This is a genomic window from Streptomyces sp. NPDC049040 (genome assembly GCF_043197715.1).
GTDB lineage: Bacteria > Actinomycetota > Actinomycetes > Streptomycetales > Streptomycetaceae > Actinacidiphila.
Genome location: NZ_JBICTO010000001.1, coordinates 740,186 through 795,908, shown reverse-complemented (window position 1 = coordinate 795,908; position 55,723 = coordinate 740,186). Strand labels below are relative to the sequence as shown.

The window sequence follows — 55,723 nt, the reverse complement described above, 5'->3', positions numbered from 1 at the left end:
GGCGCCCGACGCCAAGGTCGTCTACGTGGGGGCGAACTCCTGCAACGACGACGACCTGCTGAGCGCCATCACCACGATCGTGGACAAGCACCTGGCCGATGTCGTCTCCAACTCGTGGGGCGAGATCATGCACACCTCGGACAACCTCGACGTCTCGGCGTCCGAGATCGCCGCGTACGAGCAGGTGTTCAAGCAGGCCGCGGCCGAGGGCATCGGCATCGGCTTCTCGGCGGGCGACTGCGGTGACAGCAGCCCGCTGGCCGCCGCGACCGGCGCCAACTGCCAGGCGGACACCACCCGCGCCCAGGCCAACTGGCCCGACTCCGACCCGTGGGTGACCTCGGTCGGCGGCACCGCGCTCGGCATCGACTCCAAGTCCGGCAGCTACGGCTTCGAGACGGACATGGGCACCCTGCGCTCCAACCTGTCGGCGGACGGCACCACTTGGGTGCCCTCGGTCCCGGCGCCCTTCTACTTCGGCGGCGGTGGCGGCACCAGCGAGGACTTCCCGCAGCCCGCGTACCAGCGGCGCTCCGTGCCCGACTCGCTGTCGCACACCCTGATGACGGGTGCGCACAGCCGCAACGCGATGCGCGTCACGCCCGACGTCTCGATGGTCGGCGACCTCTACACCTCGGTGCTGGTCGGCATCTCCGACGGCGCCGACTACAGCGAGGCCGGCTACGGCGGCACCAGCGTGTCGTCGCCGGAGTTCGCCGCGGTCCAGGCCGATGCCATGCAGGCCAGGCACCACGCGGTCGGCTTCGCCAACCCGCTGCTTTACGCGCACCCCGACCAGCTGCGTGACGTGGTCGACCAGAACGCCGCCCACCACGCGAAGACCCCGCTGAGCAGCATCGTCGACTTCGGCGAGATCAACGGCGCCCTGACCGTCCGCCTCGTGGCGTTCGGCCAGGACACCTCGCTCAACGCGGTCCGCGGCTTCGACGACGCGACGGGCCTCGGCACGCCGACCCTGTCGTACCTGACGTCCGGCCGCAGGTAGTACCGGCACCGCACACCGCACCGGCCCGGCGGAGATCCCTCTCCGCCGGGCCGGTCGCCTTCCGCGGCCCCGCCCACGCCGCCCCCTGCCGGTCGGCTGAGGCCCGCGGGGCCGCCGGTCAGGGCGCCGTCGGGCCCGGCCGCGGGATGCGCTGCTCCACCCAGATGATCTTCCCGTCCGCGGTGTGGCGGGTGCCCCAGCGCTCGCCCAGCTGCGCCACCAGGAACAGGCCGCGGCCGCCCTCGTCGGTGGTGGCCGCGTACCGCAGGTGCGGTGAGGTGCCGCCGGCGTCGGCCACCTCGCAGATCAGGCTGCGGTCGAGCAGCAGGCGAACCTCGATCGGCCCGCTGCCGTAGCGGATCGCGTTGGTGACCAGCTCGCTGAGGACCAGCTCCGTGGTGAAGGCCAGGTCGCCGAGTCCCCAGGCGGCCAGCTGCTCGCCCGCGCGGTCGCGCACGGCGGCCACCGCCGAGGGGTCGGTGGGCACCGCCCAGCGTGCGATGCGGTCGGCGGGCAGCGCCCGGGTCTCCGCCACCAGCAGCGCGATGTCGTCCTGGGGCGCGGCGGGCAGCATCGCGGAGATCACCGCGTCGCAGGTCTCCTCCGGCCCGCGGCCCGGCGGCCCGGTCAGCGCCGCCCTCAGCAGGTCGAGGCCCACGTCGATGTCCCGGCTGCGGTCCTCGACCAGCCCGTCGGTGTAGAGGACCAGCCGGCTGCCCTCGGCCAGCCGGTGCTCGACCGACTCGAAGGGCAGCCCGCCCAGGCCCAGCGGCGGCCCGGCCGGCACGTCCAGGAGTTCCACCGCGCCGTCGGGGCCGACGAGCGCGGGCGGCAGGTGGCCGGCCCTGGCCAGCCGGCAGCAGCGGGTGACGGGGTCGTAGACCGCGTAGAGGCAGGTCGCGCCCACGACCGGCGCGGCGCCGCCCAGCGGTCCGCCGCCCGGCAGTGACTCGTCCTTGTCGATCCGGCCGACCAGGTCGTCCAGGTGCGCCAGCAGCTCGTCGGGCGGCAGGTCGAGCATGGAGAAGTTGAAGACCGCGGTGCGCAGCCGCCCCATGGTGGCGGCCGCGTGCATGCCGTGCCCGACGATGTCGCCGACCACCAGGGCGACCCGGGCGCCGGCCAGCGGGATGACGTCGAACCAGTCGCCGCCGACGCTCGCCTGGGCGGGCAGGTAGCGGAAGGCGACGTCCAGCGCGTCCTGCTCGGGCAGGCCGTGCGGCAGCAGGCTGCGCTGGAGGTCGACCGCCATCGCCGTGTTGCCGGTGACGGCCGCGTCGATCTGCTCCTTGGTGGTGTACCGGGTGTCGAAGACGCCGGTGTTGCGGCCCACCCGCAGCACCGCGGTGCGGTCCGCGACCGCCCGCACCTCGTCCATCTCGTGGCTGACCAGCAGCACCCCAAGCCGCTGGTCGCGCAGCTGCTGCACCAGCTCCAGCACCCGGGCGGCCTGGCTGGGGCCGAGTGCGGCGGTCGGCTCGTCGAGGATGATCAGCCGGGGTTCGCCGAGCAGTGCGCGGGCGATGGCGACGCCCTGCCGCTGGGCGCCGGACAGCGACGCGACCGGGACGCGCAGGTTTGCGATGGATATCGACAGCGTGCCGAGCAGGTCGCGGGCGCGCTTTTCCATGGTGATCTCGCTGAGCATGCCGAAGGTGCGCAGCTCGCGGCCGAGGAAGAGGTTCTGGACCGTGTCGAGGTTGTCGCACAGCGACAGGTCCTGGTGAAGGGTGGCGATGCCGAGTCTCAGGGCGTCCTGCGGCCTTCTGAGGTCGACGGGGCGCCCGCGCCATTCGACGACTCCCTCGTCCGGCGGTGTCACCCCCGCGATGACCTTGACCAGCGTGGACTTTCCCGCCCCGTTGCTGCCGACGAGGCCGACCGCCTCGCCCTCCCCGATCTCCAGGTCGACGTCGCACAGCGCCTGCACCGCACCGAACCGCTTGGAGACGCCGCGCACGGCCAGCAGCGGTCTTCCGCTCACGCACACCACCTCCCGCCCGTAGGACGACGGCCCGTCGAGGATGCCGGGCCCGTCCGGCGCAACGCCTCCGCGCATCGTGGCAGGAGCGGGATCGCATGGGAACCGTCGAGCGCGCGCGGGCGCCCGTGACACGGGCGCCCGCGAGGTGCCGGGCGCTCCGCGTCGCGGTGCCCGTGAGGTGTTCCCGGTGGTTTCAGGCGGTCGGGTGCTGGTGGTCCGACGGCTGCGCGGCCGGCTGGCCGTACGCCTGCTGCGGCTGAGCCTGCGGCCCGCTGTTCACCTGGAGCTGCTCCGCCTGCTCCTTCGACAGCTGCTGCGCGGCACCGCAGAAGGTGCACTGCGTGACGTACTTCGTGCTGATCGGGAAAAGCGGCACGAAGAAGAGCGTGAACTTCGTGACGCGCTTCTTCAGGGAGTGCGCCGCCGGATTTCCGCAGCGCCCGCAGACCAGCGTGATCATCGCCAGTGTGTAGAGATAGCCCCGGGTGCCGAATATGATCATGTGTTTCCCCCCTGGATCGGTGTGCTGTCTGAGCAGAGTGTGCCGTACGCGGGCGACACCGCGATATGCGGGGGCGACAACGGTGTCCCGTCTGTGGCAGAGCCGTCCACCGCCCGGCCGGGCGGTGGACGGACGGTGCACGGCTACTCCGTGCGCAGGCTCGACGCGGTCGACATCCGCGCCGCCCAGGTCGCCGGGAGCAGGGCGCCCGCGACCGCGATGGCCAGGCCCGACAGGGCGAGCAGGACCACCGGCGCCGGGGTGAAGACCGACAGGTCGGCCGGCGGGATGCGGGTGCCCGCGGCGTTGCCCATCGCCGGCAGGACGTAGCCGTGCAGGGCGATGCCGACGGGGACGCCGACCGCCCCGGCCACCACCCCGATCCCGGCGACCGAGGTGACGACCATCGCCACGGTCTGGCGCGGTGCCATCCCCAGCGCCTTCATGACACCCAGGTCGTGGACCCTTTCCCTGGTGTCCAGGACCACCGTGTTGAGCACGCCGAGCCCGGCCACCGCGACCAGCATCACCGTGAGCATCGCGATCATCGCGTCCATCGCGATGATCGTGGAGCTCTGCTCGCCGCTCTGCGCGATCGCCTCGACGCCGATCGGCCGCAGGGCGGTGTTCAGGGCGCTGAGGTAGGCGGCACGGTCGGTGCCCGCGGCCAGGTGGACCTGGAAGCCGTCCGGCCTCGCGGTGACGCCCACCGCGGTGAAGGTCGCGGCGTCCGTGTACACCCGCATCCCGCCGTCGCCCGCCAGCGCCTCGCCGACGATCCGCACCGGGGCACCGCGGCCGTCCCCTTCGAGGGTCACGGTGTCGCCGACGTGCTTGCCGGTGGTCTCGAGGAAGCGCCGGCCGACGACGAGCTGGCCGGCCCCGGTGAACCAGTGGCCCGAGACCATCTGGAGGCTGCCCCAGGCCGAGTCGCCCTGGTAGGCGGTCACCGACACCGCGCCGGACACCCCGGCGAAGCTCGCCTGCTGTTCGCTGGTGCCGAAATACCCGGCGGTGCCCTTCTGCGCCGCGATCGTACGGGCGATGGCCGCGCTGTCCGCCGGGGCGGGCGGGCCGGGGGGCCCGGACTGCGGGGCGGTCGGCGGCGGGTAGGCGGCGACCGAGACCTCTCCCGGCGAGTCCAGGTTGATGCCCTTCTGGACCGCGGACAGCGAGGAGCCGAGGCCGAAGGCGAAGGTCACCCCGATCGCGCCGAAGGCGACCGCGGCCCAGATCGTCGCCGAGCGGGCGGGCCGGGCGAAGGGCCCGGCCAGGCCCAGGGTCAGCGCCCTGGACAGCGGCAGTCGGCTCGCGATCCTGGCGGCGAGCCTGCCCCTGCCGACCCGCGGGGTGCGGCCGATCGCCAGCGCCTCGACCGTACGCAGCCGGGCCGCCCGCAGCGCGGGCGCGAGCGCGCTGGCCACCACCAGGGTGAGCACCCCGGCGGGCACGGCGACGTCCAGCCACCAGGCCACGGTCAGCGGCGCGGCCCCGTACGCGTCGGAGGCCTGCGCCAGCAGCGGTACGGACGCCAGGTTGCCGACCACGACCCCAAGCCCGGTGCCGACCGTCGCGGGGATCAGCGCCTGGCCCACGTAGGCGCGGCCGACCTGTCCCGGGGTCAGGCCGAGCGACTTGAGCACCCCGATCCGCCGGGTGCCCGCGCTGACCGCGCCGCTGACCACGATGCCGATGATCAGCACCGACATCACCAGGCCGAGCACCCCGAAGGCGACGATGAAGGGCACGAAGACCGCCGTCTGCCGGTCGGCCGTGTGCTTGGTGGTCAGGTACGACTGCGTCGCGGTGAGCGCGCCCTTCGGCACCGCGGCGGCGATCGCGTCCTTGCCGCGGCCCATCTCCGCGCCCGTGTCGGCGTGCGCGAAGCGGTAGAGCATCTCGTAGGCGGGCTTGGCGCCCGGCCTGGTCAGCGCGGCGATCTGGGCGGGGGCGACCCAGGCGTCCGCGGTCCTGCTGACGGAGCGGGCGATGCCGACGACCTTCAGCGAGGGATCGCCCGGCACCCCGGGGAAGTCGAGGGTGTCGCCGACCCGGCCGCCGAGTGGTCCGTTGTCCACCGTGGCCAGCACGATCTGGCCGGGTCCCGTGACCCAGTGGCCGCTCTCGAGGGTGACGGCGTCGACCGGGCCGCCCGCCGCGGCACGGCCGGCGATGGTCAGCGCGGCCGCCCCGCCCGGCCCGAACCCGCCAGGCCCGTCGTGGTGCGGGGTGGCGGAGACCACCGCGAAGGGCCCCGCGGCCGCGGTCACGCCCGCGGTGTGCGCGGTGGCGGCGACCTGGGCCGAGGTCGCCCTGGCCCCGTCGAACCGCCCCGTCAGGTGGGCGCCGTGCTGCTTCCCGAAGGCGTGGTCGAAGGGTGCCCGTGAGGCGACCACCAGGCCGCCCGCCATGATCGAGGCGGTGACGGCCATCATCGTGGTCAGCACCATCACCACGGTCTGCACCCGGCGCCGCCCGACGCCGGCGCGTACGACCTTGCCGAGCGCGCTCATCGGGCCACCGCCGCGGAACCCGTGCCACTGCCGCTGCCACTGCCGGTGACGTCCCGCACGATGTGCCCGTCGACCAGCTCGATCGTGCGGCTCGCGCACGCGTCGGCCAGCGCCAGGTCGTGGGTGACCAGCAGGATCGTCTGGCCGTCGTTGTTCAGCTCGGTGAGCAGCGCGCGCACCTCCGCCCCCGACGCGGTGTCCAGCGCGCCGGTCGGCTCGTCGGCGAGCAGCAGCGCCGGCCGGTTCATCAGCGCCCGAGCGACGGCGACCCGCTGCCGCTCACCGCCGGACAGCCGTCCGGGGTAGGCGCGGGCGTGCCGGGCGATGCCGAGGTAGTCGAGCAGCTCCGCGGCCCTTGCCGCGGCCTGCGCGCGCCCGGCGCCGACCAGCTGCGAGGGCAGCAGCACGTTGTCGGTCACCGTCAGGTCGTCCAGCAGGTTGAAGAACTGGAAGACCATCCCGATCCGCTCCCGCCGGAAGCGCGCGGAGCCGTTCTCGCCGAGCTGGTCCACCCGGACCCCGTCGACCGTGACGCTGCCGTCGGTCGGCCGGTCGAGGCCCGCGATCAGGTTCAGCAGCGTCGACTTGCCGCTGCCGGACGGGCCGAGCACGGCCAGCGCCTCGCCCGCCCGGACGGTCAGGGAGAGGCCGGCGAGTGCGTCGGGGCCCTCGTCGTAGCTTTTCCGCACCTCGCGGATGTCGATGATGGGCGTGCTCATGTGGGTCCTCCCCGTGCGGGCCGGTTCTGCGGTAGGCCGACGCTAGGTTCGGCGGGCCCGGCGCCGCGTCGGCCGCCCTGTGGATCCCGGCTACCGCGGTGGGCGGACGGCGGGCGGCGTCATCCCCGGGGTGTACGCGGAAGTCGTACGCGGGCCGGCCCGGACCCTCCGTCCCGGGGATGTACCAGGTCACCCCCGATGGGCAGACTGGGCCGGTGACCACGCCGCCGCTCACCGCCCGGATCAGGGCCGCCCTGGCACCGCTGTGGCGCCCGGCCCCGCCCACCGCGGACGGGCGGCAGCCGCTGTCGCGCTGGGCGTGGGCGGCCGATGTGATGCTCGCGGTCTTCCTGGCCGCCACCACCGTCTACGCCACCGCGAACGACGCCTCCGACGCGCCCCTCGGGGACGACGTCACGGCCGGTCCCGACGGCCTGCCTTTCCGGCCGCCGATCCCGCCGATCCCGCCCATCCCCGGGATCCCGCGCGGTGGCGGCGAGAAGTACCCGTACGTCGGCATCCCGCACCCCACCGAGCTGACCTCGGCGCCCGGCTGGCTGCTGGTGCTGGCCGCGCTGACCGCCCTGCCGCTCGCCCTGCGCCGCCGCTACCCGGTGGCGGCCTACACCGCGGTGCTGACCGGCACCCTGGTCTTCCACTGGGCGGAACAGCAGACCTGGGATGTGCCCCGGGCGGACAGCCCGACGGTCTTCACCTTCGTCGCCTTCCTCATCGGCGCCTACAGCGCCGCCCTCTACACCCCCTACCGGCGGCTGATGGTGGTCGCGCTGGCCGTCGGCGGCGCGCTGGTCGCGGTCTTCCACGACATGAACATCCCCAGCATCTCGCCCGGCTTCGTGCCGTTCTTCCTGCTGGTGCCGATCGGGCTGGCCGCGAACACCGTGCACACCTGGCGGCAGCGGATGCGCGCCATGGAGACCGACCGGGAGGCGGCGACCCGGCTCGCGGTGGACCTGGAGCGGGCCAGGATCGCACGCGAGTTGCACGACGTCGTCACCCACAACGTCAGCATGATGACCGTGCAGGCCGGAGCCGCGAGGACCGTGCTGGCCACGGAACCCGACCTGGCCAGGGAGGCGCTGCTCGCAGTGGAGTCCGCGGGCCGGGCCGCCATGGCCGAGCTGCGCCACGTGATGGGCCTGCTCGCGATGGCCTCTGACCCGGCCGACCCCGAGGCGGTCGACCTCGCACCGCAGCCGGGCCTCGGCCAGGTCGGCGTGCTGGCCGAGCGGGTCCGCGGCACCGGGGTGCCGGTCCACCTGGCCGTCACCGGCGCACCCGTCCCGCTGCCCGCGGGCGTCGACCTGGCCGCCTACCGGGTCGCGCAGGAAGCCCTCACCAACACCGTCAAGCACGCCTCGGGGGCCAGCGTCACCATCAATGTCGACTACCTGCCGGGCGAGGTCCGCATCGAGGTCGCCGACACCGGCGGCACCCCCTCCCCGGCCGCCGCGTCCGGCAACGGCCGGGGTCTCATGGGCCTGCGCGAGCGCCTCGCCGTCTACGGCGGCACCCTCGACGCGGGACGCCGCATCACCGGCGGCTACCGGGTCCGGGCCGTCATCCCGGTGGGAGACGCATGAACATGCAACCGCCCCTGCGGGTCGTCATCGCCGACGACCAGGGGCTCGTGAGGACCGGTTTCCGCATGATCCTCACCGCCGCGGGCATCGAGGTGGTGGCCGAGGCGGCGGACGGCGGGCAGGCCGTCGACGCGGTCCGCCGCACCCGGCCCGACCTCGTCCTGATGGACATCAGGATGCCGGGCCTCGACGGCCTGGAGGCGACCCGGCGGATCCTCACCGGCCGCGACCCCGACGAGCCCCGGGTCGTCATCCTGACGACCTTCGACCTCGACCAGTACGTCTACGCGGCGCTCGCGGCGGGGGCGAGCGGCTTCCTGCTCAAGGACGTCACGCCCGAGTACCTGGTCGCGGCGGTCCGCCTGGTCAGGGCGGGCGACGCGCTGCTGGCCCCGGCGATCACCCGGCGCCTCGTCGAACGCTTCGCCGCCGACGGCGGCCGCCGCCCCTCGACCGTTCACCGCGACCTCGCCACGCTCACCCCCCGCGAGCTGGAGGTCCTGCGCATGCTGGCGGGCGGCCTGAGCAACGCGGAGCTGGCCGCGGGGCTCGGGGTGAGCGAGGCGACGGTCAAGACGCACGTGACGCGGATCCTGTCCAAGCTCGGCCTGCGCGACCGCGCCCAGGCGGTGGTGGCCGCCTACGAGTCCGGCCTCATCACCCCGGGAGCCGCCCCCGGCCGGCCGCCCCGCCAACGGTGACGGTGCCCGGGAGGCGGGACGCCGATGTCCCCGTCCAGGTGCTCGACGGGGACATCGGGTGGGCGGGAGCAGCGGGCCGCCCGGTGCCGTTCCGGCTCAGCCGGCGGCGTGCTCCAGCGCCTGGAACTCCTCGTCGGTGAGGACGATGCCGGCGGCCGCGGTGTTCTCCTCCAGGTGCGCCACCGACGAGGTGCCGGGGATCGGCAGCACCACGGGCGAGCGGCGCAGCAGCCAGGCGAGGGCCAGCTGCGAGGGGGCCGCCTTGCGCTCCTCCGCGATCCGGGTCAGCGGGCTGTCCTTGCCGGCCAGCGCGCCGGTGGCCAGCGGGAACCACGGGATGAACGCGATGCCCTGCGCCTCCGCGTACTCCAGGACGTCCTCCGAGGCGCGGTCGGCGAGGTTGAACCGGTTCTGCACCGAGGCGATGGTCGCGGTGGCGCCGGCCTCCTCGATCTCGGCGACGGTCACCTCGCTCAGCCCGATGTGCCGGATCTTGCCCTCGCTCTGCAGGGCGGCCAACGTGCCGACCTGCTCGGCGACCGGCAGCTTCGGGTCGATGCGGTGCAGCTGGAGCAGGTCGATGCGCTCGACACCGAGGTGCCGCAGGCTCAGCTCGACCTGCTGCCGCAGGTACTCGGGGCGCCCGATCGGCACCCACTCCCCGGGGCCGGTGCGGCTGAAGCCGGCCTTGGTCGCGATGACCAGGTCGTCGGCGTAGGGGTGCAGCGCCTTGCGCAGCAGCAGGTCGGCGGTGAAGGGGCCGTAGGCGTCCGCGGTGTCGATGAAGTTGATGCCGAGCTCCGCGGTGCGCTTCAGCACCCGTACGGCCTCGTCCGGGTCCTTGGGGTCCCCCCAGACGCCCGGCCCGGTCAGCTGCATCGTCCCGTATCCGAGCCGGGTCACGGGCAGGTCCCCGCCGAGCGTGAAGCTCCCGGAGGCCTGTGCGGCTGCCGCGGTGGCGTGCAGGGTGGAATCGGACATTTCGCTGCTCCTCGGAGAGATGGACACGACCATTGGCCAACGCCCCCGGGCACCCCCCGTATTTCCCCGCCCTCCCCGCGGGCGGTGGCAGGGGGCCGGGGGAAGGCGGGATGTCATCCGGGGGTCGGGTGCGGGACGCCCTGGCGTCCCCCGGGCCGGGGACAGTGGCCCGGTGGGGAAAACGTGGCGCACCGCCGCCGCCGTCGTGCCGCTCGCAGGGGTGGCGGTCTGGGCCGCGTGGCACCGGGACCTGCTCGCCGCCGGCGGGCGGGACCTGCTGGCCGCCGACCGCGCCTGGCTGCTCGCCGCCCTCGCGGCGACCGCGCTGGGATGGGTCGCCGTGGCCGTCGCCCGGCAGGGCACCGTACTGGAGCCGCTGCCGGCCGGGCGCCTGCTGGCCACCCAGTTCGCGGCGACCGCCGCCAACCAGCTCACCCCTGCCGGCATCGGCGCGGGCGCGGTCAACCTGCGGTTCCTGCGCGGCTGCGGCCTGCCGCTGGCCCGCACCTCGGCCGCGCTCGCGCTGTACTCGCTCGCCGAGTCCGTCGGCCGGGTGACGCTGCTCGCGGCGATGCTGCTGGCCTTCCCGCACGCGCTGCGGGTGCACGGCCTGGTCCCTGATCGCGGCACGCTCGAGGTGGCCGCCGTGGCGCTCGCCCTCGCGGTGGCGGCCGCCGCGGGGACCGTCCTCGCGGTCGGCCCGCTGCGCCGCCTCGCCGGCGGCTTCCTGGCGACCGCGCTGGCCGACGCCCGCTCCCTGCACCTGCGGCCCGCGCGGGCCCTGGCGCTGTGGGGCGGCTCGCTCGCCTTCCCCGCGCTCCAGGCGGCCGGGCTTGTGGCGGTCGCGCACGCCCTCGCGCTGCCGGTGCCGCCCGCACACGTGGCCATCGCGTATCTGGCCGCGACCTGCCTGGCCGCGGGCATCCCCACGCCGGGCGGCGTCGGCTCCGTCGACGCGGCGCTCGGCCTGGCGCTGGTCGCCGCCGGCGCCCCGGCGGGCGCGGCGACCTCGGCGGTGCTCGGCTACCGGATCATCACGGCGTGGCTGCCGCTGCTTCCCGCGGCCCTCACACTGGGCGCGCTGGTGCGGCGCAGGGTCGTGTGAAGTCCTGCCGTGCGAAGGCCGGCGGCGGGGGCGGCTGTTGACAGCACAGGTTTATCGGCAATACTGCCCGCCGTGGAGCAGCGCACAGGTTCGATCACACCGGCGATACACCCCGCAGGGACCGATCCGGCATTCGTGCCCGGTCTCCTGCCCCCGCGTCCTGCCGCGGACGAGGTGAAAGCCTCGGACCCGGCCGAGGCCGCCCCGCCCGAGGAGGCCGCAGCGCAGGGCGTCGCGGCCGAGGACACCGCTCCCGGACCCGACGCGGCCGAGGCGCCCGCGGAGGACGCAGAAGAGGTCGAGGAGGAGGACGAGGACCGGGGCGAACCGCTCTTCGAGGTCTCCGACCGCCGCGCGACGATCCTCGCCGACCGGGTGGGCATCGTCTTCCGGCTGGACGGCGAGGAGGCGGACTTCACCTGGGACGAGATCGGCGCGGTCGAGATCGACACGCCGCGCTTCAGCAAGCGTTTCGTGGTGACGGTCTACACCGGCCCGCGCCGCTGGTTCGAGGCGCACGTCGAAGCGAAGTCCCGGGGTCTGCTGAAGACCTGGACGGCCGAACTCGACGCCGTCCTCGACACGCACTTCGAGGACCCGGACGCCCCGAAGGACGAGGACGCCGAACCCGCCGAGGAAGGCGCGGCGACCGCCGCGGAGGGCGCGGAGGCGACCGCCGACGCAGCCGTCGACGGGCCCGTGGCCGCGACGGACGAGGAGGCGGCGGCGACCGCCGAGGCGACAGTGGCCGACGCCGAGCCCGTGGCAGACGCCAAGCCTGAAGCGGACACCAAGGCCGACGCCAAGCCCGAAGCAGACGCCGAGCCCGTAGCCGACGCCAAGCCCGAAGCAGACGCAGAGCCGAAAGCCGACGCCAAGCCCAAGGCCAGGACCGCCCGCAAGGCCAAGGCCAAGGCCGACCCCGAGACCGCCACCGAGGCATGACCCCGGCGGGAAGGGAAGACCGGGCGGCGTAAAGAAGCGCCGCCCGGCGTTAAGAAGCCGTATGGAAATGCCGTGCGGCGCCCCGCGGACCGCCCGGGCGCCGCACTCTTTCCGAGGCTCCCGCAACCGGCAGCCCGCGGCCCGAGCAGGGCTGCGGCGGTGCGGTGGGCGCGCACGGTCGAAGGCGACCAGCTTGCGTACGCTGACCAGGCCCGTCCTCACCCGGCGGCCTGACTCACCACGCCTTGTCGCCCTGCGACGGCGCCTCATCTCAGGAGCAGGCCATGGCCACCACCGTCGGGGCGGAGCGCGGCAGATTCCGCTCGTGGCTGCTCGAAGGCCTGTCCGACATGGCACGGCACCAGCACCAGCAGCCTGGCAGCGAGGGACGGGAAGGCACCGTCCACAACGGCCAGCGCTGGTATCGGGTGATGTGCCTGACCGGTGTGGACTACTTCTCCACCCTCGGCTACCAGCCGGGAATCGCCGCGCTCGCGGCCGGGCTGCTGTCGCCGATCGCGACCGTCGTGCTGGTGATCGTGACGCTCGCGGGCGCGCTGCCGGTCTACCGCAGGGTGGCGGAGGAGAGCCCGCACGGCGCGGGCTCCGTCGCGATGCTGGAGCGGCTGCTGTCCTTCTGGAAGGGCAAGCTCTTCGTGCTGGCCCTGCTGGGCTTCGCCGCCACCGACTTCCTGATCACCATCACCCTGTCGGCGGCCGACGCCTCCACCCACCTGGTGGAGAATCCGCACTTCACCGCCACCCTGGGCAGCCACCAGATGGTGATCACGCTGGCCCTGATCGCGCTGCTCGGCGCGGTCTTCCTCAAGGGCTTCCTGGAAGCCGTCGGGGTGGCCGTGGTGCTGGTCGGGCTCTACCTGGTGCTGAACGTGGTCGTGGTCGTGGACGGCCTGTGGCACGTGCTGACCGCCGCGCATGTGGTGACCGACTGGACGCACGGCCTGACGGTGGAGCGCGGCAACGTCTTCCTGATGATCGGCGTCTCGCTGCTGATCTTCCCCAAGCTCGCGCTCGGCATGTCCGGCTTCGAGACCGGTGTCGCGGTGATGCCGCACGTCAAGGGCGACCCCGGTGACACCGAGGAGCGGCCCGCGGGCCGTATCCGCGACACCAAGAAGCTGCTGACGACCGCGGCGCTGATCATGAGCGTCTTCCTCATCGCCACCAGCTTCATCACCACGGTGCTGATCCCCGAGCAGGACTTCAAGGCCGGCGGTCCCGCCAACGGCCGCGCGCTGGCGTATCTCGCGCACCAGTACCTGGGCTCCGGCTTCGGCACGGTCTACGACTTCTCCACCATCGCCATCCTGTGGTTCGCGGGCGCCTCCGCGATGGCCGGCCTGCTCAACCTGATGCCGCGCTACCTGCCGCGCTACGGCATGGCGCCGCACTGGGCGGGCGCGGTGCGGCCGATGGTGCTGGTCTTCACCCTGGTCGCCTTCCTGGTGACCTGGATCTTCGACGCCAGCGTCGACAAGCAGGGCGGCGCGTACGCCACCGGCGTACTGGTGCTGATGAGCTCGGCGGCCATCGCGGTGACCATCGCGGCCCGCAAGGCCCGGCAGCGGCGCTGGACGGTCGGCTTCGGCGTGATCGCGGTGGTCTTCCTCTACACGACCGTGGTCAACGTGCTGGAGCGGCCCGACGGTGTGAAGATCGGCGCCTGCTTCATCGCGGGCATCGTGCTGGTGTCCTTCCTGTCCCGGCTTGCCCGCGCCTTCGAACTGCGGGTCACCAGCGTCCGGCTGGACCCGATGGCCGAGCGGTTCGTCAGGGACATCGCCACCCGCAGGGTGCGCTTCGTCGCCAACGAGCCGGGGCTGCGGGACGCCGCCGAATACCGCGACAAGCTCCACCAGATCAGGCTGGACAACGACATCCCGCCGGAGGACGACCTGGTCTTGGTGGAGGTCACCGTGCCGGACGCCTCGGAGTTCGAGTCGGCGCTGACCGTGCGCGGCCAGGTGCTGCACGGGCGCTACCGGGTGCTGTCGCTGGAGAGCTCGTCGGTGCCCAACGCGCTGGCCGCCCTGCTGCTGCACGTGCGGGACCTCACCGAGTGCAAGCCGCACATCTACTTCGAGTGGACCGAGGGCAGCCCGTACGCGAACTTCCTGCGCTTCTTCCTCTTCGGCCACGGCGAGGTCGCCCCGGTCACCCGGGAGGTGCTGCGCGAGGCGGAGCCGGACCGCAGGCGCCGCCCGAGGGTGCACGTCGGCTGACGGCTGCCACGCCGTCGGGCGGGTCCGCGTCAGGGAGCCGTCAGGACCGCGGGCGGCCGCGTCAGGGCGGTGTCAACGGGGGGCCTGCGGCTGCCCGCCGTCCCTAGCGTCGGAGGCGTGCAGCGCGGATACCCCTCCCCATCGGTCCGCCGCCCCTCCCCAGGGCGCGGTGCCGGGCCGGTACGCGGCTGCGACCGCGACCGGCCCGCCCGGCTGCGCCTCGCCGCCGCCCTGCCGGCCGGCCTGCTGGCCGCCGCCTTGGCGCTGGACGCCGCCGCCGGCACCCTGACCGTGCCGCGCGCCCTGCTGTGGACCGGCTTCGCCGCCGTGCTGTCCGCGGTGCTGGTCCCGCCGCGCATCACCGCGGGCGGCGGCCGGCTCACGGTACGCGCGCTGCTGCGGACCCGCAGGGTGCGTACCGACCTGCTGGTCGGCGCCAGGATCGACGGCCGCACCGCACGGCGGCTGGTCCTGCGGGACACCACCGGGTCGTACGTCGAGGTGGACGCGCGGGCCGTGGCCGAGAGCCCCTTCCTGCGCCACGAACTGGACGCCGGCGCCCGCCACTCCCATGCCGCGGGCCTGCTCGCGGACCCCTCGGCCGTACACGACCTGGTGTCCGCGGCGGACGCCGCCGAGGCCCGAGCCCTGTTCAGGACCTCGGGCCTCGACTGACCCGGCCGGGCCCGCAGGTCCGCGAGACGGCGGGCGGCGGCAGAAAGGGCTCAGCTCCAGCCGTACAGCTCCTTGAGCCGGTTGACCACCAGGTTGAAGCGGCCCCTGTCCAGGGCGCAGGCCTCGCGGCGCATGCCCTGCTCGTGCAGCCGCAGGACCCGGTCGACATCGACCCAGGAGTCGCGGCCTTCGCGGTCCCAGGGGCCGGCGCCGATCGCGACCCACTCGCGATCGTGATCGTGGCGCTTGCTGGAGAGCTGGACGGCCAGCAGGGTGCCGGCCGCCTCCCGGGCCACGACGAGCACCGGGCGGTCCTTGCCGCGGCCGTCGTTCTCCTCGAAGGGCACCCAGGTCCAGACGATCTCGCCCGGATCCGGGTCGCCGTCGTGGGCCGGGGCATAGGCGGTACGCACCCGGCCCACACCGTTCGGGTCGGCCTCGGTGGTGGCGTGGGGGCCCGCCGCACCGGGGAATTCGGGGTGGTTGTCGGTGAAAGTCGTCACCCCCCGACGCTATCGGGCCGTCACCAGCGGTGGTGCACCTGTGCCCGGATCCGCCGGTCGTACAGCTCGCGTACGCCGTCGAGCACCGCGGGCGACAGCTCGGGGAGTGCCGCGGCGGCCGCGTTGGCCCTGGCCTGCTCGACGGAGCGCGCCCCGGGGATCACCGAGGTGACGCCGGGCTGCTGGATGATCCAGCGCAGCGCGGTCTGCGCGGCGGTGGCGCCCTCGGGGGCCAGGGCGGCGAACTCCACGGCGGCTTCGAGGCCGGTGCCGTACTCGACGCCGGAGAAGGTCTCGCCCTGGTCGAAGGCCTCGCCGTGCCGGTTGTAGGCGCGGTGGTCGTCGGCGGCGAAGACGGTCTCGCGGGTGTACTTGCCGCTGAGCAGGCCGGACGCCAGCGGCACCCGGGCGATGATGCCCACCCCTGCCTCGGCGGCGGCGGGCAGCACCTTCTCCAGCGGCTTGAGCCGGAAGGGGTTGAGGATGATCTGCACGCTCGCCACGCCGGGCCGTGCGATGGCGGCGAGCGCCTCGTCGCAGGTCTCGACGCTGACCGCGTAGGCGGCGATGCGCTGCTCCCCGACCATGGTGTCGAGGGCGTCGTAGAGGGCGTCGGAGTCGTAGACGGCGGTGGGCGGGCAGTGCAGCTGCACCAGGTCGAGGGTGTCGACGCCCAGGTTGGCGCGTGAACGGTCGTTCCAGGCGCGGAAGTTGTCGAGGTTGTAGTTCTCCGGCCGCTGCTCGGCGCGGCGGCCCATCTTGGTGGCGACGAAGATCCCGGCGTCGGGCCGGTCCTTGAGGTAGCGGCCGATCAGCTGCTCGCTGCGGCCGTCGCCGTAGACGTCCGCGGTGTCGAAGAAGGTGACCCCCGACTCGACGGCGGCGTCAAGCACCGCGATCGCGTCGGCTTCCTTCACATCGCCCCAGTCGGAGCCGAGCTGCCAAGTGCCGAGGCCGACGACGGACACCGCACGGCCGGTGCTGCCCAGTACACGCTGTTCCATGGGCCCGATGCTACGTCGCGCCCCGCCCGGCCCCGCGGGGCCGGGGCCCTGTCGCCCCGCGCCCGGCGGTTTGCGGCCGTCCTGGCCCGGCGTAACCTCGAATATGCAGAGAAGTCCAACAAAGCGGACGGAGGTGCGGCGATGGCCAGGTTCGGGACGCGGCGCCCGCCGGTGGGTGGCCTGAGGGACATCCGGGACGACGGCATCGATGACATCGACGACATCAACGGCATCAACGACGCGGAGCACCGGCGCGCACTGGTGCTCAGCGAGGTGGCGGCCGAAGGCCCGGTGGGCCTCTACCGCGTCCTTCGAAGGGCTGTCTCCGGCGACGCCGACGCGGCGGCCACCCGCGTCTCCGGCATGGTCCGCTCGCTCCCCGGCGTGACGATCCTCGAATCCCACGAGCTGCTGCAGCGCTCGCACATCCGCGAGTCCGCCCTGGCGGGCGACCTCACCCCGGGCCAGCGGGTGGCCCTGGTGTCGGTGGTCGACCGCACCCAGCACCCGTACGGCCGACCCAGGATCTAGGGCCGGTCACCGGCGCGGAAGGGCGCCGGCCCGTACCCGGGGTGCCGGGTGCGGGCACGGCGCCCTCCCGCCGCCGAGGGGCGGACCGCTACCAGGCGAAGGCCTCGGGGGACGGCCCGACCGGCGTGAAGATGCCGTCGAGGGCGCTCAGCACCTCTTCCGACAGGTCGAGATCCAGCGCGCGCAGCGCCGAGGCCAGGTGCTCCGGGGTGCGGGGGCCGACGATCGGGCCGGTGACCCCGGGGCGGGTGAGCAGCCAGGCCAGGGCGACCTCACCGGGCTCCATGGCGTGCTTGGCGCACAGGTCCTCGTACGCCTCGACGCGTGCGCGCACCGCGGGGTCGGCGAGCCCGGCCGCCGAGCGGCCCATCGACGTGCGCGAACCGCCGCCTTCGCGCTCCTTGCGCAGCGCGCCGCCCAGCAGCCCCTGGTTGAGCGGCGACCACGGGATGACGCCGAGGCCGTACGCCTGCGCCGCCGGGATGACGTCCATCTCCGCGGTGCGCTGCGCGAGGTTGTAGAAGCACTGCTCGCTGACCAGCCCGAGCGAACCGCGGCGCCGGGCGGCCTCGTTGGCCTGCGCGATGTGCCAGCCGGCGAAGTTGCTCGACCCGGCGTAGAGGATCTTGCCCTGGGCGACCAGGACGTCGATGGCCTGCCAGATCTCGTCCCAGGGGGTGGCCCGGTCGATGTGGTGGAACTGGTAGACGTCGATGTGGTCGGTGCCCAGCCGCCGGAGGCTGGCCTCGACCTCGCGCCGGATGTTCAGCGCCGACAGGTGGTCGTGGTTGGGCCAGGACTGCTCGCTCCAGGGCGTGCCGTCGTTGGTCATGTTGCCGTACAGCTTGGTGGCGAGCACGACCTTGTCCCGCCGGCCGCCGCCCTTGGCGAACCAGCCGCCGATCACCTCCTCGGTGAGCCCCTTGTGGCCGTCGTCACCGTAGATGTTGGCGGTGTCGAAGAAGTTCACGCCCGCGTCCAGGGCGGTGTCCATGATCGCGTGTGCGGTGGACTCGTCGGTCTGCGAACCGAAGTTCATCGTCCCGAGCACGAGTCGGCCGACCTTGAGGCCGGTGCGGCCCAGCTGCGTGTATCTCATGGCGGTCAGCCAACACCTTGGAGTGCGCTCGATGGCAAGCACTTCCTGCGGACCGGGTCCGCCGCGGAACCGGCGGCGGAGCGGCCGGGCGGGGACGTAGCGTACTGCCCATGCTGAGCACCCTCCTCCCCTTCCTCGGCGCCTGCACGCTCATCGCCGCGTCGCCGGGTCCGAGCACGATGCTGATAGTGCGGCAGTCGCTGCGCAGCAGGCGGGCCGGCTTCCTGACCGTGCTGGGGAACGAGACCGGCGTCTTCGTCTGGGGCACGGTCGCCGCACTCGGGCTCACCGCGCTGCTGGCGGCCTCGCAGCTGGCCTACGACGTCATGCGGGTGGCCGGCGCGGTGACGCTGATCGGCTTCGGTGTCAGGACGCTGCTCGACGCCCGGCGGGGGGAGCCCCAGGTGAGCGGGCAGGAGGCGGCCGGGAAGGGCTGGCCGTCCTACCGCTCGGGCCTGCTGATGAACCTGGCGAACCCCAAGGCGGCGGTCTTCGCCATGTCCTTCCTGCCGCAGTTCGTGCCCTCGGGGGCGCCGCAGCTGCCGGCGATGGTCGGCTTGGCGGCGCTGTGGGCGGTCTTCGAGGTCGGCTACTACGGGCTCTACGTGTGGTTCGTCGGCCGCCTCCAGCACGTCATCTCGCGGGCGGCCGTACGCAGGCGGCTGGAGCAGGTCTCCGGGGGCGTGCTCGTGCTGCTCGGCGTCCGGATGGCCGTCGAGAGCTGATCACCGGCGCGGGACGTCAGCCCGCCGCGGGGGCGCCGCGGGCGTCAGCCCGCCATGCGCGCATCGCGGAGGTCAGCCCGCCGCACGCGCACCGCGGACCGTGAGGTCGGCCAGCAGCGACGCGGTGGCGGCCGCGACCGCGTCCACCGCCTCGTCGAACGCCTCGCGATTGTGCGCCGCGGGGGCGCGGAAACCGGAGATCTTGCGGACATACTGCAGCGCCGCGGCCCGGATGTCCTCGTCGTGGACCTCGGGGGTCATCGGGGGGCGCAGGGTCTTGATGCTTCGGCACATGCCTCCAGTGTGCCGCGCGGGTGTGACAACCCGACCGCTCCAGCCTCTTGGCTCACAGCCGACCCGGTGCTTCAATGCCTTCCATTGGTTAGGAACCTTTCCTAACTGCACAGCCACGCACCGCAGTTGGCCGTCTGGCGACGGCCGGAAACGGAGAAGCACGTGCACGAGTCCCCCCACGGCACCCCCCGCTCGCACCGCCGCCCCAGCCGCCGGATCGCGCTGATCGCCGCGGCCGGCGTCCTGGCCGGCGGCGGCGCCTCGCTCGCGCTGGCAGGCACCGGCAACGCGGCCGCCGCCCGGCACCCGGTCACCGCCGCCGCCCCCGCGGCCACCGGCACCGGCCTCGCCGACCCGCACAAGAAGGAGATCGCGATGGAGCTGGTCTCCTCCGCCGAGAACTCCTCCCTCGACTGGAAGGCGCAGTACAAGTACATCGAGGACATCGGCGACGGCCGCGGCTACACCGCTGGCATCATCGGCTTCTGCTCCGGGACCGGCGACATGCTGGAGCTGGTCCAGCACTACACCGACCTCGAGCCCGGCAACGCCCTGGCCAAGTACCTGCCGGCCCTGGAGCAGGTGAACGGCAGCGACTCGCACTCGGGCCTCGGCTCGGCCTTCGTCAGCGCCTGGAAGACCGCGGCGAAGGACACCGTCTTCCAGCAGGCGCAGAACGACGAGCGCGACGACGTGTACTTCAACCCGTCGGTGAACCAGGCCAAGTCCGACGGCCTCGGCACCCTCGGGCAGTTCATCTACTACGACGCCATCGTGATGCACGGCCCCGGCGACGACTCGGTCAGTTTCGGCGGCATCCGCAAGACCGCGATGAAGAAGGCCAAGATCCCGGCCCAGGGCGGCAACGAGACGACCTACCTCAACGCCTTCCTCGACGCCCGCAAGGCCGCGATGAAGACCGAGGACGCCCACGACGACACCAGCAGGGTCGACACCGAGCAGCGCCCCTTCCTCCAGGCGGGCAACCTCAACCTCGACCCGCCGCTGCACTGGAAGACGTACGGCGACTCGTACCAGATCCTCACCCTCCCGTAGGCCCGCGAAGCGGCGGTCCGGGCGCACCCGCCATCCGCGCCCGGGCCGCTGCTAGGCTCCGACTGACAGCGCAGAGGTCGGATGTCTGCGCACCCGGACCCGTGAGGAGCCGCCGCACATGCTGCGCTACCAGCTGACCCACCCGACGATTCTTGCGGCCCTCGCCTCCGCGGGGCACGGCTCCCGAATACTGATCAGCGACGGCCACTACCCGCACACCACCGGCGCCAACCCGGCCGCCGAGCGCGTCTACCTCAACCTCGCCCCCGACCGGCTGCTGGTCACCGAGGTGCTTGCCGCCCTGGCCGACGCGGTGCCCATCGAGTCCGCGACGGTGATGTCCCCGCCGCCCGACCAGCCGGAACCCCCCGTCTTCGCCGACTTCCGCACCGCCCTCCCCCACCTCCCGGCCCTCGACGCCCTCGACCGCTTCGCCTTCTACGACACCGCCCGCGGCCCCGACACCGCCCTGGTCGTCGCCACCGGCGACCGCCGCACCTACGCCAACCTGCTGCTGACCCTGGGCGTCCGCCAGCCCTGAGACCCGCCCCCGCCCCACGCGAAGCCGCAAGCAGCCCGGGGCCCGGCGGCCCGGCCGGCAGGCCGCGCACCGTCCGGGCCGCACACACGGTGGCACATCGGGCGTATGGGCGCGAAGAGGGCCAAGGGAGGGCTAGGGTTCTGACCCGTGGTGTGACGGAGCGTCAGAGCTGGGGGCCATATGCGCGAAATGGGCAAGGGGAGCAATGTCGGTCTTGCGGAGCTGAGCGGTGAGGCCGGGGCGGTGGTCGCGCGGCTGGGGTGGAGCAGCGCGAGCGGCGACGGGGACGCCGATGTGTCGGTGCTCCTGCTCGGCGCGGACGGAAAGGTACGCGGGGAGCAGGACTTCTACTTCTACAACCACCCGGCCGCCGACGACGGAAGCGTGCAGCTGCTGGGCAAGACGCCCACGGCTGACGGCAGCGAAGACCGTATCGGGCTCGATCTGACGGCGACACCGGCCGACGTCGAGCGGATCGTGCTGGCGGCGAGCCGTTACGGCGGAGCCGGGTTCGGGGATCTGGAGGACCTGCGGCTCACCCTGGCCGACCATGACGGGGAGGAGCTGCTGGGCTACTCAGCCGACGGCCTCGACGGCATGCGGGCGGTGATCTTCGGGGAGCTCTACCGGCGCGACGGCGGGTGGAAGTTCCGGGCGGTCGGACAGGGCTACGACACCGGGCTCGCCGGCCTGGCCACGGATTTCGGCATCGACGTGGACGACGCGGAGGAGACCGAGGGGCCCGAAGAGGCTGCGGAAACCCAGGAACCGGCCGCGCAGGCGGCTCCTGCGGCGGCTGCGGCGCACACTCCCGCGCCGGCGGCGCCTCCGGCCGCCCCGAAGCGGACCCGCACCGCCCGCAAGAAGGTCACCCTGCCCGCGGTTGCCCGCAAGTCGCTGGCCGAGAACGACTCCTGGCACCAGGCCAGGCTCTTCCCCTGCGGCTCGCTCAAGAGCGACCGCGAGCGCGAGATGCGCGCGACGTCCGTACTGCTCGCGGTGATGGCGCAGGTGCCGGAGTACGGCCGCCGGCTGACCGCCGGGTTCGGCGCCCCGGCCGGGCGGATGGAGACCTTCACCGAGGTCTCGCTGCCGTACGGGGACACCCCGCGGCGGCCGGACGGTCTGATCCGCGTCGAGCGCGCGGGCAAGTTGTGGACGGCACTGATCGAGACCAAGACCAACGGCAACGCGCTGCGGCCCGCGCAGGTGCAGGACTACATGGACATCGCCGCCCGGCGCGGTTACGAGGCGGTGGTGACCGTCTCCAACGACGTGGCGCTGGAGGGCAGCCCGCCGGTCGATGTACGGGTCGACGGCCGCCGCAAGCACAAAGTGGCGCTGTGGCACCTGTCCTGGGCGGAGGCCGCGCACCAGGCGCAGATGCTGATCAGGCACGAGGGTGTGGGGAATGCCGCGCACGCGTGGCTGCTCCAGGAGCTGCTCGGCTATCTCCAGCACGACAACTCCGGCTGCCACGGCTTCCAGAACATGGGCCCCGCGTGGGTGCCGGTGCGCAAGGGCATCGACGAGGAGACGCTCTGCGAGGGCGACCCGCGCGCCGTCGAGGTGGTGGCCAGCTGGGAGCGGCTCATCCGCCAGGTGTGCCTGCGGCTCGGCGGTGAGCTGGGCCAGAAGGTCCTGCCGGTGCAGCGGGCGAGGCGCGGCGCCGATCCGCGGTCGCGCCGGGTGGCGCAGGCCGACCGGCTGTGCCGCGAGGGCCTGTTGCAGGCGGAGCTGCGCATCCAGGACGTGCCCGGCGTGCTCGCGCTGACCGCGGACCTGCGCACGGGGAGGCTGCGCACGTCCATCGAGGTGCAGGCACCGGAGCAGGGTCAGCCGCTGACCTGGGTGAAGCGGCTGGTACGCCAGCTCGCAGACGCCCCGGCCGACATCCATGTGGAGACGTTGACGGACGGCCAGGGCAGCGGCCCGCGCGGCACTCTGGAGCGGCTGCGGCCGGAGCCCGCCGATCTGCTGCCGCGCGACGGTGCCCGGATCACCGGCTTCCGGCTCTCGCTGTTCAAGGGGATGGGCAGCACGCGCGGCAGCGCGGAGACCGGGTTCATCCGCAGCGTGGACGAGGCGGTGGACCGCTTCCACGCCGCGGTCGTCGTCGCGCTGGAACGCCGGATCCCCCCGCCCCGCAAGGCGGCCCCGACCGCACTGCTGGGTGCCGGGGCCTGATCGGGGCGGCCGGGCCGAGGAGGAGACTGGTGCGGTGAACGCACCACGTACATCCCCAGACCTGGTACGGCGACTGGTCGCCGCCCAGTTTCCGCGCTGGCGCGGGCTGCCGGTCGAGGCGGTCGGCGGCGCGGGGACCGCCAACGCGGTCTACCGGCTCGGCAGCGACCTCGCGGTGCGGCTGCCGCTGGGGGAGGGCGCGGCTCGGGATGTGGCGAAGGAGCGGCGCTGGCTGCCGCGGCTCGCGGAGGTGTCGCCGCTGGCGGTGCCGGAGGTGCGGGCGCAGGGTGAGCCGGGGGAGGGGTTTCCGTGGACGTGGGCGGTGCACAGCTGGCTGGACGGGGTGCCGCCGGTGCCAGGGGAGTTGCGGGAGCCGGCGGGCGTCGCCCGGGAGCTGGCCGCCTTCGTCACCGCGCTGCGCGGCCTCGACCCGGCGGGCGCGCCTCCGGCGCACCGCGCCGAGCCGCTGGCCGCGAGGGACGCGGAGACCCGGGAGGCGGCCGCGGAGCTGCGGGACGTGCTGGAGCCGTCAGTGGCCGACGCGGTGTGGTCGGCGGCCCTGGACGCCGCGCGGCAGGACGTCGAACCGGTGTGGCTGCACTCCGACCTCCAGCCGGGCAACCTGCTGCTCGGCGGCGACCGGCTGACCGGCGTCATCGACTTCGGCTGCCTGGGCGCGGGCGACCCGGCCGTCGACCTGATACCGGCCTGGTACGTGCTGCCCGCCGCGGCCCGCCCGGTCTTCCGTGCCGCGGTCGGCGCCGACGACGCGGCCTGGGCGCGGGGGCGCGGCTGGGCGCTGTCCATCGCCCTCGCCGAGCTGCGCGGCTACCGCACCGCGAACCCGCGGATGGCGGCGATCGCCACCCACGTACTCGGCGAGATCGGCGCGGACAGCGCTGCGGACGGCACCATCGCTCCCCGCTGAGGGCCCCTCACGCCGAGGGGAGGCTGATGCGGAAGGTGGCGCCGCGGCCGGGGGAGGTGTCGAGTTCGACGTGCCCGCCGTGCGCGGTGATCAGGGCCGCGGCGATGGACAGGCCGAGCCCGGCGCCGCCGGTGGCGCGGGTGCGGGAGGCGTCCGTGCGGTAGAAGCGCTCGAAGACCCGGGCGGCCTGCGCGGGGGTGAGGCCGGGCCCGCTGTCGGCGACTTCGAGGACGCCGTGGCCGTCGCGGGTGCCCACGCCGATACGCACCGGGGTGCCGGGCGGGGTGTGGGCGACGGCATTGCCGACCAGGTTCGCGACGACCTGGCGCAGCCGGGCCTCGTCACCCAGCACGGGAGCGGGCGCGGGCGGTCCCGAGCCGGGTCCTGTGAGGGTGACCTCGCGGGTCGGGTCGAGGGCGGTGGTGTCGTGCAGGGCGTCCACCGCGAGGGTGCGCAGGTCCATCGGGGCGGGCTGGACCGGGCGCAGCTCCTCGGTGCGGACCAGGGTGAGCAGGTCCTCGACCAGTCCGCCGAGGCGTACGGCCTCGCTCTCGATACGCGCCATGGTGCGCTTGACGTCGGCCTCGTCGGGCAGGGCGCCCATCCGGTGGAGCTCGGCGAAGCCGCGGATGCCGGCCAGCGGGGTGCGCAGCTCGTGGCTGGCGTCGGCGACGAAGCGCCGCATCTGCTCCTCGGATTCGGCGCGGGCGGCGAAGGCCGACTCGATCTGGGCGAGCATGCCGTTGAGCGCGAGGGAGAGCCGGCCGGCCTCGGTGCGCGGCGAGGCGGCGGGCATCCGGTGCGACAGCGGGCGGCCGGCGGCGATCTCCACCGCGGTGGCCTCGATCTGCCGCAGCGGGCGCAGTCCTGCGCGTACCGCGAACCAGCCCGCGACGCCGAGCAGTGCCACGACCACCCCGCCGATCAGCAGGAAGGCGTTGCTCAGCCGGTCGGTGGTGGAGGACACCTCGTCGAGGGAAGCGGCCACGGCCACACCCGCGGGCAGCGACCGGTGGGCGGAGGCCGCGCTCACCGGCACGATCAGCACCCGCCAGCGGCCGCCGCCGTGGTCGCTGGCCACGTCGAAGGGGGTGTTCAGGTGGGCGGCGAGCGCGGCAGCGTCCATCGTGGGCCACAGCGGGCGCGGGTCACCGGCGGCGACCGGCAGCCGGAACTGGTCGGAGACCTGCCCGTCGGCGGCGGCGAAGGCCACCACGAACTGGCTGGGCAGCCACGGCCGCATGGTGTCCGGCCTTACGTTGCGGGGCGCCGGGATCCCCTCGGTGCCGAGCCGCTGCGCGAGCGGGCCGCCGTAGCGCTGGAGCTGCTGGTCGACGCGCTGCACCAGCTGGCTGCGTACGGAGCCCAGCACGACGGTGTCGCTGACCGCGAGGCCCAGCAGCACCAGCACCAGTGACAGCAGCACCAGCCGCGCCCGCAGCGAGAGCGCCGCCGGGCGCAGCGACCGCAGCGACCGTACGGACCGGCGCACGGCTTGCGGGGCCCCGGGTTTCAGGGCCCGCGGCCGCGGGAGGCGGCGGAGGCGCGGGGAGGCCATGTCAGTGCTGGGCCTGCACCGGGCGGCGCAGCACGTAGCCGACCCCGCGCACCGTGTGGATGAGCTTCACGGCCCCGTCCGCGCCCGAGTCGACCTTGCGCCGCACGTAGGAGATGTAGGACTCGACGATGCTCAGGTCGCCGCCGAAGTCGTAGGCCCACACGTGGTCGAGGATCTGGAGCTTGGAGACCACCCGGTCGGCGTTGGCCATCAGGTAGGCGAGCAGCTTGAACTCGGTGGGCGACAGCGAGACCGGCCGCCCGGCGCGCAGCACCTGGTGGCCGACGGTGTCCAGTTCCAGGTCGCCTGCGACGAGCCGCCCGTCGTCGCTGCCGCCGCCGGTGCGGCGCAGGATCGCCCGGATGCGGGCGATCAGCTCCTCGAGGCTGAAGGGCTTGGTGACGTAGTCGTCCCCGCCCGCCGTCAGGCCGCTGATCTTGTCCTCGACGCCGTCCTTGGCGGTGAGGAAGAGCACCGGGAGGCGGTCGTCGGCGCCGGCGCGGCCGTGCGGAGCGGCTTCCTCGCGCAGCCGCCTGACCACGGCGAAACCGTTCATGTCGGGCAGCATCACGTCGAGCACGACCAGGTCGGGGCGCTCGCGGGCGACCGCGGCCAGCGCGTCGGCGCCGGTCGCGGCGGAGACGACCTTGAAGCCGACGAAGCGCAGCGACGCGGACAGCAGTTCCCTGATGTTCGGTTCGTCGTCGACCACGAGCAGGCTGGCCTCGGGCGTGTCCATCCGGCGGCCTCCTGGCCCGGTAGTGCGGTCGTACGGTGCCGCGACGCGCTGTCGCCCGGCACCGTACGCCTCGGAGCTGTGAGCGGAGGGGTCAGTTCCCCCCGGCGGCGCCGGAACCGGCCCCGCCTGCGCCACCGGCCGCGCCGAAACCCGCGCCGAAACCCGCGCCGAAGCCGCCGCCGAAGCCGGTCGGCAGGGTGGCGCCCTCGGTCACGGTGGTGGCCGCGATGTCGCCGGACGCGGCCTTGCTGCCGCGTACGGTCACCGTCTGGCCCGGCTTGAGATCGGAGACCTTGCCGTCCTTGGTCTCGGTGACCTTGGTGGAGCCGCCGGTGGTGACCTTGACGATGTCGCCCTGGGCGTCGGTGACGTAGATCGTGCTGCCGTCGACGAGCTTGACGGTGCCCGAGGTCAGCCCGGCCGCGGCGCCGGCGCCCGACCCGGTCCCCGCCGCCGCGCCGCCGCCGAAGCGGCCCGTCCCGGTGCCGCCTGCGGCGCCGCGGCCGGAGGCCGCCCCGGCGAAGGGGTTGCCGGACGTCGCCGCGCCGTTCAGGTGGTGCTTCTCGACCAGCGCGCCGCCGGCGAAGGCGGCCGCCGCGACGACGCCCGCGGACAGCAGCAGCGTCAGCCACGGCAGTCTGCGGCGCGGCGGCGCCGCCAGCTCGGCGGAGATGTCGCGGGCGTCCGGCGGCTCCGCGAGCACGTCCTCCGGACGCGGTCCCGGCAGCCCGCCGCGGCCCTCGATCACCTCGGATCCGCGGCGGATCTCGATCCCGCCGCCCTCTTCTGGGACGAGCGGCAGCAGGTCCGTGCCGGTGTCGTCCGCCCTGACCAGCTCGGAACGGCGTCGCGCCATCTCGGCTTCTCCTCTTGTCTGAAAGCTGTGCGAAGTCACTCGTGCCGCAGGGCCTCGATGGGCCGCAGGCTCGCCGCCCGGTTCGCCGGGTAGCTGCCGAAGAACAGTCCGATGGCCACGGCGATGGCGAAGGCGCCCCACACGGACGCCGGTATGACCACCGGTTTGATGCCGACGATCCTGAAGTGCGAGCCGATCAGTCCCGCGACGACCCCGAGGCCGCCGCCGATCAGCGACAGCAGCGTCGACTCGGCCAGGAACTGCCCGAGGATGACGCCCTTGGGCGCGCCGATCGCCTTGCGGATGCCGATCTCCCGGGTCCGCTCGGTGACCGTCACCAGCATGATGTTGGTGATGCCGATGCCGCCGACCAGCAGCGAGATCGCGGCGACCGCGCCGAGCAGCACCGTGAAGGTCTTGTTGGTGTCCGACTGGGTGCTCAGCAGCGACTGCTGGCTGCTGACCTGGAAGTCGAGCGAGGTGGCGTCCTTGAGGCCGTGCGTGCCCATCAGCACGGTGGTGATCTCGTTCTGCGCCGGTGTGGTGGCGCCCGCCGAGGTGGCCTCGACCAGGATCTGGCTGACCGGGCCGAAGCCGGTGAAGGCGTTCTGCACGGTCGGCAGCGGCGCGATCACCGTGTCGTCCGGGTCCTGGAAGCCGGTGCCGCCCTTGGTGGCCAGCACGCCGACCACGGTGAAGGGGGTGCCGCCGATGACGACCTTCTTGCCGACGGGGGCGGCCGTCCCGAAGAGGTCGGCGGCGGTGGTCGAGCCGATCACCGCGACCTTGCGGGAGTTGAGCACGTCGTCGGCGGAGAAGTAGTCGCCCTTGTCCACCTTGCTGTTGGAGGCCTCGAAGTACGCCGGGTAGGTGCCGACGACCTGGCTGACGGTGTGCGAGGTGCCCTGGTAGATCGCGGTCTGCGAGGTGGTGACCTCGGGTGCGACCGACTTGACGTGGGGTGCGGACGCGGGGTCGGCCAGGGCGCGGGCGTCGTCCACGGTCAGCGGCTTGGTGCTGCTCGAACTCGACGCGCGGCCACCGCCGAAGCCGGTCCCCGAGGAGATGGTGAGCGAGTTGGTGCCCAGCTTCTCGATGGAGTCCTTGACCGACTGCGAGGAGCCGTTGCCGACCGCGAGCAGGATGATGACGGCGGCCACGCCGATCAGCACGCCCAGCATGGTGAGCGCGGAGCGGACCTTGTTGGCGGCCAGGCCGCCGACCGCGAAGCGCAGTGTCTCGAAGGGGTTCACCGGGACGCACCCCCGGCCCTGGTGAGCGCCTGCGGTGAGTGCGCGGCGAAGACCCCGGGGTCGCGCAGCGCGGGCGGCGGGCCGTCGACCGGCGCCTGCCGCAGGTCGCTGACCACCTGCCCGTCGACCAGCCGGATGACCCGCTTGGCGTGCCTGGCGACCTCGTCCTCGTGGGTGATCAGGACGACGGTGCGCCCCGAAGCGTTGAGCCGGTCCACGATCGAGAGCACTTCCTCCGTGCTGTGGCTGTCCAGGTTGCCGGTCGGCTCGTCGGCGAGCAGCATCGCGGGCGCGGTGACCAGTGCCCTGGCGACCGCGACCCGCTGCTGCTGTCCGCCGGACAGCTCGTTGGGCCGGTGGTCGACGCGGTCGGCGAGGCCGACCAGGTCGAGCGCCGCCAGCGCGCGCCGCCTGCGCTCCGCGGTCTTCACACCCGCGTAGGCCAGCGGCAGTTCGACCTGGGCCAGCGCGGGGGTGCGCGGCACCAGGTTGAACGACTGGAAGACGAAGCCGATCTTGCGGTTGCGTACGAGCGAGAGCTGGTGCTCGTCGAGGCCGCCGACGTCGATGCCGTCGAGCAGGTAGCGGCCGGAGGTCGGGATGTCGAGGCAGCCGAGGATGTTCATCAGGGTGGACTTGCCGGACCCGGAGGAGCCCATCACCGCGATCATGTCGCCCTGTTCGACCAGCAGGTCGACGCCGGGCGACTCGCCGGTCGCCGGGTCCGGCGGCCCGCCGAGGGCGCGTACGGTCGCGTCGCCGTGGCCGTACGTCTTGAGCAGCGACCGGACCTCGATGACCGGCGGCGGCCCCCAGGGCTCCTCGTCGGGCGAGGGTTCCTGTGCCACGCCCCTGCGGTGGGCTCCGGTCCTGCCCAGGCCGAGCCTCATCCGCGGCCACCACCGGCGCCGGCGCCGCGGAAGCCGCCGCCCGAGCCGCCCGCGGCACCGAAGCGCCCGGCGCCACCGCCGAGGCCGCCGGGGAAGGCGCCGCTCGGGAAGCCGTTGTTGCCGGCCGAGGCGACCGTCGGGATCTGCACCTGCTGGCCCTCGGTCAGGCCGCTGGTGACCTGATCGGTGCTGTCGCCCTCGACGCCGACGGTGACGGCGGTACGGGTGGTGGACCCGTCGGGGTTGACGACCAGGACCGTGCGGTTGGCGCCGGTGCCGGTCACCGCCGCGGTGGGCACGCTCAGCGCGTTGCTCGCGGAGCCCGTGGTGACCTGGATGCTCGCGCTCAGGCCGGTGCGCAGGTTGGACGTGTCGCTGGTGATGAGGAGCGTGGCGGCGTACTGCACCGCGCTGCCGGACGAGCCGGACCCGGAGCCGGAGTTGCTGCTCACCGGGAGCGAGCTCACCGACAGCACCTTGGCGTCGAGCACCGTGCCGGATTCGGCGTTGAGCGTGACGCTCGCGGCCTGTCCCGCCTTGACCTTGAGCGAGTCGGCCTCGGAGAAGTTCGCGGTGACCTGCATGCCGGAGGGGTTGGTCAGCACGATGAAGCCGCTGAGCGAACCGGCGGAGGAGGAAGAGGAGTTGGAGGAGGAGGACGAGGAGCTGCCGCCCGAGCCGGAGCTGCCGCCGCTGCCGGCGGTGCCGGACACCGTGTCGCCCTTGGCCGCGGACACCGAGGCGACCGTGCCGGCCACCGGGGCCTTGAGCGTGGTGCCGTCGACCCCGCGCCGGGCGGCGGCCACGGCGTTCTGCGCCTGTGTCAGCTGGGCTTGCGCCTGGGCGAGTTGGGCCGCGTCGACGGTCGGGGTGGGCGACGGGGTGGGCGTGGCCTGCTCGCCGCCCCGGTCGGAGCCGCCGGACGTGCCGGAGCTGCCGGTGGACGCGGGCAGTTCGCCCGCCTCGACCTTGGTGAGGTTCGCCTCGGCCGCGGTCAGCGAGGCCTCGTCCTGCTGGAGCGTCGCCTTCGCGTCGGTGGCGTCGACCTTGGCGAGTACCTGGCCCTTCTTGACCTTGGCACCGGGCTTGACGTCCACCTCGGTGAGCGTGCCGCCCGTGGTGAAGTTCAGCCCCGCGTCGCTCGGCGAGGCGAGCGTGCCGGAGCCGGAGACGGTGGCCAGCACCGTGCCCTTGGTGACGGTCGCCACCCGGGCGGTGCCGCTGCCGGTGGACTTGCCGCCGTCGTCGTGCACGGCCGCGTAGGCGCCGCCGACGCCCGCGAGGACGACCACGCCGAGCACCGAGTTGATCAGGGCGGCCCTGCGCCGCCGTGGGAGCACCTTCATGGCCCGCATCCTGTCGGCCCACTCCTTTGAAGCCCTGGGAGGAAACCGGGAGTTCGCTGGGAGCGCGAAGCGCCCTTCTCCGGACATAGGCCGCCGTACGGGCGCGGGTGTGCCGGGTCCGGGCGCCGGTGGGCGGTCTGTTCCCCGGGAACTCACAGGCGGCCCCCGGGCTGCGCCTACCTGGGTGCGGTTCAGTCATGGGCTGCCGCCCTGCGTCGGCCCCGTCATCCCCGCGCGCACGCGCAGGGCGGCCGCCCGCTTCGACCCACCCTTTCCGAGGAGACCCGGCCATGACCTGGACCCCCACCACCGCACAGCGGGCCGGCGCGTCCGTCGCCGTCCTCGCCTCGGCGGGACTCCTGCTGGCAGCGTGCTCCTCGGGGGCCTCAGGGTCCGCCGCGGCGAAGCCCTCGGGCTCGGCCCCGGTGGCAGCGTCCGCGTCGGCCTCGGGGTCGATGGAGGCGTTCCGCGACTGCCTGTCGCAGCACGGTGTGAAGCTGCCGAGCTTCGCGCCCCGTACCGGAAACCCGTCGGACCGGCCCTCGGGTCGCCCCTCGGGCCGCCCGAGCGGCGGCGGGGGGCGCGGCTTCCCGGGCTTCGGCGGCGGTGCGAACGGCGCTTCCGCCGATCCGGCGACGCAGAAGGCGATGCAGGCGTGCGCTTCGCTGCGGCCGCAGTTCAACGGCCGCGGCGGCCAGGGCGCGGGCGGCGGCGACAGCAGTGCGTACCAGGCGTTCACCAGCTGCCTCAAGGACCACGGGGTGACCCTGGCGACCCCGTCCCCCGGCGCCACGGGACGCTCCCGCGGCGGCATGTTCGGCAGCGGTCTGAACACCTCGGACCCGAAGACGGCTGCGGCCTACAACACCTGCAAGGCGCTCCTGCCGCAGCGCCCCACGCCCTCGGCGAGCTGAGGCCGCGGGCGGCGGCCCCCAGGACAGCGCGGCGGGGGGGGCCCCCCGGGGGGGGGCCCCCCCGCGGCCCCCCCCCGGGGGGGCCCCCCCCCGCCCCGCTGCGCCATGCGGTACGGGCCCCGTGGCCCGTACCGGCGCCGTCATCCGTAGGAGAGCTTGGAGCACGGGTTCGCGTCCGCGCTCCTGGCCTGCTTGCTCAGGTCTGTGGGCAGCGGGGTCGGCGTCGCGGACGCCGTGGTGCCCTTCGCCGCGGCGTCGGCGAAGTCCTGGCCCAGGACGACGTTGACGCCGGTGGTGTCGAGCTGGACCAGCTGCGCGCCGGGGAAGAGCTTCGCGACCGTGTCGGCCTGCGTCTTGGCGCCTGCCGATGTGCCGTACTCGATCCGGGTGACCGCGTGGTCGTGCGTCTTGGCGTTCGTCTCGTTCATGACGTTGAAGCCGTCGGCCTTGAGGATGTCGCCGGCCTTGCCGGCGAGCCCGCCCTTGAGGGTGCCGTTGTAGACGGAGACCATGATCCCGGTGCCGTCGATCCTGGCGCTGGGGGTCGGGGTGGCGGCGGGCTTCTTCCCCGAGGCGTTGACGCCCGACAGGGTGCGGTCGGCGCGCAGCTCTGCGAAGAGGTTGTCCACGTCGGGGTGGACGAGGTCTATCCGGGAGCCCGCGTACTTCCAGGGCGCGGTGATGAACTGGATGTTCTTGAGGTCGATGCCCTTGAGCGAGAGCCCGAAGTTCATCAGCTTCACGGCGCTGCCCAGGCCCGGGTCGACGGTCAGCGACTTGGTCGCGGCGTTGGCCAGGGGCAGCAGCGTCGTGGGGTTCATGCCCTGGCCCTTGACCTTGCTGATCAGCGCGGACAGGAAGGCCTGCTGCCGCAGCATGCGGCCGACGTCGGAGTTGTCGCCGACACCGTGCCTGACCCGGACGTAGTCCAGCGCCTGCTGGCCTTGCAGGTTCTGCATCCCGGCGTGCAGGACGACCTTGCCCTTGTGGCCGAGGTTGGGGTTCATGTCGCCCTGGTAGATGTCGTTCGGGACGCAGACGTCGACGCCGTGCACGGCGGAGGTCATGGACGCGAAGCCCGCGAAGTCGACCACCATGGTGTGGTCCACCCGCATGCCCGAGAGCTTCTCGACGGTGTTCTGGGTGCAGGCCGGGTTGCCCTTCTCCGTGTTGCCCATGGAGTAGGCGGAGTTGAACATCGCGCTCGGCTGGTCCTTGGACCACTTGCCGTCCGGCAGCAGGCAGGGGGGTATGTCGACGAGCGAGTCGCGGGGTATGGATATGCCCACCGCGTGTTTGTGGTCGGGGTAGACGTGCAGCAGGATCGTGGTGTCGGAGCGGCCTATGGGCCCCGACTTGGAGCCGCCGAGCTTGCCGTTCTCGCCGGAGCGGGTGTCGGAGCCGATCAGCAGCACATTGACGGCCTTGTCACCGTTGGCGTCGGCCTGGGCGGCCGCCGGCCGGTCCTTGCTCAGTCCCGCGGAGTCGAAGGTCGCGATGTTCGCGTTCAGTTTGAGGTAGATGGCCCCGGCGCCGCCGACGAGCAGCACCACGAACGAGACCACGATCGCGATGATCCACCGTTTGCGGTTGTGCTTGCGTATCCCGCGGCCCTGTCTACGTTCCGGCTTGCGCCCACGAACGCCCATTCCCTTACACCTTCGGTCCGGTGGCACCCGCATACATCACGACGAAGCCCCAACGTTTATCAGTTGCCCCGGCCGGGCCGTATGACGCCGGTCACATCGGCGCCGGGGAAGGACGTTTGTCCAGCCAGACACTGTACGGCGTCAACATTTGGGTGACGTAAAGGCAGCATGGAGTGACGCATTCCGGCGGTGGGCCGGGAAAGGAACTCAGTCGCGCAGCGCTTCTTCGAGCGTGAGCACCGGGCGGAAGACCCCGTCGAGGCCGGTCATCGCCAGCAGTTTGCGGGTCTGCGGGTGGGCGCACGCCATCGCGGTCCTGCCGCCGCGCTCGATCACCCGGCGGCGGGCGCGCAGCAGCAGCGCGAGGCCGTAGCAGTCGATGAATTCGAGCGGCCCGAGGTCGAAGACCACCGTCAGCGGCGGCGGCCAGAGCGCGGCCGCGTCCAGGTGCGGGTGGATGCCGTGCGCGCTGCCGAGGTCGATCTCGCCGGCCAGCTCGATGACGACGATCTGCCGGATCCGGTACGTGCGGGCGTAGGGCGTGGGCGGCGGAACCACCTCGCCGAGCCGGTGGACGAACTCCGGCCTGTCCTCGCCGTCGCCACCGCCGTCCCCGTTGACCCCCTCGTGCACCCGCGTCCCCCGTCCCCCTGGCGTGACCTGCGTAACCGTATCGGCGTCGCGGTGCCGCCGGGGAGACTGCCGGGGGGAAAACATGCCGATATTCACCCGGAGGGGTGAAGGCCGGGAAAATGCGCGCGTAAGGTCACAACTCCCGCTTGAAGGTGTTCAGCCAGTCGAGGGAGTCGGCGGTGCTGAGCGCGAGCCGGCCCAGCGCGTTCATCGCCTTGTCGTACTCGACGACCTCGTCGTGCTTGTCGATGTAGAGGGCGCCGGTCAGCTGCTCCAGATACACCAGGTCCGGCAGGTCGGACTCGGGGAAGCTCAGCAGTGTGAAGGCGCCGCCGCCCGCCGCGTGACCGCCGGTGGCGAAGGGCAGGACGCGCACGTCCACGTTGGGCGCCTCCGCGGCCTCCAGGACGTGCTGGATCTGGTCCCGCATGACCTGCCGGCTGCCGAACGGGCGGCGCAGCGCGCCCTCGTCCATCACGGCGACGAAGTGCGGTGCCCGCTCCGAGACGAGCAGCTTCTGCCGTTCCAGGCGTAGACCGACTCGTCTTTCCACCCAGGCGTCGGCTCCTTCGGGATGACCGAGCCGGATCACCTGCCTTATGTAGTCCTCCGTCTGCAGCAGGCCGTGCACGAACTGCACCTCGAAGGTGCGGATCAGAGCGGCGGACTCCTCGAGGCCGACGTAGGTCTGGAACCAGGTCGGCATCACCTCGCCGTATCCGTGCCACCAGCCGGCCGCGTTGGCCTCTCTCACGAGTCCGAGCATGGCGAGCCGCTCACCCTCCTCGGTGACGCCGTACAGCGTCAGCAGATCGGCGACATCCCGCTCCTTGAAGCTGACTCTTCCCAGCTCCATGCGGCTGATCTTCGATTCCGACGCCCGGATGGAGTACCCGGCGTCCTCCCTGCTGATCCCCCGCGACTCGCGCAGCCTCCGCAGCTGCGCTCCGAGCAGCATTCGTCGCACGATGGACCCGCCTCCCGGCTGCCCTGCGCTCATAGGTCACGCTCCGCCCTTGGTTCATCAGCAGTCTGCCACTAATGCCTTGCGGGCAGTACCCGTCCCGTCACTCTGGATCGTCACGTGCATCAATTCCTTGCAGATGCACGTGCAGACGCCCTTGCATCCCCGGGTGCCGATCCCCGAGCATGGGGACCGTGCAGATACTCCGGGGGCACGCATGAAGGCAGAGGCCGCACCTGTGCTGGACCCGTTATGGCAAGGCGTGCTCGCGCCCGAGCGACTTGCCGCGGGTCACGGCGCCACGTGCGAACTGCCCGCCGCCCTCGAGTCGGTGCGCGAGGCGCGCCACTTCACCCGCTCGACACTCCAGCGCTGGGATCTGTCCGCCCTGCTCGACTCCATGGAACTGGTCGCGTCGGAACTCGTGACGAACGCGCTGCGCTATGCGGTGCCGGTCGGCACTCCCGGCGTGCCGGTGCGGCTGAGCCTGGTGCGCTGGACCAGCCGGGTGGTCTGCGCCGTGCGTGATCCCAGCACGGTGGCGCCGGTCACCAAGGACCCCGACTTCGTGGCCGAGACCGGCCGCGGGCTGCACCTGGTGGACTCCTTCAGCGAGAACTGGGGATGGCACCCGCTGAGCGGTACGGGGAAGGTCGTCTGGGCGCTGTTCCTGGTCGCGCCCGCGGCCGGCCAGCGCAGGTAGTACGTGGTGCCCGGGGCCTCAGGGCCCCGGCATCAGGTGGTCGAACTCGCCCGCCTTCACACCGATGATCATCGATTCGATCTCGGCTCTGGTGTAAATCAGCGCGGGACCGTCCGGAAAGCGCGAATTGCGTACGGCGACGTCCCCGTCGGGCAGCGCGGCGAACTCCACACATGTGCCATTGGCATTGCTGTGCCTGCTCTTCTGCCAGAACACGCCCGCAAGGTCTTCTGCGGCCATTCCATTGTGCGTCCGGCGCATCTGCCACTCCCCAAAAGTGCCGTGTGGTACAGGAGATGATAACTCGTGGCGCGAGCACGTGCATGTGCACGTGCAAGTGCACGTGCAGTCACGGGGTGTGATGCTGGTGACCGCTCTGACCTGAACCTGACCGGAATGTGAATGCGGCGACGGTTACCCGGCTACGGTCCGATACGATTGACGGTCCGTAGATGAATTCCTCACTCCGCGCTACGAATTGGGAGCAGCCTGCAATGGCTCGTCACCTCATCACCTCCGCCCTGCCCTATATCAACGGGATCAAGCACCTGGGCAACATGGTGGGGTCCATGCTCCCCGCGGACGTCTACGCCCGCTATCTGCGGCAGCGCGGACACGACGTCCTCTACATCTGCGCCACCGACGAACACGGCACCCCCGCGGAACTCGCGGCAAAGGAGGCCGGGCTTCCGGTCGACGTGTTCTGCGCCCGCGCGCACGACGACCAGAAGGCCATCTACGACGGATTCGCTCTGTCCTTCGACTACTTCGGCCGCAGTTCCTCCGCGCAGAACGTCGACATCACCCAGCGCTTCGCCCGCCGGCTGAACGAGAACGGCTTCATCGAGGAACGCGCCATCCGCCAGGTCTACTCGCTGACCGACGAGCGCTTCCTGCCCGACCGCTACATCGTCGGCACCTGCCCGCACTGCGGCTACGACAAGGCGCGCGGCGACCAGTGCGAGAACTGCACCCGGGTGCTCGACCCCACCGACCTGATCGAACCGCGCTCGGCGATCAGCGGAAGCAGCGCGCTGGAGGTCAGGGAGACCAAGCACCTCTTCCTCCTCCAGTCGAAGCTGGCCGCCGAGGTCGAGGCCTGGCTCGACGCGAACAGCGCCGACTGGCCGACCCTGGCTTCCTCGATCGCCCGCAAGTGGCTCACAGAAGGCCTGCACGACCGGGCCATCACCCGGGACCTCGACTGGGGTGTGCCGGTGCCCGCCGACACCTGGCCGGAGCTGGCAGCCGAGGGGAAGGTCTTCTACGTCTGGTTCGACGCGCCGATCGAGTACATCGGTTCCACCAAGGAGTGGTCCGACGCGGCGCCCGCGGGCGAGTCGCGCGACTGGCAGTCGTGGTGGTACGAGGCCGAGAGCACCGTCCGCTACACGCAGTTCATGGCCAAGGACAACGTGCCCTTCCACACCGTGATGTTCCCCGCCACCCAGCTGGGCACCCGCGACCCGTGGAAGAAGGTCGACTTCGTCAAGGCCTTCAACTGGCTGAACTACTACGGCGGGAAGTTCTCCACCTCCCAGCGCCGCGGTGTGTTCACGGACGCCGCGCTCGACACGCTGCCCGCGGACTACTGGCGCTATTTCCTGATGGCCAACGCGCCCGAGTCCGACGACACCTCCTTCACCTGGGAGCTGTTCGCGGCCGGCGTCAACAAGGACCTCGCCGACACCCTCGGCAATTTCGTCAACCGGGTGCTGTCCTTCTCCCGCAAGCGCTTCGGCGACGACGTGCCGGCCGGCGCGGCACCGGGCGACGCGGAGGCCCGGCTCGGCGAGCAGATCGCCGGGCTGCTCGCCGAGTACGAGGGCCACATGGAGCGGCTGCAGTTCCGCAAGGCGGCCCAGTCGCTGCGGGCGCTGTGGAGCGCGGGCAACTCCTACCTGGAGGAGAAGGCCCCCTGGATGGAGATCAAGACCGATCAGGACGGCGCCGCCCTCACCCTGCGCACCGCGATGAACCTCATCCACCTCTACGCGGTGGTGTCCGAGCCGTTCATCCCGTCCTCGGCCGCCGCGATGCGCGCCGCCTTCGCGCTGCCCTCGGACGACGCGCGCTGGGTCACCCCCGAGCAGGCCCGCTCGCTCGACGCGGTCCCCGCGGGCACACCCTTCACGGTGCCGCCGGTGCTCTTCGCGAAGATCACCGACGACGAGCTGGCCTCGTACGTCGACCGTTTCGGCGGCGATCCGGACGCCGCCGCGTAGTCTCGGGCCCCACGCGCCCGGTCGCCGCCGCCTCGCCGGCCGGGACCGGGCGCAGCGGGCCCTCCTCCGGCAGCCGTGAACGCCGCGCGCCGGTGCCGGAGGGCTTGCACCCCGAGACCGCGGACGCCAGCGCGGCGGCGATGCCGAGCACCGCACCCCGGCGGCCGATGGGTATCGGCTCCCCGCCGGTCATCCGAAGTCCGCCGACGAGAGCAGGTCCCTGACCTGGTCGAGCTGGGCGGCGGTGGGATGCGACAGGCAGGCGGTCGCCCACACCATCGTGCCCGACCTCTCGGGACCGACCATCGTCCGGCTCATCTGCCGGGTGCCGTTGATCGTGCGGCAGGACTGGTAGGGGTCCTCGTCGGCGAGCGGCAGCTCGAGACCCTGGAGCTTGTCCACCTCGCCCTTCATCTCCTCCCGGCGGAACATCACCAGCACCCCGCCCTTGGCCAGTACCCGGGCCAGCGGGGTGCAGAAGCCGTCGAGGGCGTGCGCGCAGCCGTTCTCGGGCAGCACCAGGGTCTGCGTCGACAGGAAGACGCTGGTGGTGGCCGGGTCCGCGAGGATCCGCCAGCCCGTGGGCGGCCGCAGCCGCAGCCCGTCCATCCCGTCGGGGCGGAAGCCGTCGTCCGTGGCGGGCGTGGGGCTCGTGGTACCGGTCGGCGTCGGGGCATGGACGGTGCTGGCGGTGGGGCTGGGGCGCCCCTCGTCCTGGCCGCTGGTCGCCACCGCGACGGACTGCGCACCGCCGCCGTCCGGCCGCACCAGCCCGGGCAGTGACGCCAGTGCCGCCGCCACGGCCAGCACCGCGCTCCCGGTGACCGCGGCCGTACGCCGTCTGCGCCGCCGCCGCACCCGCTCCTTGACCAGCGCCAACCGCTGCGGCGGGGCGGGCGGCTGGGGCACCGCCCGCTCCAGCAGGATGCGCAGCTCCTCCTCTGCGTCCGGCCGTTCAGTCACGGGGGTCACCGCCGTCCGTGGTGACCGCGGACGGCAGCCGCCCGCGCAGGGTCCGCAGCGCCTTCGCCGCCTGGCTTTTCACCGTTCCCTCCGAACACCCCAGCGCCTCCGCGGTCTCGGTCACGCTCAGGTCCTCGAAATACCGCAGGACGACGACGGCCCGCTGCCTGAGCGGCAGGGCGCGCACCGCAGCGGCGAGCGCCTGCTCCAGGTCCACCCCGGCGTAGGCGTCCTGCGGGAGCGCCCGGTCCGGCAGGTCGCCGTGCGGCACCTCGCCTCGCCAGCGCCTGCGCCACCAGGAGGCATGCGTGTGCACCAGCGCCCGGCGCACGTAGGCCTCGGGGTTCTCGTCGGCGATCCGCTGCCATTTGGGCCACACCTTCGCCAGCACGGTCTGGAGCAGGTCCTCCGCGAGGTGGGCGTCGCCGGTGAGCAGCCATGCGACACGCAGCAGCCGTTGGCCGCGTGCCGCGACGAACTGCTCGAACCCGCCTTCTCCCACCGGAAGTCCTCTCCACACGTCTACAACGCCCTCGGCCCCCGGTCCGGTTGCCCGGCATTTGACCTTCGCCTGGGGCGGACCGATACTCGCTAAAATTTCATCTCATCGGAAAATAGACGGAGGCCACGTGCCCGCAGGGAGCACCATGGGGCTCGTGGACCCGGCGCAGGACAGCCCCACGCCAGGCGCCCGCACCAGGACAAGGGACACGGTACGGGCCTCGGCACGCGCGGCAGCCCCCGCCATCGGCGGATACCTGCTGGTCAGGCTGGTCGCGACCGGAATCCTCTGGCTGTGGGCGCGCTCGGACCACCAGAGCCTGGGCGGCCTGCTCGGCCGTAAATGGGACTCCATCTGGTTCCTCGGCATCGTCCAGCACGGCTACGACCACGGCTCGCCGCTCAAGAGCAACCTCGCCTTCTTCCCGCTCTACCCCGAGTCGGTGCGAGCCGTCTCCGCCGTCTCCCCGGTCGGCGCGGCTGCCACCGGCATCGTGCTGGCCTGGGTCTTCGCCGCCGCCACCGCCTGGGGCCTGTACGCGCTCGGCAGCAAGCTGCACGACCCGCGCACCGGCGTGCTGCTCGCCCTGCTGTGGGGCTGCATCCCGCACGCGATCGTCGAGTCGATGGCCTACACCGAGAGCCTGTTCACCGCGCTCGCCGTGTGGACCCTCTACGCCGTGCTCGACGAGCGCTGGCTCACCGCGGGCGGGCTCTGCCTGCTCGCCGGGCTGTCCCGCCCCACCGCCACCGCCCTCATACCGGCCGTGTGCCTTTCCGCGCTGTTCGCCGTCATCCGCAGGCCGGCCGCCTGGCGGGCGTGGGCGGCGCTGCTGCTCGCGCCGGCCGGCTGGCTGGGCTACATGCTCTGGGTGGGCAGGCGGCTGCACCGCCTCGACGGCTGGTTCCACGTGCAGAAGGACGGCTGGGGATCGTCCTGGGACGGCGGCCGCTTCACCGTCACCAACGCACGCCACATCCTGGGCGGCGAGTCGCCGCTCGACCTCTACGCCGTGACGCTGGTGCTGCTGCTGGCGGTGGCCCTCTTCGCGCTCGCCGTGGCCCAGCGCCAGCCGTGGCAGCTGCTGCTTTTCAGCGCCCTGCTGCTGGCGACCTCGATCGGCGGGTCGGGCTACTACCACGCCAAGGCCCGCTTCCTGGTCGCGGCCTTCCCGCTGCTGCTGCCGCCTGCCCTCGCGCTGGCCAGGGCGAAGACCGCCACGACGGTCACCGTGGTGACCACGATGACCCTGATCTCCGGCTACTTCGGCGGCTACCTGCTCCTGGTCTGGGTCCACTCCCCCTGACCGGCGACCCGCACGCGTGAGGCGGCGCCCCCCACCGGGGGACGCCGCCTCACGCGTGTCGCCTGCGCCTTACTTCTTGCGCAGCTGGATGTGCAGCTCGCGCAGCCGGGTCTCCTCGACCTCCGACGGCGCGCCCATCAGCAGGTCCTGCGCGTGCTGGTTGAGCGGGAAGGCGATGGTCTCCCGGATGTTCGGCTCGTCCGCGAGCAGCATGACCATACGGTCGACACCCGGGGCGATCCCGCCGTGCGGCGGCGCGCCGAAGTGGAAGGCGCGCAGCATTCCGCCGAACTCCGCCTCGACGGTCTCCCGCGTGTACCCGGCGATCTCGAACGCCTTGTACATCACGTCCGGCTCGTGGTTCCGGATCGCGCCGGACGACAGCTCGATGCCGTTGCAGACGATGTCGTACTGCCACGCGAGGATGTCCAGCGGGTCCTTGGTCTCCAGCGCCTCGAGGCCGCCCTGCGGCATCGAGAAGGGGTTGTGCGAGAACTCGACGGCCCCGGTGTCCTCGTTGCGCTCGAACATCGGGAAGTCCACGATCCAGCAGAAGCGGAAGACGCCCTCGTCGAACTGCCCGACCCGCTTGGCGGCCTCGACCCGGACCGGGCCCATGATCTTCGAGACCTCGTCGAAGTCGCCCGCGCCGAAGAAGATCGCGGTGCCCGCCTTGCCGCCGACCGCGGCGAGCAGCGCCGCCACGTCGTCCTCGGTGAGGAATTTGGCGATCGGCCCGGTCAGCGCGTTGCCCTCGCCGACCCGGACCCAGGCGAGGCCCTTGGCGCCGAGCGAGACGGCGTAGTCGCCGAGCTGGTCGAAGAACTTGCGCGGCTGGTCCGCGGTGTCGTGCACGGCCAGCGCGCGGACGTGCTTGCCGGCGAAGGCCTTGAAACCGGAGCCGGCGAAGACCTCGGATACGTCGACCAGTTCGAGCGAGGTGCGCAGGTCCGGCTTGTCGTTGCCGTACTTGAGCATCGACTCGCGGAAGGGGATGCGCGGGAAGGGCGAGGTGACGGTGCGGCCGCCGCCCAGCTCGTTGAACAGGTCGGTCATCACCTTCTCGATGACGCCGAAGACGTCCTCCTGCTCGACGAAGCTCATCTCGACGTCGAGCTGGTAGAACTCGCCGGGCGAGCGGTCGGCGCGCGAGTCCTCGTCGCGGAAGCAGGGTGCGATCTGGAAGTAGCGGTCGAAGCCGGAGATCATCAGCAGCTGCTTGAACTGCTGCGGGGCCTGCGGCAGCGCGTAGAACTTCCCCGCGTGCACCCGGGAGGGCACCAGGAAGTCGCGGGCGCCCTCGGGAGAGGTGGCCGACAGGATCGGGGTGGCCATCTCGTTGAAGCCGAGCGCGGTCATCTCGCGGCGCAGGAAGGAGATGACCTGGGTGCGCAGCATGATGTTGCGGTGCATCCGCTGGCGGCGCAGGTCGAGGAAGCGGTTGGTGAGCCGCATCTCCTCGTTGGCGCTGTCCTCGGGGAAGACCGGGAAGGGCAGCGGGTCGGCGGCGCCGAGCACTTCGAGGGAGGTCACGTCGACCTCGACCTCGCCGGTCGGCAGCTCGGGGTTGACGTTCTCCGCCGAGCGGGCCAGGACCCGGCCGTCGACGCGGACGACGGACTCCTTGGACTGGCTGCTCAGCCGGTCGTAGACGGGCGACCCCGGGCGCACCACGAGCTGGGTGAAGCCGTAGTGGTCGCGCAGGTCGACGAAGAGGATGCCGCCCAGGTCACGACGATTGTGCAGCCAGCCGGACAGGCGGACGTCGGTGTCGACGTCGGTGGCGCGCAGCTCTCCGCAGGTGTGTGACCGGTACCGGTGCATCGTGGTTCGTCCAAGTCGTCAGGTCGTCGCGATGGTGGGGAACCCGCACAGCCTACCGGCGCCGGGGGCGCCTCCTCATCCGCGTATCCGCGCCACACGCCCGGCGGAGCCCGGCGGGCGGCGTCCGGCACCCTGTGGGTGCGCTGTGGGCACATTGGCTCATACCATCCGACACCCCATAAACTGGGACAATGCACACCGAGGACGTCCTCGCCGCCGTCGGATCAGGCGTGTGGCAGTGGGACGAGGGCACCGGCAATGTCACGGTGGACGGTTGTGCGGCACACCTCCTCGGACTCACGGGAGGCGCTGCCACGCACCGTTCGACCGCGATACGGGCCTGCCTCCACGCCGCCGACTACGTGTCGCTCAGCGCCGCGGTCTCGCTGGCCGGCGCGGAGGGCAGTGTCGCCGAGGCGCTGGTGCGGGTGGTCGGCGACGACGGCAAGGTGCTGCGTACGCTGCGGGCCACGGTCGCGCCGCGCGGCAGGGTGATCAGCGGCATCCTGCACGAGGTGCACAACGCGCTGGCCTCGGGCGACAGGACCCCTGGCGAGACGGCGACCCGGGACTGGCGGCGCGCCAGGGAGGCCTTCCTGCTGGACGCGGGCCGCGCACTGGCCGAGGCGGACTCCACTGCCGAGGTGCTGCGGGTCGCGGCCACCCTGTCGATGCCCGGCTTCTCGCCCGACGGCCTGGCCGTCTTCGGCATCGAGGGCGACCGGCTGGCCATCATCGGCCACCACGGCCAGGAGATCTCCGACGGCGCCCTGCTCGACATGCCGCTGAGCACCGACTACCCGGCCGCCCAGGTCGCCCGCACCGGCCAGGCGGTCTACGTGGCCTCCCCCGAGGACTACGCGGAGCGCTTCCCCGCCACATGGCCGCTGGTCAAGCCCTACGGGCGGGTGTCGTGGGCGTATCTGCCGCTGGTCGTCGCAGGGACCACCACCGGCGCGTGGATGGCGGCCTTCCGCGAACCGGTCGCCTTCACCCCGGACGAGCGCGCGGTTCTCACCACGGTGGCCAGGATGCTCGGCCAGGCGCTGTCGAGGGCGGGCCTGCACGAGTCGGAGCGCGCGCTGACCGACGGCCTCCAGCGGACGATGATGCCGGCGCGCAAACCCGGCGTCACCGGTATGGCGGTGGCCGCCCGCTACGTCCCCACCGGCGGCGGCCTCCAGGTCGGTGGCGACTGGTACGACGTGATCAACCTGCCCTCAGGACGCACCGCCGTCGTGATCGGCGACGTCCAGGGCCACGACGTCAAGGCCGCGGGCCTGATGGGCCAGCTGCGGATCGCACTGCGGGCCTACGCGGCCGAGGGCCACGGGCCGGACGCGGTGCTCTCCCGCGCCTCCCGCTTCCTTTCCGGGCTCGCCGACGAGCACTCCTCCGACGCACGCTTCGCGACCTGCCTCTACGCGGAGATCGACCCGCTCACCGGCACCCTGGACGTCGTACGCGCCGGCCACCCCGAGCCCGCGATACGCCTCGGCGACGGCACCACCATCGTGCGGCGCACCGCCGTGGGCCTGCCGCTCGGCATCGAACCTGACGCCGACTACCCCACCACCAGGATGGTCCTGGAGCCCGGCGAGGTGCTGCTGCTGTGCACCGACGGCCTGATCGAGACCGGCGGCCACGACCTGGAGACCGGCAGGCGCCGGCTGTCCGAGGCACTGGCCGCGGGCCCCGCCGACGACCTGGAGGTGCTTGCCGACTCCCTGGTGCGCGCCGTCCACGGCCCGGCGTCGCACCACACCACGGGCCCGCTCGCGGACCGCCGCGAGGACGACGTCGCCCTGGTGCTGCTGCGCCGCGACCCCGACGGCCCCACCTGCGCGGTCCCGGTCCGCCGCACCGTCATCTCCGTCGCCCAGGCCGACCCGGGCCAGATCCGCTCGTGCCGTGAGGCCATCCGCTCGCTGCTGCACGACTGGTCGTCGGCCGACCAGATCGACTCCGCGGTCCTGCTGGTCTCCGAGGCCGTCACCAACGTCCTGGTCCACACCGACGGCGACGCCTTCCTCCTCGCCCAGGTCACCGGCATGCCCGGCACCCGCCGCCTGCATGTCGACGTCGGAGACGCCTCCGACGACATGCCCCACCGCCGCTCCCCCGGCGAGATGGCCTCCTCGGGCCGCGGCCTGCTGCTGATGGAGGAGCTGGCCGACGCCTGGGGCGTGGACCCGCGGGGCGACGGGAAGTCCACCTGGTTCGAGCTCTACGAGTGAGCCACCCCCGAGCCGTGACGGCGCACCCCGCAGTGCCGATGGTGTTTACAGCTCGGACACCCCCCACGAACCGACGACCACCTCGTCGCCCACGGACAGCTTCCCCGGCCGCAGCACGGCGAACTTCACGCCGAAGGCGACGCCCCCCTCGGCCGCCCTGCGGTAGCCGGCCAGGGTGCGCAACGGCTCAGGCCCGTCCCTGGCGGCGGACTCCTGGTCGACCATGGTGACCGCGCAGCGGATGGCGAGCTTGGCGTAGCCCAGCTCCGCGCCGCCGACCACGACCCGGCGGGCGCGGTCCTCGACATGCGGCTCGTCCCAGCCGTCGACCACGAGATTCGGCCGGAAGCGGTTCATCGGCAGGGGCGCCGCGCCCCGCTCGGCCAGCCGCGCGTTCAGCAGGTCGAGCGAGGACCGCGACAGCAGGTGCAGCGCGCAGCTGTCCGCGTAGCCGGAGGTGCCGGGTGTCCTGCCGTCGGTCACCCGGTCGTGCTCCGGCGGCACCCGCACCAGCCGGCTCGGCGCGCCGAGCACCTCCGACAGCCACCCGGCGGCGGTGGCGCCCTGGTCGATGCCCCGGTACGGCTTCCCGAAAAGGTCCACCTCCCGCCGTGCGGCCGAGGTGTCCACGTCGATGCCCACCGGCTCGGCGCCGGGCGCGCGCAGGGTCAGCAGGCCGCCCGCGCCCACCTCGGGGCGGATCAGCGCCAGCCGCGGGTCGCGCCGCTGGCTCCTGAAGACGCCCTCCTCGCTGACGACCATGAAGCTGCGGTCGTGCGCGAGCCCCGCGGGAGTCAGCACGGCGTCCTCCGCCGGGACCCCCGCGCAGCCCTTGACCGGGTAGTACGTCAGCTCCACGACCCGGATCACGCGCCGCCCCCGCTCCCCGTACGACGTGCCCGCTCGGCTCCCATGGGCACTCACTACCCACGCCCCGCGCCGGGCTCACCGGTCAGTGCCAGTCCCGCCACGACGGACTTGCCGCGGCACCGGCGGGGGACCACCGCCCACACAGCGGCGAGCGAGTCCACCAGCAGCAGCCCGCGACCCGACTCGGCGTCGTCCGGCGGCAGGTGGCCGAGCGCGGGCCTGCCCGCACCCGGATCCGAGACCGCCAGCCAGTAGTGGCCGTCCGCCGGCCACAGGACGAGTTCGACGACGTCATCGCCGCAAGTGCCGTACCGCACCGCGTTGGTGACCAGCTCGCTGGTGATCAGGCCCAGCTCCGAGCCGAGCCCGGGGGCCAGCCCGTGCGGCAGGGCTTCGGCCACGGCATGGCGCGCCCGCCTGACCGAAGCGGGGTGCGCGGGAAAGCGCCAGACGGTGGGCACGACAGGGACTTCGGGCATGGCGAACTCCGTTGCGAGAGTGAGGTGTTCGGCGTCGTCCGGTGGCATGCCGCCCTGGTCGCGAACACACCTGTCCCAGGGCGGACAGGCACACTCGCGCGGTGCACTTCCGGTAGTGCGCTGCGTAGTACGAGGTACTACAGTAAGCCATCGGGAGCACATGTGCCATGCGTTTCTGACGACCCGTTGGACCGGGTACTCCCCGCACGGCAAAATGAGCCACGGAGGAAGGACATACATGCCGCCGAGAAGCAACCCGTCCGCACGCCGACAGCGCCTGGGTGCGGAGCTTCGCAAGCTGCGGGAGGACGCCGGACTGTCCACCGAGCAGGCAGCCGCCCTGCTGGACACCAACCGGACCGTCATCTCCAGTACCGAGGCCGGGCGCCACGGGGTCAGCCCCGAGCGGGTGCAGCGGATCGCCTTCGCCTACGAGTGCACCGATCAGGCGCTGATCGATGCACTCGTCGCCATGTGCGGCGACCGCGTACAGGGGTGGTGGGAGGAGTACCGGGACGTCCTCCCCTCCACCTTCCTCGACATCGCCGAACTGGAGTGGCACGCCCACGGCCTGCGGGTGAGCACCATGACGCACATGCCGGGCCAGTTCCAGACCGAGCGCTACGCCCGCGCCTTGTTCTGCGCCGCCATCCCGCCTTTGCCCGAAGCCGAGTTCGACGCCAGAGTCGCCCACCGCGTGCAACGCCACCGGGCGATCGACCGCGCGGGCGCCCCGCCGTACGAACTCGTCGTCCACGAGGGCGCACTACGCACCGAGGTGGGAGGACGGTCCGTCCTCCGTGACCAGCTCGCCCATCTCATGGCCGCAGCCGACCGCGACAACGTCACCATCCAGGCCATCCCGTTCTCGGCAGGCGCCTTCCCGGGCTCGGGCCAGTCCATCCTGTACGCCCGAGCCCAAGTGCCGCGCCTGGACACCGTCGAGCTGGACCGGGCCACAGTCGTGGAATTCATCCACCCCGAGGCGCAGTTGTGCAAGTACCGGCTACAGCTCGACGAGATGCAACGCATCGCTCTTCCGCCGGAGAAGACCCTTGACCTCATGCACGCCATCGCATCCCAGCTCTAGGAGAGCCCACCGTGTCCGACATCACCTGGGAAGCCCCCTTCTGTCAGGACGGCAGCAACTGCTTCCGCCTCGGCACGGACACCGACGGCAACGGCTACATAGCCATCGCCGGCCAGGAAGAAAACCACCTCACCGACTCCCGTGAAGCGCTCCGCGCCCTGATCAGCGAGATCAAGGCCGGCAAGGCCGACCACCTGCTCTGAAGGCGGAACCGCCGAATCGGGCCGCGCCGAGCGGGCCATCGTGCAAGCAGAGGGCTGCGGCCCGGCTCGTGGGCCGCGAGCAGCCCGAGGAGCCGACCCTGCCGGGCCAGGTCACCCGCGAGGACGCCCTTCACGACGGCGGAGGACGAGTAGCGCCCCGTCCGTGGGGGCGGCTATTCGCCGCCGCCGTCGGATTGCGGACTGAGCAACCTGAAAGGCGCGCTCCAGAGAGCCCCACCGACGGACAGCCATGAGACGTCCACCGCCTCGAAGACGAGCGCGATGGCGAGATCGGTCTCGTCCACGTCCCCCTGCACGGCACCGTGCCGGTGCCAACCACCGGCCGCACGGACCCACTTGCCCTGGCTGAACACCACCCGGGCGTTGTCACGCCGTAGTTCGAAGGCGGACGAGCCGGTCGAGGTGTAGGTGTACTCGCGGTCGCCGAGGCCGATGTGCAGGGCCCTGGAGGTACGGCGGAGCCCCAGGACGTTGTAGACGAGCCTGGCTTCCAGGCCTCCGACGCTGAGGACCGCCTTCTTGCTCAGGTACGGCTGCCCGCCCATGCCGATCCCGGAAAGGTGCGTCTCCGGAAGGTGCTCGCTGACAACCTCCGTGCGGAAGATCTCTCCCCCCTGACGCGGCCGGACCGGCTTGACCCAGAAGACCTGCACCCGGCCGTACACCCCGACGGTCCCGCTCAGCCCCTCCTGTGCCTGGTTCTTGAAGGGCTCCAACTCGAACCCGAAGTCGCCGTCGCTCATGGAACGCGCCGCTCCCTTTCTATTCGCCGCCGCCGTCTCCAGAAGTGGTGAGCAGCCTGATGGGCGCGTTGGCCAGAACCCCGCCGACGGATAGCGAGGAGACGTCCACCTTCTCGAAGACGAGCGCGATGGCAAGGTCGGTCTCGTCCACGTCCCCGTGCACGGTTCCGTGCCGGTACCGCCCGAGCTCGCGGTCCCACTTGCCGTTGGTGAGGGTCACCCGGTTTCCGCCGCGGCGAAGTTCGACGGCATGGGAGCCGGTCGAAGCGTAGGTGTACTCGCGGTCGGCGAGGCTGATGCGCAAGGCCCGGGCAGACCGGCGCAGCCGCAGTGAGTTGTAGTCGAGCCTGCCCGTGACTCCGCCCACGCTGAGAGTCGCCGACCTGCTGATGTAGGGGATACCGCCCATCCCGACCCCGGACACGTGGGCCTCAGGAAGGTGTTCGCTGACCAGCTCCGTACGGAAAACGTCCCCGGACTGCCACTCTTCCGGCTTGACGTAGAAGACCCGCACCGGGCCGTACACCCCGACTGCGCCGCTCAACCCGCGCTGAACCTGGTCCTTGAAGGGCTCCAACTCGAACCCGAAGTCGCCGTCGCTCATGCTCTTCCCCAGCTATGAGGTGGCCGGACATGGTGGAGCTGACGGTCGGGCCGGTCCGGGTCCCTGCGGTGCCGCAGAACCCGGCGTCCGTACGCGGCCGCCCGCCGCCGCAGGTCCGGTGCCGTCTCGGTGACCCACGCGGCCATCGGCCGCAGCCCGGCCGGCTTCGACGTGACCCCCAGCGTGGCGGCCCTGCTGAAGGCCGAGTCGGTGCCGTTCTTGAGGCTGGCCGGATCCGCGCCGTCCAGCAACGTGGCCGACTGCTCCAGGTCTTCGGGCTCCACACTGCGCAAGGCGACTTCCCCCCGGGCGTCAAGTGCGCCGGCTCCCACCGGCGCACGCGTATGACGCTTTGCGATTGCTCGATGGTAGCCAACGCGAATTCGACGGTCAGCAGGGTGGACTTCGGCCGCACCTTTTCGCCGCCGCGGGTCGCGCAGCCGCCTCCTGGAGGCGCCCTGCCCGGGTGATCAGGCCAGCAGGGACAGCAGGCGGTCGGCCTGCCGCTCAGCCGTGCCCGGAGGGTTCCTCGGGTCGTCGGCGTCATCGAAGGCGAGCAGGAACAGCCAGACGAGGGCAAGGAGTCGGCGGCAGTCCCGCAGCCGCAGGGACTCCGCGGGCGTCAGGTCGACCCGTCCCAGGAACGAGGGGACGTCGAGCGGGTGCTCCACCCAGCTGGCCACGTGTTCGGTGATCTCGGCCAGTTCGAAGGCGCGGTCGCTGCGGCCGGAGTCCTCGAAGTCGACCACCTGGACGCGTTGCCCGTCCCACAGGTAGTTCGCGAGGTTTCCGTCGCCGGGCCCGAAGGCGGTGAGCAGGTCCTGCGGGCAGACGGGGTCGAGCCCGGACCGGTCGAGCCACGCCATGCCTTCGTCCATGGCCTGCCCGACCTGCTTGCCGACGCGGGGGCGGGCCTTCGGGAGCCACGAGCGGATGTGGCCGATCAGCTCCCCCTGGTGGCCTGGCCGCAGCGGAATGCCGGCCAGGACGTCCGGCGGCAGGGCGTCGTGCAGTCGCGTCACCGCTGCGGCAAGCGCCTCGACGTGAGCGTCGCCGAGCGGCATGCCCCGCAACGGCACCCCGGCAAGCCGGGACATCACCACGGTGGGCTCCGCCGCGTCGAGATCCGCCTCCCGCGGCGCCGGAGCCAGGCCGGGCGCGTACCGGTCGAGCAGCCGCAGGGCGCGCCACTCGCGCAGGGCACGGTCGCGGTCCCCGCCGCGGAATCGCTTGGACACGCTGCCGGAGCCGAGGACGAGGGTGTGGGTGCTCCACCGATCGGAGGTCATGACGGGGAATCGTGCCGGCCGCGGACACCTCGCCGCCCTCCGCAGGAGCGGTCACCCGTCAAGGGCGCACCGGGGCCCGCAGGCCGAGCCACTGCTCGGCGTCCCAGGCGTGGAAGCGCTCCACCTCGGTGAAGCCCAGCTGTGCCGCGAGGCGCATCGACCTGACGTTGGCGGTCTGGGTGGCGAGCACCACCGGCTCACCGGGAAGGACACCGTCGAACCAGTCGAGTGCCGCCGCGCACGCCTCGGCCGCGTAGCCGAATCCCCACGCCCGCGGCAGGAAGAGGTAGCCGAGGTCGGCCTTGCCCGCGGCGGCCGGGCGATGGGTCGCGGGCGCCCTCTTGAGCAGCACCTGGCCGATCATGGCCCCGTCGAGCTCGACGACGAAGCTCCCGGCCCACCCCTCGGGCACCCGGGGCATCTCGCGCTCCAGTTCGTCCCGCGACCGTGGCCCGCCGAGGTACGTGTGCACCTCCGGCGAGGCCAGCAGTTCGATGAAGGCGGGGCGGTCCCGTGCCTCGGACCCGCGCAGCACGAGCCGCTCGGTCGTGATCGCCTCAGGCGGCCAGACAACGCTTTTCAGGGCTGACATCCGCTCAGCTTAATGAACCGAGCGGCTCCGGCGGGCGCTTGTTCCCCTCGGGAACCGGGTCGCACTCGACGAGGCCCGTGCCGATCAGCCGACCCAGGGCAGGGCGATGAGCCGTGCACGGATCGCCGTCGTCAATCGATCCAGGTCACCACGGCCATCTCTCGCTTGCCGGCGGCCCGGTAGAACTCCCGCAGGAGGGTGAAGTGGTCCACGAGGTACGTGCGGTGCTCCGCGATGGAGCCGGAGAATCCGCCGGCCTCCCGGTACGCGGGGATGGCCTCCAGCAGAGGGCCGATGTCCATGGCGGCCAGTTCTCCCGCCACGTGACCCACGGCTGCCGGGGTGAGGAGGGTAGGAGGGGGGCCGTAGCCGTCGTACACCGCGGGATGGTCGAGGAAGGAGACGCCGCAGTCGGAGTCCCCGTTGATGGCGCGCCGGAGTATCGGGATTTGGCCTGCATCGGGTTGCGTGTGCCGACAGAGTCCCAGCAACTCCCACACCCCCCAGCTCAGGTCCATGGTGTCGTCCTCAGGCGGATCCCACTGCGGATCTCCGAAGGGCGAGGTCCTGGCCGCCTCACGGCACTGTTCGAGGTATCGCAGGGATACACGCGCGAGCTGCTGGGTCACGGCCATGCGCGGGATCATCTCCGGCGTGTCCCGCGGCGGGACAGCGAATTGCCCGGCCGCCCGGCCGTGCGGGGCTCCGCGGCCGGGCGGGGGTCACCCCTGGTGACCCCCGCCCGGGCGGGCTCAGCGGCCGTAGGGGGAGTCCGCCGGGATGGTGCCGAGCCGGCCGGCCTGGAAGTCGTCGAAGGCCTGGGCGAGTTCGGCGTGGGTGTTCATCACGAACGGGCCGTACTGCATCATCGGCTCGCGGATGGGGAGGCCGCCCAGCAGGACGAACTCGAAGTTCGCCGACCGGGAGTCCTGGGTGTCGGCCGCGCGGACGGTGAGGGTGTCCCCGGCGCCGAAGACCACGGCCTGGCCCATGCCGAACGGGCGGGACTGGGGGCCGGCGAAGCCGGTGCCGGCGAGGCCGTAGGCGAGGGCGTTGAAGTCGGCGCGCCAGGGGAGGGTGACCGAGGCGCCGGCGTTGAGGGACACGTGGGTCATGGTGATCGGCGTGTGCGTGGCGCCGGGGCCGACGTGGCCGTCGAGGTCGCCGGCGATGAGCCGGATGAGGGCGCCGCCGTCGGGGGAGGTGAGCAGCTTCAGGCCGCCGGCCCTGATGTCCTGGTACTTCGGGGGCATCATCTTGTCGGCCTTCGGGAGGTTCACCCACAGCTGGAGGCCGTGGAAGAGGCCGCCGCTGAGCACCAGCGACTCCGGCGGGGTCTCGATGTGCAGCAGCCCTGACCCGGCGGTCATCCACTGGGTGTCGCCGTTGGTGATGGTGCCGCCGCCACCGTGCGAGTCCTGGTGGATGAAGGTGCCGTCCATGATGTAGGTGACGGTCTCGAAGCCGCGGTGCGGGTGCCAGGGGGTGCCCTTGGGCTCACCGGCCGCGTAGTCCACCTCGCCCATCTGGTCCATCATGATGAACGGGTCGAGGTGCCGGTAGTCAATGCCTGCGAAGGCGCGGCGCACCGGGAAGCCCTCCCCTTCGAATCCGCCGGGCGCGGTGCTGACGGCCAGTGCCTGGCGGGGCTGGCCCTCGGCCGGTGCGGTGACGCGCGGCAGGGTCAACGGGTTCTCTACGGTCACGGCGGGCATGGGGGGACCTCCTAGTGGACGTTGCGGTTCCAATGTAGTTGAACTCTGAACATCTCGCAACGCGTGACCATTCCCTCACCCGACCGAGGCCGGGTGACGCCCGTCACAGGGGGAGGGTCAGCCGTACATCCGGCGCATCGTGAAGTCCACCATCTGCTCGACCGCCTTGGCGTCGAAGACCATCCGGTGCTGCCCGTCGATGTCGAGCACGAAGCCGTAGCCGGTGGGCAGCAGGTCGAGCACCTCGGCGCCGGTGATCACGAAGTACTTCGACTCCTTGCCCGCGTAGCGCCGCAGCTCCTTGAGGGAGCTGAACATCGGGATCACCGGCTGCTGCGTGTCGTGCAGCGCGAGGAAGCCGGGATTCTCGCCGCGCGGGCAGTAGACCTTGGACGTGGCGAAGATCGCCTGGAAGTCCTCGGCCGACAGCGAGCCCGTGGTGAAGGCGCGGACGGCGTCGGCCAGCGACGGCGGCGAGGGCTCGGGGTAGCCGGACATGGGCGCGGCCCCGCCGGGAGCCGGCCCTTGGCCGGGATTCACGCTCTGGTCGTAGCCGTACACGGGCCCTAGCGTAACGGTGACCGCCGCGACTCCATCGGGGAACGGCGGCCAAAGGCCACCGGGGGAGCGAGGGACCCGTCACATCCGGGCGCCGGGGGTTGCTTCTTATTACCGACGGGTAGCATCATGTGAACGCACGTTCTTGTGACATCAGCAGTGTGACAGCAGCAGCGATACGGAGCCGTCGTCATGGGCCACTACAAGTCGAACCTCCGCGACATCGAGTTCAACCTCTTCGAGGTGCTCGGCCGCGACCAGCTCTACGGCACGGGTCCGTTCGCCGAGATGGACACCGACACGGCGAAGGACGTCCTGTCCGAGCTGGCCCGGCTGGCAGAGAACGAGCTGGCCGAGTCCTTCGCCGACACCGACCGCAATCCGCCGGTCTTCGACCCCGACACCAACACCGCGCCGGTGCCCGACACGTTCAAGAAGAGCTACGCGGCCTTCATGGACGCCGAGTACTGGCGGCTCGGCCTGCCGGAGGAGATCGGCGGCACCACCGCGCCGCGCTCCCTGATCTGGTCCTACGCCGAACTGGTGCTCGGGTCGAACCCGGCGATCTGGATGTACTCCTCGGGCCCCGCCTTCGCCGGCATCCTCTACGACGAGGGCACCGAGCAGCAGAAGAAGATCGCCGCGCTCGCGGTGGAGAAGCAGTGGGGCTCCACCATGGTCCTCACCGAGCCCGACGCGGGCTCCGACGTCGGCGCCGGCCGCACCAAGGCCGTCAAGCAGGACGACGGCAGCTGGCACATAACAGGCGTCAAGCGCTTCATCACCTCGGGCGAGCACGACATGTCCGAGAACATCATCCACTACGTGCTGGCGCGTCCCGAGGGCGCGGGCCCCGGCACCAAGGGCCTGTCGCTCTTCATGGTGCCGAAGTACGAGTTCGACCAGGAGACCGGCGAACTCGGCGACCGCAACGGCGTCTACGCCACCAACGTCGAGCACAAGATGGGCCTGAAGGCGTCCAACACCTGCGAGATGACCTTCGGCGACCGGCACCCCGCCAAGGGCTGGCTGATCGGCGACAAGCACGACGGCATCCGGCAGATGTTCCGGATCATCGAGTTCGCCCGCATGATGGTCGGCACGAAGGCCATCGCGACGCTGTCCACCGGCTACCTCAACGCGCTGGAGTACGCCAAGGAGCGCGTCCAGGGCCCCGACCTGGCGCAGTTCATGGACAAGGCCGCCCCCAAGGTCACCATCTCCCACCACCCCGACGTGCGCCGCTCGCTGATGACGCAGAAGGCGTACGCCGAGGGCATGCGCGCCCTGGTGCTCTACACCGCCTCCGTGCAGGACGCCATCCAGGTCGCCGAGGCCGCCGGCACCGACGCCGGGCAGCTGCACGGGCTCAACGACCTGCTGCTGCCCATCGTCAAGGGCTACGGCTCCGAGAAGTCCTACGAGCAGCTTGCCCAGTCGCTCCAGACCTACGGCGGCTCCGGCTACCTCCAGGAATACCCGGTCGAGCAGTACATCAGGGACGCCAAGATCGACACCCTCTACGAGGGCACCACCGCAATCCAGGGCCAGGACTACTTCTTCCGGAAGATCGTCCGCGACCAGGGCCAGGCGCTGACCGCGCTGAGCGAGGAGATCAAGAAGTTCCTGGCCGAGGCCACCGGCGGCGCCGAGCTCGCCGACGCGCGCGACCAGCTCGCGAAGGCCGCGGCCGACCTGGAGGCCATCGTCGGCACCATGCTGACCGACCTCGCCGCCACCGAGCAGGACGTCCGCTCGATCTACAAGGTCGGCCTCAACACCACCCGGCTGCTGCTCGCCTCCGGCGACGTCGTCGTCGCCTACCTGCTGCTGCGGGGCGCGGGCGTGGCGCTGGACAAGCTGCCGAACGCCTCGCAGAAGGACACCGCCTTCTACACCGGCAAGGTCGCCGCGGCGAAGTTCTTCGCGACGAACATCCTGCCCGGCGTCGGGGTGCAGCGCGCGATGGCCGAGACCGTCACGCTCGATGTGATGGACCTGCCCGAGGACGCGTTCTGACCGCCTGACCCCACGGCTTCGCGCCGGGTGCCGCCACCGGCCGGGTGGCGGCACCCGGCGTTTCCTATGCTGGCCGGTATGAGCCCGTCAGCGCGCACCTTCGACCGCACCCACACCGACGACCTCGCCGCCTTCGTGCAGGCGGGACCGTCCCCGTACCACGTGGTCGCCACCGTCGCGGCCCGGCTGGAGAAGGCCGGTTTCCACCGGGTCTCCGAGACCGACGCCTGGGACGGCGCCACCGGCGGGAAGTACGTCCTGCGCGGCGGCGCCGTCGTCGCCTGGTACGTGCCCAGGGGCGCGCGCCCCGAGACGCCCTTCCGGGTCGTCGGCGCCCACACCGACTCCCCCAACCTGCGGGTCAAGCCCCGCCCCGACATGGGCACCGCCGGCTGGCGCCAGGTCGCCGTCGAGATCTACGGCGGCCCGCTGCTCAACAGCTGGCTGGACCGCGACCTGGGCCTGGCCGGCCGGCTCTCGCTCCGCGACGGCAGCACCGCCCTGGTCAACGTCGACAGGCCGCTGCTGCGGGTGGCCCAGCTCGCCATCCACCTCGACCGCGGCGTCAACGACACCGGCCTGCACCTGGACAAGCAGCGGCACCTCCAGCCCGTCTGGGGCCTCGGCGACGTCCACGACGGCGACCTCGTCGACTTCCTCGCCGCCGAGGCGGGCCTCGACCCCGACGACGTGGCCGGCTGGGACCTCATGGCCCACGACGTGCAGCCACCCGCCTACCTCGGCCGCGACCGCGAGCTCTTCGCCTCGCCCCGGCTGGACAACCTGCTGTCCGTGCACGCCTGCACGGCCGCGCTCATCGCCGCCGCCGAGTCGGGCGACCTCGACGCCATCCCCGTCCTCGCCGCCTTCGACCACGAGGAGAACGGCAGCCAGTCCGACACCGGCGCCCAGGGGCCGCTGCTCGGCAACGTCCTGGAACGCTCGGTGAACGCCCGCGGCGGCGGCTACGAGGACCGGCTGCGGGCACTGGCCGGCACCGTCTGCGTCTCCTCCGACGTCGGCCACGCCGTGCACCCCAACTACGCCGAGAAGCACGACCCGACGCACCACCCGCGCGCCAACGGCGGCCCGATCCTGAAGACGAACGTCAACCAGCGCTACGCCACCGACG

Annotated in this window: 53 protein-coding genes and 2 pseudogenes (2 of these 55 cut by a window edge); 22 read left to right on the top strand and 33 right to left on the bottom strand. The window is 72.4% G+C overall.

Annotated features, from left to right (window positions below; all coding sequences use genetic code 11):
• A protein-coding gene (locus tag ACGFMP_RS03660; protein ID WP_393670011.1) for a protease pro-enzyme activation domain-containing protein crosses the window boundary here: on the top strand, positions 1-1,006 show its 3' end. The gene continues 1,028 nt to the left of window position 1, outside the view; 1,006 of the gene's 2,034 nt are visible here — the last part of the coding sequence; its start codon lies beyond the left edge, outside the window; the stop codon is at positions 1,004-1,006.
• 118 nt (positions 1,007-1,124) lie between these two features.
• Here ACGFMP_RS03660 and ACGFMP_RS03655 read toward each other — a convergent pair.
• The 5 genes and pseudogenes from ACGFMP_RS03655 to ACGFMP_RS03635 form a co-directional block, all read right to left on the bottom strand.
• Positions 1,125-2,273, bottom strand: a pseudogene (locus ACGFMP_RS03655) (SpoIIE family protein phosphatase); the annotation flags it as partial.
• Between the two features lie 213 nt (positions 2,274-2,486).
• Positions 2,487-3,065, bottom strand: a pseudogene (locus tag ACGFMP_RS03650) (ATP-binding cassette domain-containing protein); the annotation flags it as partial.
• 118 nt (positions 3,066-3,183) lie between these two features.
• Positions 3,184-3,492, bottom strand: a complete 309-nt coding sequence (locus ACGFMP_RS03645) for a zinc-ribbon domain-containing protein (RefSeq protein WP_393670010.1) — start codon at positions 3,490-3,492, stop codon at positions 3,184-3,186.
• 143 nt (positions 3,493-3,635) lie between these two features.
• Positions 3,636-6,005 carry an FtsX-like permease family protein gene (locus ACGFMP_RS03640; RefSeq protein ID WP_393670009.1) on the bottom strand — a complete coding sequence of 790 codons (2,370 nt, stop codon included), beginning with the start codon at positions 6,003-6,005 and terminating at the stop codon, positions 3,636-3,638.
• Complete coding sequence (locus tag ACGFMP_RS03635) at positions 6,002-6,724, bottom strand: ABC transporter ATP-binding protein (protein WP_393670008.1); 723 nt, start codon at positions 6,722-6,724, stop codon at positions 6,002-6,004. Before ACGFMP_RS03635 ends, ACGFMP_RS03640 begins: the two co-directional genes overlap by 4 nt.
• 215 nt (positions 6,725-6,939) lie before the next feature.
• Between ACGFMP_RS03635 and ACGFMP_RS03630 the strand changes: the two genes are divergently transcribed.
• Together ACGFMP_RS03630 and ACGFMP_RS03625 are read left to right on the top strand one after the other, a co-directional pair.
• A complete protein-coding gene (locus ACGFMP_RS03630; RefSeq protein WP_393670007.1) occupies positions 6,940-8,328 on the top strand; it encodes a sensor histidine kinase in 1,389 nt (462 codons plus the stop codon).
• Between the two features lie 2 nt (positions 8,329-8,330).
• Positions 8,331-9,029, top strand: a complete 699-nt coding sequence (locus ACGFMP_RS03625; RefSeq protein WP_393670324.1) for a response regulator — start codon at positions 8,331-8,333, stop codon at positions 9,027-9,029.
• A 96-nt stretch (positions 9,030-9,125) separates the two neighbouring features.
• Here ACGFMP_RS03625 and ACGFMP_RS03620 read toward each other — a convergent pair whose 3' ends face one another.
• The gene (locus ACGFMP_RS03620) at positions 9,126-10,010 is read right to left on the bottom strand and encodes an aldo/keto reductase (RefSeq protein ID WP_393670006.1); all 885 of its coding nucleotides are present in this window, start codon (positions 10,008-10,010) and stop codon (positions 9,126-9,128) included.
• 172 nt (positions 10,011-10,182) lie between these two features.
• Here ACGFMP_RS03620 and ACGFMP_RS03615 point away from each other — a divergent pair, with 172 nt between their 5' ends.
• The 4 genes from ACGFMP_RS03615 (at position 10,183) to ACGFMP_RS03600 (ending at position 14,978) form a co-directional block, all read left to right on the top strand.
• Positions 10,183-11,115, top strand: a complete 933-nt coding sequence (locus ACGFMP_RS03615) for a YbhN family protein (RefSeq protein WP_393670005.1) — start codon at positions 10,183-10,185, stop codon at positions 11,113-11,115.
• A gap of 72 nt (positions 11,116-11,187) precedes the next feature.
• A complete protein-coding gene (locus ACGFMP_RS03610) occupies positions 11,188-12,060 on the top strand; it encodes a hypothetical protein (protein WP_393670004.1) in 873 nt (290 codons plus the stop codon).
• Between the two features lie 284 nt (positions 12,061-12,344).
• Positions 12,345-14,303, top strand: coding sequence for an amino acid transporter (locus ACGFMP_RS03605; protein ID WP_393670003.1), 1,959 nt, complete (start codon positions 12,345-12,347; stop codon positions 14,301-14,303).
• 117 nt (positions 14,304-14,420) lie between these two features.
• Positions 14,421-14,978 carry a hypothetical protein gene (locus ACGFMP_RS03600; protein ID WP_393670002.1) on the top strand — a complete coding sequence of 186 codons (558 nt, stop codon included), beginning with the start codon at positions 14,421-14,423 and terminating at the stop codon, positions 14,976-14,978.
• A gap of 50 nt (positions 14,979-15,028) precedes the next feature.
• Here the strand turns inward: ACGFMP_RS03600 and ACGFMP_RS03595 are convergent, their stop codons facing one another.
• Both ACGFMP_RS03595 and ACGFMP_RS03590 read right to left on the bottom strand, forming a co-directional pair.
• A complete protein-coding gene (locus tag ACGFMP_RS03595; RefSeq protein WP_393670001.1) occupies positions 15,029-15,481 on the bottom strand; it encodes a type II toxin-antitoxin system PemK/MazF family toxin in 453 nt (150 codons plus the stop codon).
• 20 nt (positions 15,482-15,501) lie between these two features.
• The gene (locus ACGFMP_RS03590) at positions 15,502-16,485 is read right to left on the bottom strand and encodes an aldo/keto reductase (RefSeq protein WP_393670000.1); all 984 of its coding nucleotides are present in this window, start codon (positions 16,483-16,485) and stop codon (positions 15,502-15,504) included.
• 141 nt (positions 16,486-16,626) lie between these two features.
• Between ACGFMP_RS03590 and ACGFMP_RS03585 the strand changes: the two genes are divergently transcribed.
• Positions 16,627-17,016, top strand: coding sequence for a hypothetical protein (locus tag ACGFMP_RS03585; protein WP_393669999.1), 390 nt, complete (start codon positions 16,627-16,629; stop codon positions 17,014-17,016).
• Positions 17,017-17,104: 88 nt separating this feature from the next.
• Here ACGFMP_RS03585 and ACGFMP_RS03580 read toward each other — a convergent pair whose 3' ends face one another.
• Entirely contained in the window at positions 17,105-18,115 is a 1,011-nt protein-coding gene (locus ACGFMP_RS03580; protein ID WP_393669998.1) for an aldo/keto reductase, read from the bottom strand.
• A gap of 110 nt (positions 18,116-18,225) precedes the next feature.
• Between ACGFMP_RS03580 and ACGFMP_RS03575 the strand changes: the two genes are divergently transcribed.
• On the top strand, positions 18,226-18,840 hold the full coding sequence (locus ACGFMP_RS03575) for a LysE family translocator (protein WP_393669997.1): 615 nt from the start codon (positions 18,226-18,228) through the stop codon (positions 18,838-18,840).
• Positions 18,841-18,912: 72 nt separating this feature from the next.
• On the opposite strand, the gene ACGFMP_RS03570 is transcribed toward ACGFMP_RS03575, so the two are convergent.
• On the bottom strand, positions 18,913-19,134 hold the full coding sequence (locus ACGFMP_RS03570; protein ID WP_393669996.1) for a DUF2277 domain-containing protein: 222 nt from the start codon (positions 19,132-19,134) through the stop codon (positions 18,913-18,915).
• Positions 19,135-19,350: 216 nt separating this feature from the next.
• Between ACGFMP_RS03570 and ACGFMP_RS03565 the strand changes: the two genes are divergently transcribed.
• From ACGFMP_RS03565 to ACGFMP_RS03550, 4 genes are all read left to right on the top strand, one after another.
• Positions 19,351-20,190, top strand: coding sequence for a chitosanase (locus tag ACGFMP_RS03565; RefSeq protein ID WP_393670323.1), 840 nt, complete (start codon positions 19,351-19,353; stop codon positions 20,188-20,190).
• A 118-nt stretch (positions 20,191-20,308) separates the two neighbouring features.
• Positions 20,309-20,731 carry an RbsD/FucU domain-containing protein gene (locus ACGFMP_RS03560; RefSeq protein WP_393669995.1) on the top strand — a complete coding sequence of 141 codons (423 nt, stop codon included), beginning with the start codon at positions 20,309-20,311 and terminating at the stop codon, positions 20,729-20,731.
• Positions 20,732-20,920: 189 nt separating this feature from the next.
• Positions 20,921-22,918, top strand: a complete 1,998-nt coding sequence (locus ACGFMP_RS03555; RefSeq protein WP_393670321.1) for a TerD family protein — start codon at positions 20,921-20,923, stop codon at positions 22,916-22,918.
• Positions 22,919-22,952: 34 nt separating this feature from the next.
• Entirely contained in the window at positions 22,953-23,846 is an 894-nt protein-coding gene (locus ACGFMP_RS03550; protein WP_393669994.1) for an aminoglycoside phosphotransferase family protein, read from the top strand.
• Positions 23,847-23,853: 7 nt separating this feature from the next.
• Here the strand turns inward: ACGFMP_RS03550 and ACGFMP_RS03545 are convergent, their stop codons facing one another.
• The 6 genes from ACGFMP_RS03545 to ACGFMP_RS03520 form a co-directional block, all read right to left on the bottom strand.
• On the bottom strand, positions 23,854-25,338 hold the full coding sequence (locus ACGFMP_RS03545) for a sensor histidine kinase (protein WP_393669993.1): 1,485 nt from the start codon (positions 25,336-25,338) through the stop codon (positions 23,854-23,856).
• 67 nt (positions 25,339-25,405) lie between these two features.
• A complete protein-coding gene (locus tag ACGFMP_RS03540; RefSeq protein ID WP_393669991.1) occupies positions 25,406-26,143 on the bottom strand; it encodes a response regulator transcription factor in 738 nt (245 codons plus the stop codon).
• Positions 26,144-26,234: 91 nt separating this feature from the next.
• Complete coding sequence (locus tag ACGFMP_RS03535) at positions 26,235-26,999, bottom strand: hypothetical protein (protein ID WP_393669990.1); 765 nt, start codon at positions 26,997-26,999, stop codon at positions 26,235-26,237.
• A gap of 35 nt (positions 27,000-27,034) precedes the next feature.
• Entirely contained in the window at positions 27,035-28,252 is a 1,218-nt protein-coding gene (locus ACGFMP_RS03530; RefSeq protein ID WP_393669988.1) for an ABC transporter permease, read from the bottom strand.
• A complete protein-coding gene (locus ACGFMP_RS03525) occupies positions 28,249-29,142 on the bottom strand; it encodes an ABC transporter ATP-binding protein (protein ID WP_393669987.1) in 894 nt (297 codons plus the stop codon). Before ACGFMP_RS03525 ends, ACGFMP_RS03530 begins: the two co-directional genes overlap by 4 nt.
• The gene (locus tag ACGFMP_RS03520; protein WP_393669986.1) at positions 29,139-30,488 is read right to left on the bottom strand and encodes an efflux RND transporter periplasmic adaptor subunit; all 1,350 of its coding nucleotides are present in this window, start codon (positions 30,486-30,488) and stop codon (positions 29,139-29,141) included. The genes ACGFMP_RS03525 and ACGFMP_RS03520 overlap by 4 nt, the downstream gene beginning before the upstream one ends.
• 290 nt (positions 30,489-30,778) lie before the next feature.
• Here ACGFMP_RS03520 and ACGFMP_RS03515 point away from each other — a divergent pair, with 290 nt between their 5' ends.
• A complete protein-coding gene (locus ACGFMP_RS03515) occupies positions 30,779-31,402 on the top strand; it encodes a hypothetical protein (RefSeq protein WP_393669985.1) in 624 nt (207 codons plus the stop codon).
• A gap of 140 nt (positions 31,403-31,542) precedes the next feature.
• Here the strand turns inward: ACGFMP_RS03515 and ACGFMP_RS03510 are convergent, their stop codons facing one another.
• The 3 genes from ACGFMP_RS03510 to ACGFMP_RS03500 form a co-directional block, all read right to left on the bottom strand.
• Entirely contained in the window at positions 31,543-33,051 is a 1,509-nt protein-coding gene (locus ACGFMP_RS03510) for an LCP family protein (RefSeq protein WP_393669983.1), read from the bottom strand.
• Positions 33,052-33,258: 207 nt separating this feature from the next.
• On the bottom strand, positions 33,259-33,684 hold the full coding sequence (locus tag ACGFMP_RS03505) for an anti-sigma factor antagonist (protein ID WP_393669982.1): 426 nt from the start codon (positions 33,682-33,684) through the stop codon (positions 33,259-33,261).
• 133 nt (positions 33,685-33,817) lie between these two features.
• Positions 33,818-34,684 (bottom strand): helix-turn-helix domain-containing protein, encoded by an 867-nt coding sequence (locus ACGFMP_RS03500; protein ID WP_393669980.1) that lies wholly within the window; start codon positions 34,682-34,684, stop codon positions 33,818-33,820.
• A gap of 181 nt (positions 34,685-34,865) precedes the next feature.
• Between ACGFMP_RS03500 and ACGFMP_RS03495 the strand changes: the two genes are divergently transcribed.
• On the top strand, positions 34,866-35,351 hold the full coding sequence (locus ACGFMP_RS03495; RefSeq protein WP_393669978.1) for an ATP-binding protein: 486 nt from the start codon (positions 34,866-34,868) through the stop codon (positions 35,349-35,351).
• An 18-nt stretch (positions 35,352-35,369) separates the two neighbouring features.
• On the opposite strand, the gene ACGFMP_RS03490 is transcribed toward ACGFMP_RS03495, so the two are convergent.
• Positions 35,370-35,612: a DUF397 domain-containing protein gene (locus tag ACGFMP_RS03490; RefSeq protein ID WP_393669977.1), complete on the bottom strand. Its 243-nt coding sequence runs from the start codon at positions 35,610-35,612 to the stop codon at positions 35,370-35,372.
• 233 nt (positions 35,613-35,845) lie between these two features.
• Between ACGFMP_RS03490 and metG the strand changes: the two genes are divergently transcribed.
• A complete protein-coding gene (gene metG / locus ACGFMP_RS03485) occupies positions 35,846-37,576 on the top strand; it encodes a methionine--tRNA ligase (protein WP_393669975.1) in 1,731 nt (576 codons plus the stop codon).
• A 189-nt stretch (positions 37,577-37,765) separates the two neighbouring features.
• Here metG and ACGFMP_RS03480 read toward each other — a convergent pair whose 3' ends face one another.
• Together ACGFMP_RS03480 and ACGFMP_RS03475 are read right to left on the bottom strand one after the other, a co-directional pair.
• Complete coding sequence (locus tag ACGFMP_RS03480) at positions 37,766-38,539, bottom strand: hypothetical protein (RefSeq protein WP_393669974.1); 774 nt, start codon at positions 38,537-38,539, stop codon at positions 37,766-37,768.
• On the bottom strand, positions 38,532-39,041 hold the full coding sequence (locus tag ACGFMP_RS03475) for a SigE family RNA polymerase sigma factor (RefSeq protein ID WP_393669973.1): 510 nt from the start codon (positions 39,039-39,041) through the stop codon (positions 38,532-38,534). Before ACGFMP_RS03475 ends, ACGFMP_RS03480 begins: the two co-directional genes overlap by 8 nt.
• A gap of 127 nt (positions 39,042-39,168) precedes the next feature.
• On the opposite strand from ACGFMP_RS03475, the gene ACGFMP_RS03470 reads away from it, so the two are divergent.
• On the top strand, positions 39,169-40,347 hold the full coding sequence (locus tag ACGFMP_RS03470; RefSeq protein WP_393669972.1) for a hypothetical protein: 1,179 nt from the start codon (positions 39,169-39,171) through the stop codon (positions 40,345-40,347).
• Positions 40,348-40,416: 69 nt separating this feature from the next.
• Here ACGFMP_RS03470 and aspS read toward each other — a convergent pair whose 3' ends face one another.
• Positions 40,417-42,171 carry an aspartate--tRNA ligase gene (gene aspS / locus ACGFMP_RS03465; protein ID WP_393669971.1) on the bottom strand — a complete coding sequence of 585 codons (1,755 nt, stop codon included), beginning with the start codon at positions 42,169-42,171 and terminating at the stop codon, positions 40,417-40,419.
• A 191-nt stretch (positions 42,172-42,362) separates the two neighbouring features.
• Here aspS and ACGFMP_RS03460 point away from each other — a divergent pair, with 191 nt between their 5' ends.
• Positions 42,363-44,408, top strand: a complete 2,046-nt coding sequence (locus tag ACGFMP_RS03460) for a SpoIIE family protein phosphatase (protein ID WP_393669970.1) — start codon at positions 42,363-42,365, stop codon at positions 44,406-44,408.
• Positions 44,409-44,453: 45 nt separating this feature from the next.
• Here ACGFMP_RS03460 and ACGFMP_RS03455 read toward each other — a convergent pair whose 3' ends face one another.
• Both ACGFMP_RS03455 and ACGFMP_RS03450 read right to left on the bottom strand, forming a co-directional pair.
• Entirely contained in the window at positions 44,454-45,278 is an 825-nt protein-coding gene (locus ACGFMP_RS03455) for an MOSC domain-containing protein (RefSeq protein WP_393669969.1), read from the bottom strand.
• Between the two features lie 53 nt (positions 45,279-45,331).
• The gene (locus tag ACGFMP_RS03450; RefSeq protein WP_393669967.1) at positions 45,332-45,757 is read right to left on the bottom strand and encodes an ATP-binding protein; all 426 of its coding nucleotides are present in this window, start codon (positions 45,755-45,757) and stop codon (positions 45,332-45,334) included.
• A gap of 238 nt (positions 45,758-45,995) precedes the next feature.
• Between ACGFMP_RS03450 and ACGFMP_RS03445 the strand changes: the two genes are divergently transcribed.
• Positions 45,996-46,847 (top strand): helix-turn-helix domain-containing protein, encoded by an 852-nt coding sequence (locus ACGFMP_RS03445; protein ID WP_393669966.1) that lies wholly within the window; start codon positions 45,996-45,998, stop codon positions 46,845-46,847.
• 11 nt (positions 46,848-46,858) lie between these two features.
• Entirely contained in the window at positions 46,859-47,050 is a 192-nt protein-coding gene (locus ACGFMP_RS03440) for a hypothetical protein (RefSeq protein WP_393669965.1), read from the top strand.
• 173 nt (positions 47,051-47,223) lie between these two features.
• Here ACGFMP_RS03440 and ACGFMP_RS03435 read toward each other — a convergent pair whose 3' ends face one another.
• The 8 genes from ACGFMP_RS03435 to ACGFMP_RS03400 all read right to left on the bottom strand — a co-directional run bounded on the left by ACGFMP_RS03435 (position 47,224) and on the right by ACGFMP_RS03400 (position 52,575).
• Entirely contained in the window at positions 47,224-47,814 is a 591-nt protein-coding gene (locus tag ACGFMP_RS03435) for a hypothetical protein (RefSeq protein WP_393669964.1), read from the bottom strand.
• A gap of 19 nt (positions 47,815-47,833) precedes the next feature.
• The gene (locus ACGFMP_RS03430) at positions 47,834-48,418 is read right to left on the bottom strand and encodes a hypothetical protein (RefSeq protein ID WP_393669962.1); all 585 of its coding nucleotides are present in this window, start codon (positions 48,416-48,418) and stop codon (positions 47,834-47,836) included.
• Positions 48,415-48,711, bottom strand: coding sequence for a hypothetical protein (locus tag ACGFMP_RS03425; RefSeq protein WP_393669961.1), 297 nt, complete (start codon positions 48,709-48,711; stop codon positions 48,415-48,417). Before ACGFMP_RS03425 ends, ACGFMP_RS03430 begins: the two co-directional genes overlap by 4 nt.
• Positions 48,712-48,888: 177 nt before the next feature.
• On the bottom strand, positions 48,889-49,707 hold the full coding sequence (locus ACGFMP_RS03420; RefSeq protein WP_393669960.1) for a phosphotransferase family protein: 819 nt from the start codon (positions 49,705-49,707) through the stop codon (positions 48,889-48,891).
• A 58-nt stretch (positions 49,708-49,765) separates the two neighbouring features.
• Positions 49,766-50,299 (bottom strand): GNAT family N-acetyltransferase, encoded by a 534-nt coding sequence (locus tag ACGFMP_RS03415; RefSeq protein WP_393669959.1) that lies wholly within the window; start codon positions 50,297-50,299, stop codon positions 49,766-49,768.
• A gap of 131 nt (positions 50,300-50,430) precedes the next feature.
• Positions 50,431-50,934, bottom strand: a complete 504-nt coding sequence (locus ACGFMP_RS03410) for a DUF1877 domain-containing protein (protein WP_393669958.1) — start codon at positions 50,932-50,934, stop codon at positions 50,431-50,433.
• Between the two features lie 117 nt (positions 50,935-51,051).
• Positions 51,052-52,014 carry a pirin family protein gene (locus tag ACGFMP_RS03405; protein WP_393669957.1) on the bottom strand — a complete coding sequence of 321 codons (963 nt, stop codon included), beginning with the start codon at positions 52,012-52,014 and terminating at the stop codon, positions 51,052-51,054.
• 117 nt (positions 52,015-52,131) lie between these two features.
• Positions 52,132-52,575, bottom strand: coding sequence for an SseB family protein (locus ACGFMP_RS03400; RefSeq protein ID WP_393669956.1), 444 nt, complete (start codon positions 52,573-52,575; stop codon positions 52,132-52,134).
• Positions 52,576-52,764: 189 nt separating this feature from the next.
• On the opposite strand from ACGFMP_RS03400, the gene ACGFMP_RS03395 reads away from it, so the two are divergent.
• Positions 52,765-54,591 carry an acyl-CoA dehydrogenase gene (locus ACGFMP_RS03395; protein WP_393669954.1) on the top strand — a complete coding sequence of 609 codons (1,827 nt, stop codon included), beginning with the start codon at positions 52,765-52,767 and terminating at the stop codon, positions 54,589-54,591.
• Positions 54,592-54,669: 78 nt separating this feature from the next.
• Positions 54,670-55,723: the 5' portion of a M18 family aminopeptidase gene (locus ACGFMP_RS03390; RefSeq protein ID WP_393669953.1), read on the top strand. Its footprint extends 242 nt past the window's final position; only the first 1,054 of its 1,296 coding nucleotides appear in the window; its start codon is at positions 54,670-54,672; the stop codon falls past the right edge of the window.

What these genes read in the sequence shown, in the direction of transcription:
- ACGFMP_RS03645 (WP_393670010.1), bottom strand. Translation starts at nt 3,492, where the DNA reads ATGATCATATTCGGCACCCGGGGCTATCTCTACACACTGGCGATGATC.
- ACGFMP_RS03640 (WP_393670009.1), bottom strand. Translation starts at nt 6,005, where the DNA reads ATGAGCGCGCTCGGCAAGGTCGTACGCGCCGGCGTCGGGCGGCGCCGG.
- ACGFMP_RS03635 (WP_393670008.1), bottom strand. Translation starts at nt 6,724, where the DNA reads ATGAGCACGCCCATCATCGACATCCGCGAGGTGCGGAAAAGCTACGAC.
- ACGFMP_RS03625 (WP_393670324.1), top strand. Translation starts at nt 8,331, where the DNA reads ATGCAACCGCCCCTGCGGGTCGTCATCGCCGACGACCAGGGGCTCGTG.
- ACGFMP_RS03620 (WP_393670006.1), bottom strand. Translation starts at nt 10,010, where the DNA reads ATGTCCGATTCCACCCTGCACGCCACCGCGGCAGCCGCACAGGCCTCC.
- ACGFMP_RS03605 (WP_393670003.1), top strand. Translation starts at nt 12,345, where the DNA reads ATGGCCACCACCGTCGGGGCGGAGCGCGGCAGATTCCGCTCGTGGCTG.
- ACGFMP_RS03590 (WP_393670000.1), bottom strand. Translation starts at nt 16,485, where the DNA reads ATGGAACAGCGTGTACTGGGCAGCACCGGCCGTGCGGTGTCCGTCGTC.
- ACGFMP_RS03585 (WP_393669999.1), top strand. Translation starts at nt 16,627, where the DNA reads ATGGCCAGGTTCGGGACGCGGCGCCCGCCGGTGGGTGGCCTGAGGGAC.
- ACGFMP_RS03580 (WP_393669998.1), bottom strand. Translation starts at nt 18,115, where the DNA reads ATGAGATACACGCAGCTGGGCCGCACCGGCCTCAAGGTCGGCCGACTC.
- ACGFMP_RS03575 (WP_393669997.1), top strand. Translation starts at nt 18,226, where the DNA reads ATGCTGAGCACCCTCCTCCCCTTCCTCGGCGCCTGCACGCTCATCGCC.
- ACGFMP_RS03570 (WP_393669996.1), bottom strand. Translation starts at nt 19,134, where the DNA reads ATGTGCCGAAGCATCAAGACCCTGCGCCCCCCGATGACCCCCGAGGTC.
- ACGFMP_RS03560 (WP_393669995.1), top strand. Translation starts at nt 20,309, where the DNA reads ATGCTGCGCTACCAGCTGACCCACCCGACGATTCTTGCGGCCCTCGCC.
- ACGFMP_RS03555 (WP_393670321.1), top strand. Translation starts at nt 20,921, where the DNA reads ATGGGCAAGGGGAGCAATGTCGGTCTTGCGGAGCTGAGCGGTGAGGCC.
- ACGFMP_RS03540 (WP_393669991.1), bottom strand. Translation starts at nt 26,143, where the DNA reads ATGGACACGCCCGAGGCCAGCCTGCTCGTGGTCGACGACGAACCGAAC.
- ACGFMP_RS03535 (WP_393669990.1), bottom strand. Translation starts at nt 26,999, where the DNA reads ATGGCGCGACGCCGTTCCGAGCTGGTCAGGGCGGACGACACCGGCACG.
- ACGFMP_RS03525 (WP_393669987.1), bottom strand. Translation starts at nt 29,142, where the DNA reads ATGAGGCTCGGCCTGGGCAGGACCGGAGCCCACCGCAGGGGCGTGGCA.
- ACGFMP_RS03520 (WP_393669986.1), bottom strand. Translation starts at nt 30,488, where the DNA reads ATGAAGGTGCTCCCACGGCGGCGCAGGGCCGCCCTGATCAACTCGGTG.
- ACGFMP_RS03515 (WP_393669985.1), top strand. Translation starts at nt 30,779, where the DNA reads ATGACCTGGACCCCCACCACCGCACAGCGGGCCGGCGCGTCCGTCGCC.
- ACGFMP_RS03510 (WP_393669983.1), bottom strand. Translation starts at nt 33,051, where the DNA reads ATGGGCGTTCGTGGGCGCAAGCCGGAACGTAGACAGGGCCGCGGGATA.
- ACGFMP_RS03500 (WP_393669980.1), bottom strand. Translation starts at nt 34,684, where the DNA reads ATGAGCGCAGGGCAGCCGGGAGGCGGGTCCATCGTGCGACGAATGCTG.
- ACGFMP_RS03495 (WP_393669978.1), top strand. Translation starts at nt 34,866, where the DNA reads ATGAAGGCAGAGGCCGCACCTGTGCTGGACCCGTTATGGCAAGGCGTG.
- ACGFMP_RS03490 (WP_393669977.1), bottom strand. Translation starts at nt 35,612, where the DNA reads ATGCGCCGGACGCACAATGGAATGGCCGCAGAAGACCTTGCGGGCGTG.
- metG (WP_393669975.1), top strand. Translation starts at nt 35,846, where the DNA reads ATGGCTCGTCACCTCATCACCTCCGCCCTGCCCTATATCAACGGGATC.
- aspS (WP_393669971.1), bottom strand. Translation starts at nt 42,171, where the DNA reads ATGCACCGGTACCGGTCACACACCTGCGGAGAGCTGCGCGCCACCGAC.
- ACGFMP_RS03460 (WP_393669970.1), top strand. Translation starts at nt 42,363, where the DNA reads ATGCACACCGAGGACGTCCTCGCCGCCGTCGGATCAGGCGTGTGGCAG.
- ACGFMP_RS03450 (WP_393669967.1), bottom strand. Translation starts at nt 45,757, where the DNA reads ATGCCCGAAGTCCCTGTCGTGCCCACCGTCTGGCGCTTTCCCGCGCAC.
- ACGFMP_RS03445 (WP_393669966.1), top strand. Translation starts at nt 45,996, where the DNA reads ATGCCGCCGAGAAGCAACCCGTCCGCACGCCGACAGCGCCTGGGTGCG.
- ACGFMP_RS03435 (WP_393669964.1), bottom strand. Translation starts at nt 47,814, where the DNA reads ATGAGCGACGGCGACTTCGGGTTCGAGTTGGAGCCCTTCAAGAACCAG.
- ACGFMP_RS03430 (WP_393669962.1), bottom strand. Translation starts at nt 48,418, where the DNA reads ATGAGCGACGGCGACTTCGGGTTCGAGTTGGAGCCCTTCAAGGACCAG.
- ACGFMP_RS03420 (WP_393669960.1), bottom strand. Translation starts at nt 49,707, where the DNA reads ATGACCTCCGATCGGTGGAGCACCCACACCCTCGTCCTCGGCTCCGGC.
- ACGFMP_RS03415 (WP_393669959.1), bottom strand. Translation starts at nt 50,299, where the DNA reads ATGTCAGCCCTGAAAAGCGTTGTCTGGCCGCCTGAGGCGATCACGACC.
- ACGFMP_RS03410 (WP_393669958.1), bottom strand. Translation starts at nt 50,934, where the DNA reads ATGGCCGTGACCCAGCAGCTCGCGCGTGTATCCCTGCGATACCTCGAA.
- ACGFMP_RS03405 (WP_393669957.1), bottom strand. Translation starts at nt 52,014, where the DNA reads ATGCCCGCCGTGACCGTAGAGAACCCGTTGACCCTGCCGCGCGTCACC.
- ACGFMP_RS03395 (WP_393669954.1), top strand. Translation starts at nt 52,765, where the DNA reads ATGGGCCACTACAAGTCGAACCTCCGCGACATCGAGTTCAACCTCTTC.